Below are 57,172 nucleotides of genomic sequence, written 5' to 3' on the forward strand. Positions count from 1 at the left end.
AGCAGGAGCAGGAGCAGGAGCAGGAGCAGGAGCAGGAGCAGGAGCAGGAGCAGGATCGGGAACGGGGTCAGGGGGTGATCGAGCGCGATGTTCGCGTCGGGCGTACTGGCGCATGTCCGCCTCCCCAGCGCGGTCCTCGACCTCCTGAGTGCGACCCTCGAGCAGCTGCCCGGACATTCGTTTGGCGGTCGGGACGCTCGACCTCGGCTCGGCGAAAACGGCCGGACCAGCGATTATCCCCGGGGCGACCACGGAGCTGATGGGTCTGCGGCGGCTGTGAGGGCGGCGAAGGGGTCGAGGGGGAGGTGCGATCAGGGCCGATCCTCCGGGTCCTCGCGCGTCGGGTGGAACCCGAGGACACGTCCCGGATCTGGCACTCGTCTTGCATGAGTGCCAACACGGTCCTAGAGTTGGGCTCGTTGGCAGTCGACGGCCGAGAGTGCCAGAAGCTGCCGCAGAGGGATCCTCCTCGATCGGCACCGCGACGACGATCGGGACCGGGATCCCTGAACCCCAGAACTCACAGAGTCATCTCTTCATGAAGGAGTGAGCCGCATGTCGGTCTCCATCAAGCCCCTCGAGGATCGCGTCGTCGTCAAGCCGCTCGAAGCCGAGCAGACCACGGCCTCCGGTCTTGTCATCCCGGACACCGCGAAGGAGAAGCCCCAGGAGGGCGAGGTCGTCGCCATCGGCGCCGGTCGTTTCGACGACAAGGGCCAGCGCGTGCCCATGGACGTCAAGGTCGGCGACAAGGTCGTCTTCTCCAAGTACGGCGGCACCGAGCTGAAGTACGGCACCGACGAGTTCCTCGTCCTCGGTGCACGCGACATCCTCGCAATCATCGAAAACTGAGCGGACTGAATCTTTAATGGCTAAAGAGATCATCTACAACGAGGACGCGCGACGCGCCCTCGAGCGTGGCGTGGACAAGCTCGCCAACACCGTCAAGGTGACGCTCGGCCCCAAGGGCCGCAACGTCGTCCTCGACAAGAAGTGGGGCGCTCCCACCATCACGAACGACGGCGTGACCATCGCCCGTGAGATCGAGCTCGAGGATCCCTACGAGAACCTCGGCGCTCAGCTCACCAAGGAGGTCGCGACCAAGACCAACGACGTGGCCGGCGACGGAACCACCACCGCCACCGTCCTCGCCCAGGCCATCGTGCACGAGGGCCTGCGCAACGTCACCTCGGGTGCCGCTCCGTCGGCCCTGAAGCGCGGCATCGAGAAGGCCGTGGACGCGCTCTCCGAGAAGCTCGGCGAGATCGCCACCCCGGTCGACGGCAAGGAGCAGATCGCGTCCGTCGCGTCCGTCTCCAGCCAGGACACCGAGATCGGCCAGCTGCTGGCCGAGGCGTTCGACAAGGTCGGCAAGGACGGCGTCATCACGGTGGAGGAGTCCTCCACCACCGCAATGGAGCTCGACTTCACCGAGGGCATGCAGTTCGACAAGGGCTACATCTCCCCGCACTTCGTCACCGACGGAGACCGCCAGGAGGTCGTCCTCGAGGACGCCCTCGTGCTGCTCCACCAGGGCAAGATCTCGGCCGTGGCCGACATCCTGCCGCTGCTGGAGAAGGTCGTCGAAGGCGGCAAGCCGCTCTTCGTGATCGCCGAGGACGTCGACGGCGAGGCACTGTCCACGCTGGTCGTCAACAAGATCCGCGGCACCTTCAAGGGTGCGGCCGTGAAGGCTCCCGCGTTCGGCGATCGTCGCAAGGCGATGCTGCAGGACATCGCGGTGCTCACCGGTGCGCAGGTCGTCACCTCGGACCTCGGTCTGGACCTCAAGACCGTCGGCACCGACGTGCTCGGCCAGGCCGGCCGCGTCGTCATCACCAAGGACTCCACCACCATCGTGGGCGGCGCCGGCGATGACGAGGCCGTGTCCGACCGTGTCGCGCAGATCCGCGGCGAGATCGAGAACACCGACTCCGACTGGGATCGCGAGAAGCTCCAGGAGCGCCTCGCGAAGCTGGCCGGCGGCGTGTCCGTGATCAAGGTCGGGGCTCACACCGAGGTGGAGCTCAAGGAGAAGAAGATGCGCATCGAGGACGCGGTCTCCGCGACCCGCGCTGCCATCGAAGAGGGCATCGTGGCCGGTGGCGGCAGCGCCCTCGTCCAGGCGGCCTCCGTGCTCGAGGACAGCCTCGGCCTCGAGGGCGACGAGGCAGTCGGCGTCCGCGCCGTGGCCCGCGCCGTCGTCGAGCCGCTGCGCTGGATCTCCGAGAACGCCGGCCTCGAGGGATACGTCGTCGTCGAGAAGGTCAAGGAGGCTCAGGTCGGTCACGGCCTGAACGCCGCGACCGGCGAGTACGTCGACCTGGTCGCCGCAGGCATCATCGATCCGGTGAAGGTGACCCGCAGCGCGCTGCGCAACGCGGCCTCCATCGCCGGTCTGGTCCTCACGACCGAGACCCTCGTGATCGAGAAGCAGGAGGACGAGGAGGCGTGATCGCGCCTCGAGCCGACCGCTAGGTCGCTCGCGTCCATCCGACGGGCGGGCAACACGGGGAGACCCGTGCTGCCCGCCCGTCGGCATGTCCCCGGGAGTCCTGTCCCCAGCAGTCCAGGACACCTCCGTGGCAACAGTTCGCGGAGAAGTGCACCTGCACCGCAGATCACAAGGCGGCCTCGGCGGGCGCGACGTCGAACGCGATCACCTGGAATCCACCGGGAGCCGACGATCGATCAGTGATCTGCCTGTGTTCGGGCGGCGATCGACCAGTGCGCATCGGAGCGCGCGGAACAGCCGGGAAACTCGCCGTCCGACCTGCGGCGAGAACTGATTCCTGCTGCCCCGCGCGGCTTATCATGGGCTGGTCCTGACATGTCGATGCTCGGAGGAGGAGTGGTGATCAGCAGCCCCGATTCCGCCCATCCCGCAGAGGATGACAGTCGGCCCACCCGCACCTTCGGCCCTCCGGCGGGAGTCGTCCTCGGCACCCTCGGTGTCGGCTTCGTCTTCGTCGTGGTCCTCGAGTTCCTGGTGATCATCAGCTTCGTGGGCCAGCGGCTGTGGAACGACCCCGCGCTGCTGCGGGATCTGGTGTTCACGATGCCTCTGCTGCTGTGGGTCCTGGTTGCGGCCGGCTCGGCGGTGTTCTGCCTGCGCATCCTCACCGCCTGGCTGCAGATCGATGAGGAGGGCTTCGTGCTGAGGAGCCTTGCCCGTCGCACCCGGACGGTGCGCTGGGACGAGGTGGGGCAGGTCATCGCCGTGCGGGACATCGACCGCGGCGCCACCCCCGCGGAGATGCTGGATGCCTCCGAGACCACCTATGACGGGGTGTATGTGATGGATGGCGCGGGTCGACGGGTGCTCGCGGTCTCCAGCCGGTTCTTCGGCCCGCGGGCCCAGGAGATGACCCTCCACCGCGCCCGCGAGGCGGGGACGACGATCGACCACATCGATGCCATCACCGTGAAGGACCTGCAGGAGCAGGCGCCGCAGGCGCTGAGCTTCGTGGACCGCCACCCCAACCTGCTGCTCCTGCTGCTCGCGGCCTTCTATGTCTTCCACAACGTGCTGACCTTCGCCGTGTGGGGTCTGTGAGCGGGCGACCCTCTGGGAGCGAGGCACCCTCTGGGAGCGGGCGACCCGGTCGCGCCGCCCGGAAGCGGGCCCGCAGGCGTCCTCCGCCGTTGCCCCAGCGGGAGGGCCTCGATGCCGTGCGCTGGGTGGTCCCGCGTGATGCGATGCCGGCTGCTCCCGCTCTCGACGCCCTGCAGGCGAGGTTCCCGGCGCTCGCGGACCTGCAGGCGACGGACCTGGCCGCACGGTTCGCGCGAGGTGACGTCGTGGACGCCGAGGGCAGACCCTGGGCGGCCGCTGCGACCGTCGGCCCAGGGGACGAGCTGTGGTTCCACCGGGAGCTGCGCGACGAGGAGGTCCCGCACGTCGAGCTGTCGATCCTGCACCACGACGAGCATCTGCTCGTGCTCGACAAGCCGCACGACATGGCGACCATGCCGCGCGGCGCCCATGTGCTCTCCAGCGCCCTGGTCAGGCTGCGCCGGGCCACGGGGATCAGCGCGCTGGTGCCGCTGCACCGCCTGGACCGACGCACCGCCGGCGTGCTCGCCTTCGGGATCCGGCCCGAGGAGCGGGCCGCCTACCAGCAGCTCTTCGCCCGTGGCGAGGTCGCCAAGGTGTACGAGGCGCGGGTGCGGCCACGCCATGTCCTCCGGGAGGGGGACGTCCTGCTCGACCACCTGCTCAAGCGGCAGGGCGAGCTGCGCACCCAGGTGCTGGCGGGGGAGCCGAACGCCGAGACCCGCGTGGGCGAGGTGGTCCAGGAGACGGGCGGGACGGTCGGGGTGACGCTGCACCCGCTCACCGGCCGCACCCATCAGCTGCGCGTGCAGCTCTCCTCCCGCGGGGCGCCGATCCTCGGAGACGATCTGTACGGGCCCGCAGATCCTGCGCCAGGGCCGGACGGGCCGGACGGGCCGGACGGGCCAGACGGGCCGGACGGGTCTGGCCTGCCTGCTCTGCCTGACGGGCCCCACCTGCCGCTCCAGCTGCTCGCGCGGAGCCTCGCCTTCCGGGATCCGGTGACCGGTACGGAGCATTTCTTCGAGAGCGGGAGAACCCTTCGAGGACCGACGCCCGGCCAGGACCAGCTGTGATGTCCAGGGAGATCGGCCAGTCGGGTGACCTGCGCCGCCCCCTGCCATCGCCGCCGGAGTGCGTCCTGCGTCCGCGACGTACGCTGTCGCCGTGACCGCCCCGCAGCCCCCAGATGCCGCCCTCGCGGCGCCCTCCCCGCGGCGCACGCGCGGTGGGGCCGTGATCGTCGGCCCCACGATCCGCGCCCGCTATGTTCCCGGCGCCCTGATCGGGCTGCCGCTCGTCTCCGTGCTGCTGTCCCCCTTCGCCGCGGCCGGGATCCAGCAGTGGCGCTTCGGCCGACTGCGCGAGGGGCACGATGCCCTGCTCGAGCAGCTCCTCGCCCCCGCGTGGGTGCAGCTGCTCGTCGGGGCGCTGCTGCTGTGGGCCCTGTTCGCGCTGTGGGGCATCGTCCCGATGCTCCTCACCCACCGCGTGGTCCGTCTCGACGAAGCATCCGGGACGCTCGCCCTGCGCAAGGGCCTGCGGACGGTCGACCGCGCGGAGCTGGGGCAGCTCGACTACGCAGTGGGGGAGGCCGAGCGGGGCAGCATCGCCCTGATCGGGATCCGGGACGCGGAGCATGGTCCCGGCGCTGCGCCCGCGCGTCCTCGAAGCAGGGGCGGAGAGGCGCCGACGACTCGGCAGTGGGTGGTCCAGGAGATCGGTTGGGACGCGGCGTCCTTCGACGGGCTGCGTGCCCTGCAGACGCTCTCCGGCCTGCGCCCGGCCCCGCCTCGCGGGGTGCTCGTGCGGGAGAATCGTCGGCTGCGGATCGCCCGTGCGAACCATGAGCTCGCGGATCGTCTCGGCATGCCGTGGCGCCCGGAGTACGAGCACGACGAGACGGCGTTCCGCGTCGAGTTCGATCGCGTCCGGCGCGTCCTCGGCGGCAAGGAGAAGCCCCGACCGGGAGATCTTGTCTAGTCCGGTCGGGGCTGGTCGTCGTCGGGGCTGATCACCCCTGGTCGCGGGAGCGGCTCAGAAGAGGGCGCGGAGGGTGAGCACCACGATCGCGCCGATGCTGGCCGCCGCCGGCAGGGTGATGATCCAGGCGAGGGCGATCGGTCGCATGAGCTTCCAGTTCGCCGAGCGGTTCACGATGCCCACGCCGAGCACGGCGCCGATGAGGATGTGCGTCGAGGAGACCGGCAGGCCCAGCATGGAGGCGAGCAGAACGACCGCCGCAGCGGCGAGCTCGGCCGCGAAGCCCGAGGACGGGTGCATCGAGGTGAGCCCGGTCCCGACCGTCGCGATCACCTTGCGGCCCACGAACCACAGACCCGAGATCAGCGCGATGCCGAAGGCGATCAGCACGGCCGTGGGGACGGCGGCCTCCGCGGAGATCTCGCCGGTGCTCAGCACGTCGAGCACGGCCGCGAAGGGGCCCACGGCGTTGGCGATGTCGTTGGCGCCGTGGCTGAAGGCGAAGGCCGAGGCCGTGAACACCTGCATCCAGCTGAACATGATGAAGGTGGCGCGGGAGATGGACTGCTTCTTCAGCGAGCGGGCGAAGACGGTCACCGCCATCCACACGGCCATCCCGACCATGGCGAGCAGCAGGATGCCGCCGCCGATGGAGAGGTCCAGGCCCACGTTCTTCAGGCCCTTGAAGACGAGCATCGCGGCGATCACCATGGCGGCACCGGCGGCCAGCGGCGGGACACGCTTCTCGAGCGCGTGATACGCGGCCCTGCGCTCGAGCTTGCGAGCCGCCTTGCGCTTCTTCTTGGAGAGGCCCGCCGCGAACTCGGCGAGCTGCGCGCCCGGGCTGCCCGGCGAGAGGTCGAGAGTGGCGGACTCGGCGAAGGCGGCCTGCTGCAGCTCGCTCACGCGCTCGGAGGCCGCCATGTGGCTCCGGTCCTCCGCCGTGAGCTCGCCGTCCTCGTCATCGTCGTCATCGTCGTCGTCCTCGTCCTCGGCGTCGTCGAAGCCGTGCGAGCCCAGTGCGATCGCCCGAGCGGCGGGCGCCAGGATGTGGCGCTTGATGGCACCGAACAGGAGGAAGGCCGAGATGCCGCCGAGGAGCGGGGAGAGGACCCAGGAGATCGCGATCTGGCCGATCTCGCCCCACTGCACCATCTCGAGCCCGCCGGTGCCCGTGACGAGTCCGGTGGTCACGGCGGCGCCGACGATGCCGCCGATGATCGCGTGCGTGGTCGAGACGGGCCAGCCCATCTTCGTCGCCAGCAGCAGCCAGACGGCGGCGCCCAGCAGGGCGGACATCATGATGTAGGCGAAGGACTGCGGATCCATGTGCATGGAGTCGATGTCCACGATGCCGCTGCGCACGGTCTCGGTGACCGAGCCGCCCGCGAGCACGGCACCGGAGACCTCGAACACGGCGGCCACCATGAGCGCCTGCTTCATGGTGAGGGTGCCGGCGCCGACACTGGTCCCGAAGGAGTTGGCGACGTCGTTGCCGCCGATGTTGAACGCCATGAACAGGCCGAAGAGGATCGCGAGGACCAGCAGGATCGGGTTCACCCCGGGCCCGGTGTGGAGGAACGACCAGAGGGCGAAGGACACCACGGTCACCACGGTGACTGCTCCGGCACCGAGGTGCCAGTTGCGGTCGGGGCCGAGGAAGCCCGCTGTCACGGGGGGATCGGCGGGATGCTGAACAGTCGTGCGGGGCATCGTCAGGCTCCCGGGGTGTGGAGGAGTCAGGGCTGGACCGGTGCTCGGCACCGAACTTCTGCCCCAGGGTGGGACGCCGTCACTCTAGAACACGAGACGGTGACTGCGACAAAGACAGCAGTCCAACGACGCATGTCCGCTCGGGGCACCTGCGGGGATCGCGCGGCACGTGAGCAGGCGCTCCTCCTCGCCCTCGGCCACGAGTGATGCGCGCCATGCCGCTCATCGGTGCGCAGACCACGCGGGAGACATGACGAACCCGCTCCACGGGGCGCAGCGCCCCTGGGGTCACCGAGGTCGCGCTCGAGGTCGACGCGGCCGCAGCCTGATCCGCCTCCCGCCAGCCCGTCTCCGGGCGGGTCGTGCGTCGTGGGCAGAACCACGTCGGACGGCCCGCCCTCCCGGGCTCCGTGGCCGGTAGCATTCCTGCATGACGAGCGCGGATCCCTTCGGTTTCATCGGACTCACCTACGACGACGTCCTGCTTCTCCCGGGGGAGACGGACGTGATCCCCTCCGAGGCGGACACCACGAGCCGCCTCACACGGGAGATCTCGCTCAAGGTCCCCTTGGCGAGTGCGGCGATGGACACCGTCACCGAGTCGCGGATGGCCATCGCCATGGCCCGCCACGGCGGCATCGGCATCCTGCACCGCAACCTCTCCATCGAGGACCAGGCCCATCAGGTCGACCTCGTCAAGCGCACGCAGACCGGGCGCATCACCAATCCTGTGACCATCGGTCCGGAGGCGACCCTCGAGGACTTCGACGCGGTCTGCGGCCAGTACCGCGTCTCCGGCCTTCCCGTCGTCGACTCCGCCGATCTCCTCATCGGCGTCTGCACCAACCGCGACCTGCGATTCATCCCCGTCGCCGAGTGGGGCACCACCAAGGTCGCCGACGTCATGACCACCGAGCTTTTCACGGCCCCGGAGGGCGTCACCCCCGAGGAGGCGACCGCGCTCCTGCGCAAGAACAAGCGCGAGCGACTGCCCCTGATCGACGCGGACGGCCGCCTCACCGGTCTCATCACGGTGAAGGACTTCGTGAAGTCCGAGCAGTTCCCCGATGCCTCCAAGGATGCCCAGGGGCGCCTGCTGGTCGGTGCCGGCGTCGGTTTCTTCGGCGACTCCCTCGAGCGGGCGGGCGCCCTGCGCGATGCCGGGGTCGATGTCCTCGTGGTCGACACCGCCAACGGCCACGCCCGTCTCTCGCTCGAGATGATCCGGACGATCAAGACGGACCCGTACTTCGCGGGTGTCCAGGTCATCGGCGGCAACGTCGCCACCCGCCCCGGGGCGCAGGCCCTGGTCGACGCCGGGGCCGATGCCGTCAAGGTCGGTGTGGGCCCGGGATCCATCTGCACCACCCGCGTGGTCGCCGGCGTCGGCGTTCCTCAGGTGACCGCGATCCACGAGGCCTCCAAGGCCTGCGGACCAGCAGGCGTCCCGCTGATCGGCGACGGCGGCCTGCAGTACTCCGGCGACATCGCCAAGGCGCTCGTCGCCGGTGCGGACACCGTCATGGTCGGCTCGCTGCTGGCCGGTACCGAGGAGTCCCCGGGGGAGGTCGTGCTCATCGGCGGCAAGCAGTACAAGGCCTACCGCGGCATGGGCTCGCTCGGGGCCATGTCCTCGCGCGGCAAGCAGTCCTTCTCCAAGGACCGCTACTTCCAGGCCGACGTGCCCACCGACGACAAGATCGTGCCCGAGGGCATCGAGGGCCGTGTCTCCTACAAGGGACAGCTCGGCACCGTCGTCCATCAGCTCACGGGCGGTCTGCACCAGTCGATGTTCTACGTCGGCGCGAACACCGTGCCCGAGCTCAAGGAGCGCGGGCAGTTCGTGCGCATCACGGCGGCCGGGCTCAAGGAGTCCCACCCCCACGACATGGCCGCCATCATGGAAGCCCCGAACTACTCCTCGCACTGACGGCGCCTGCCGGTCTCTCACGGCATCGAGGGCTGACCGCCTTGCCTGGGGGAATATCCCCAGGCAGGCGTCAGGTCCGCCGGGTGGGATGCACCCGGTCCCGGTTCGTAGGCTCGATCCCATGAGCACGCAGATCGCCTCCGCCCCGCCCGCTCCGTCGTCGGCCCGCACCGCGCTCCCTGGCGGCGCAGCATCGGCGGGCCGTCCCGAGCCGGCGGACGGTTCCGTCGCCCGTGCGGGCGGGCTGGCCCCCAGCGCCCGGGCGTCCTCCTGGTCGCTCGCCCTGTCGCTGGTCGCCCTGCTCGGCTCGGTGGCTGCCATGGCGGGGGTCGGCCTCACCGTGGTCCCCATGGGGACGGCATCCGGCTACTACCTCACCGATACCCCGGTCGCCTATCAGTGGGCGGTGCTGGCGGCCTTCGGCTCGTTGCTGCTGTGGATGGTGCTCGGCCTGGCGGCGATCGTGCTGGGCATCGTGGGTCTCACGCGGCGTTCGGGGCAGGTCCGCGCGATCGTCGCGATCGGCCTCGCGGTGATCGCCCCGGTGCTCGCCGTCCTGACGCTGATGGGCTCGATGGCGCTCGGGGCCGACGGACTGCTCTGAGCGTCGGCCGGTCGGTCGCCGTGAGGTCCGCCGCGGCAACGTTCGCCGTGGCACGGCTCGTCGCACAGAGGTCCGTTGTGGAGGACGCCTCGCTGTGGATCGGCGTGGAGCGTCGGCCCTGGCCTCTAGGCTGGTCGCATGAACGCACCCTCGTCCTGGATCGACGCCCCTCTGCTCGGATTCGACACCGAGACCACCGGAACGAACGTCGCCTCCGACCGGATCGTCACGGTCGCCCTCGTGCACTCGGTGGGGCCCGGCCGCGAGAACGAGACCGTCGCGACCTGGCTCATTGACCCTGAGATGGACATCCCCGAACCGGCCCAGCGGGTCCACGGCATCAGCACCGAGCATGCCCGGGCGCACGGCATGAAGGCGGCCGCGGCGCTCGAGGAGGTCGTGACCATGATCGCCGAGGCCCTCGGCAAGGACGTGCCGCTGGTCGCCTTCAACGGCGGCTTCGATCTCGCGATCCTCGAGAACGAGCTCACGCGCCTCGGCCTGCCCACCCTCGCCCAGCGCCTGGGGCACGACATCGCCCCGGTGATCGACCCGCTGGTGGTCGATCGCGGCGTGGACCGCTATCGCAAGGGGAAGCGCACCCTGACCGACATGCTCGCGCTGTTCGGGATCGAGCAGGACGGCCGGCTCCATACCGCCGACGTGGATGTCTCCGCGACCCTCGACGTGCTGCGAGCGATCGTGGCCAAGCATCCGCAGCTGGCCGCCTCCTCCCTCGCGGACCTGCACCGTGAGCAGATCGGCTGGCACCGCACCTGGGCGGAGAACTTCAACAAGTTCCTCGAGAAGAAGGGCAAGACGCCCGACGTCAACACCAACTGGCCGCTCTGAGCCGGAGCTCGTCGCAGGGCCCGACTCCGGTTCCCACGTCGCGACGGGAGACCGGGCCCGGGAGCCATCGGGCCGACGGTAGACTCCCCGTGTGATGAATGAGATCGAGATCGGCCGCAACAAGCGGGGACGCCGCAGCTACAGCTTCGATGACGTGGCGGTGGTGCCGTCCCGTCGTACGCGCGACCCCGAAGACGTCTCCACGGACTGGCAGGTGGATGCCTATCGCTTCGACATCCCGATCTTCGCGGCCCCCATGGACTCCCTGATGTCCCCTGAGACCGCGATCCAGCTCGGCGAGGCCGGCGGCCTGGGCGTGCTGGACCTCGAGGGCCTGTGGACCCGCTACGAGGATCCCTCCGCGCAGTTCGACATGGTCGCCGGTGCTTCGGATGACGAGGTCGTGCAGGTCATGCGTGACATCTATGCGGAGCCCATCAAGCCCGAGCTGATCCGCGATCGCATCCAGCAGCTGCGCGACGCGGGCGTCACCGCCGCCGGTTCCCTCTCGCCGCAGCGCACCCAGGAGCACTGGAAGACCGTCGTCGACGCCGGGGTGGACCTCTTCTTCATCCGCGGCACGACCGTCTCGGCGGAGCACGTCTCCACGGGCCGCGAACCCCTGAACCTCAAGCGATTCATCTACGAGCTCGACGTCCCGGTCATCGTGGGCGGCTGCGCGACCTACACCGCCGCACTGCACCTCATGCGCACCGGGGCGGCCGGGGTGCTCGTCGGCTTCGGCGGCGGGGCCTCGCAGACCACTCAGGAGACGCTCGGCATCTCCGTGCCGCTCGCGAGCGCCGTGGCGGATGTCGCCGCCGCGCGCCGCGACTACATGGACGAGTCCGGCGGCCGCTACGTGCACGTCATCGCCGACGGTGGCCTGGGACGTTCCGGCGATCTGGTCAAGGCCATCGCCTGCGGCGCCGACGGTCTCATGGTCGGGGCGGCCCTGGCCCGCGCCGAGGAGGCCCCCGGTCGTGGCCATCACTGGGGCAGCGAGGCGCACCACCCGACGCTGACCCGCGGCCACCGCGTCGAGGTCAGCACCGTGGCACCCCTCGAGCAGATCCTGTTCGGCCCCTCGATCGCGGCCGACGGCAGGACCAACCTCGTCGGAGCCCTGCGCCACGCGATGGCCACCACCGGCTACCTCGACCTCAAGGAGTTCCAGCGGGTCGAGGTCGTGACCACCGCATGACCTCGGGGCCGATGGCGTGATGAGTGTGCTGTCCGCCCTCGGCGACGACGCCGGGAGCGCAGGCGGCACCGAACCCCGGTGGCGCCAGACGGTGCGCCGCCCGCTCGTGGTGCTGGTGCTCGGACTGGTCGCCACGGCGGTGGTCCTGCTGCTGCTGTTCGTGCCGTTCTACCTGTACGGCTTCCCTCCCGGACAAGCGCTGGTGTGGGGGATCCTGGACGGCCCGGGCTCGCTCCTTCCCAGCAGAATCCAATGGTGGTTGAGAGACCACACGTTCATCGCTCTGCTGATCCTCTCCGGCCTCGTGCTCGTCGTCGTGCCCTGGTACGTCGCGGACGTCCGGCAGCGAGCGGAACGGCGCCTGCAGAACGCGGGATCGGCGCAGGCCTCGGGGGTCTCGACCTCGGCCGGGATCTCCCGGGAGCGACGGAGGACCTCGGTCGTGTTCACCGAGGACGGCCGCGTCGAGAGACCGGTCGGAGCGCCGGACGGCGCGGCCCGGTACAGCGTCGCGGACCTGAGGGCGATGGCCCGGGCGTCCGGCATCCCGTGGAAGAGCGCCTACGGGACCGCAGGCGGCGCTCGTGCTGTCCTCGAGATTCTCGGGGCCGTGCACGCTGGCACGACGGCGTCCTCGACGTCGTTCTCGACGTCGGACTCGACCTCTACCTCGACGTTCACGTCCACGTCCACGTCGGACTCGACCCCGGCGGGGGAACGGACCCGGGCTACGGCTCCGGAACGGACCTCGTCCCCGGAACGAGCCTCGACCCCGGCTCCTGCTCCGAGCTCTTTCTCCGAGGGCTACGCGGCACCGTCCCGTGTCCCCGTCGATGGATCGACGACGTGGCGCGGATCGGCGCCGACCGGAGCGGGCGACGATGCCGCAGCCGCAGCCGCAGCCGCAGCCGCAGCCGCAGCCGCAGCCGCAGCCGCTGGCGGCGTCGCGACGTCCAGCGCGTCTGTACCGTTCAGCGCGACCACGAGCTCGACGCCGTTGTGGACTGGCGCATTCACGTCGTCGGGGTCGGTCTATACCCCGACCTCCCTCTACGATGCCGAGCGCGCAGAACGGTCGGTGCTGGGCACGGATTCAGAGGAGGACGCGGAGGAGGCCGAGGGCGAGGTGGAGGATCGATGAGCGAGTTCAGCGGTGAGCTTCCCGTTCTGAGCAGTGAACCTCCGACGAAGCGGCGGTTCCGGATCGTCCCGGTCGCGCTGCTGCTGTCCGCGGCGGGCGCCCTGTACGCCTACGCCCCGCTGTACGGGCTGCGTCTCGGCCCGAGGGTGCTGGATGACCTGCGCTATCTCGTCCTCGATCTGCGCAGCGGATTCCTCGCCCTGCTGATCGGGTTGTTCGTCCTGTTCGCGGCCCCTTTCCTGCTCAGCCGACTCAGCCGCCGCGGAGCAGGCGGTCGCCGGGGGAGAGCTCACGTGGGTTCCGCCGGAACACGGAGGGCCTCGGGAACACGGAGGGCCTCGGGATCAGGGCGAGCCTCGGGATCTGAGAAGAACGCGGGATCAGGGAGGTCCAGCGGGCCGATCTTCAGCAGCGGTTCCTCCGAGGACCAGATCGCTGTGCCCTCCATGACGCTGCGCGAGATGGGTGCTGGAGAGCGCTGGGAGATGGCTGAGGCGCTGGGGATCCCGTGGAGGGACGAGCTGATCCTCGACCATGCATCCTGGGATACGGCATGCCGCGAGGCCATCGCCCAGGAGGCAGAGCGCCTCCGCCGATGACACGATGCTGAGGCGTTTCCCGGCGCATCCGTGGGTGCTGTGCAGGACGCGATGAATAGGCTGTGCAGGACGTGAAGATCGGGCTGTGCTGGACGCGGCGAAAAGGGGAGAGGGCAGGGGTATGGAATTCGTCATCCTGATGATCTTCGTGATCGTCATCATCAAGGTCGCGAGCGCGTTCCTGGGCGGAGAATCGCGGAAGTCCGCGGATCGGCCGTCGCCCACGGGGAAGACGAGGAAGGACTCGTGGCCGGCGCCTCGGCGAGCGGCAGGTGCGCGCTCCACCACCCAGCGTTCCACCCCTACCCAGGAGACGCCTGCGCGCTCTCCCCAGCGTCCGTCGGACTCCGAGCAGCAGGCCCGCGACCCTGAGATCTGGGAGACGCTGAGCTACTCGAAGAGCGGCGAGGCGAGGCGTGGGCCGGCGGGTCGTGACTCGGTGGTGCCGGAATTCCGTTTCGGCGGCTTGCAGGACGACGTGAAGGAGCGCGGGGAGTTCCGGGAGCAGCTGCACGAGCTGTACCGGGACGACGATGTGGACGACGCCGAGTCGCCTTCCCCTCCCGCCGCGCCTGCCCCTCCCGCCGGGCCTGCAGCGCCTGCAGCGTCTGCCGTGCCCCCGAGAACCGAGGACGAAGTCCCCAGCGCGTCCTCGGAGCACGGCGCCCGGACGCCAGAGGCTGCCGAGCAGGAGCGCGCCGCGGCCTCGGCTACGGCGTCGGCTACGGAGTCGACCGTGGCGATGACCACGACGTCGACCACGGCGAAGACCGCGGACGTAGATCTCGGGACGACGCCCTCGGGTGCGGGTCCGAGCTCCTCGGGATACACCTACTCATCGATCGGGTCGGTGTACACCTCGACCTCGGTCTACTCGAGCTCCTCAGCACTGGGCCCGAACTCTGCGGAGCCGGCTGAGGCGGTGGACGGCCCAGAATCTGCTGGCGAGGCCGAGGGAACGACCGGCGACGCCACCGAGGGGGACCGACCGGCGAGGTCCTGAACCGCCCCGGCAGATCGGCAGGCCGCGGGGACGGGTCCCAGGTGTCGATGCCCGAGTCGCGACGTGGCGCCGTGGGCGGTCAGCGGGGCGAGGACGCCACCAGCGCGATGAGGCCCCAGATGGTCAGCACCAGCGCCGCGAGGCCGAGGATGATCGGGAGCACGATGCCGACACCGAAGCTGACGGCGGTGCTCGTGAAGCCGAGCTCCGACAGGGCGACGGCGTCGGTGCCCTCGCAGTTCACCGAGACCTCCTGGGTCGAGCTCACCATGATCTCGTGCACCTCGTAGTAGGCGACGCCGTCGACGGTGCCCGGCGAATAGGTGCGGTCGCCGGCTTCGACGTCGACATCCGTTCCGTTGATCGTGCAGGAGACGGAGTCGAGATCGTCCGCGGGAACGGCAAGAGTGTACGAGGACCAGGAGGAGGCCTCGAAGGAGTCGCTGCCGGGATCGAGGGGAGTGAGCTCCATGGAGCCGATGCCGGAGACCATCAGCGCGATGAACCCCGCGACGAACGGCATGACGAACAGCCCGACCCCGTTCGCGAGGATGCCGAGTATCCCGAACACCAATCGCTTGACACCGCGGCGCTTGCGAGGCGGCGCTGCGTACCCGTAGGACGACTGGTACATCATGTTCTCCCCCGTGGCCTTCTGCTCCGCATGGTCGCGCGGAGATGTCCGATGGTGCCTCGACGTGCCCGAGGCAGGTCGGGGCCGCCCGGCCCCGTGGCGGGACCGGTGATGGTCAGGACCGCACGCGCGCGATGATCCCCCAGATCAGCAGCCCGAACGCGAGGATTCCGAGACCGATCGGGATCACGAGGCCGACGCCGACGCCGATGAGCGTCCCGATCAGGCCGATATCGGAGACTGCGATGTCGCTGGCGCCGTCGCAGGTGATCGTGACCTCCTGGTCGTCGAGGACCTGGAGGCTGCCCACCTCCGTGTACTCGACACCGTCGACGGTCGTGGTCACGGAGGAGACGTCAGGCTCCCATTCGACGTCCGAGCTGCCGTCGACCGAGCATGACACCGAGGCAGCCTCGGAGGTCGGAACGGACACGTAGTACAACGAGGTCACCGAGGCGTCGAGGGTGGCGGGCGATCCGCCCGTCGACACCGGAGTCGACGACATCACGGCGAAGGCCGCGACGATGGCGCCGGCGACCAAGGGCATCACGAGCAGGCCGATGCCGTTGGCGATGATCCCCAGGATCCCGAAGATGATCCTCTTCAGTCCACGTTTCTTGCGCGGTTCCTGATACATGCCATAGGACGCCTGATACGCCATCTGTTCCCCCTCGATACGTCGTGGTCGATGTCCAGAAGACTACGGGGAGCACGGCGATCTCGAGATGGGGAGCACTGCCCATGCGGAGAGGAGTGCAGGCGGACAGGCCTCAGGCGGCGCCGCGCGTCTCAGGCGGCGCCGCGCGTCTCAGGCGGCGTCGCGGGTCTCAGACTTTGCCGCGGGTCTCAGGCGTCGCTGCGGGCCACAGCGACGGCCTGCTGCGCGATGGACAGCTCCTCGTTCGTGGGCACGATCATCACGAGGGTCTTCGAGGCGGGCGTGGAGATGACCCGGGCCTCCTTGCTGCGGGTCGCGTTCGCCTCGAGGTCGAGCTCGATACCCAGATCCTCGAGACCGGTCAGCAGACGCTCACGCACCATCGGCACATTCTCGCCGATGCCGGCGGTGAACGTCAGCACATCCAGTCCGCCGAGCACGAAGGTGTAGGAGCCCAGGTACTTGCGCAGCCGGTGCACGTACACGTCGGTGGCGAGGATGGCCGCCTCATCACCCGCCTCGACCGCTGTGGTGATGTCGCGGAAGTCGCTCATCCCGCACATGCCCTGCATGCCCGAGCGCTTGTTGAGGATGTCGTCGATCTCGGCGGGGCCGATGCCTGCACGTCGGTGCAGGTGGAAGTAGATGGTCGGGTCGATGTCCCCGGTGCGGGTGCCCATCACGAGGCCTTCGAGCGGGGTGAGCCCCATGGAGGTCTCCACGGCTCGGTCGCCGAGGACGGCGGAGGCCGAGGCGCCGTTGCCCAGATGCATCACGATCTGCCGCAGCTCGCTCACGTCGCGGCCCTGAGAGGCCAGGCGTTCCGAGACGGCCCGGGAGACGTACTGGTGGCTGGTGCCGTGGGCGCCGTAGCGGCGCACCTTGTATTCGGCGGCGATCTCACGGTTCAGGGCGTAGTTCGCGGCGGCCTCGGGGAGCCCGGTGAAGAAGGCGGTATCGAACACGGCGATGTGGGGCACGTCGGGGAGCAGTTCCTTCGCCCCGTCGATTCCGGAGACCGCCGCATAGTTGTGCAGCGGCGCGAGCTTGCCGAGGTCCTCGATGTCCCAGCGCACCTGGTCATCGATGAGCACGGGCTCCGCGTAGCGGGCGCCGCCCTGGACCACCCGATGGCCGACGGCGCGGATCCTGTCGTCGGCCAGGGACAGGCCTACGTCCGCGAACAGCGACTCGACGATCTTCATGCCGGCGGCGTGATCGGGCACCGGCCCCTCGACGCTGGACTCCTTCGCGCCCGCCGCGATGGACGCGGTGCCCTGCTCCTGGCCGACGCGCTCGACGATGCCGGCGGCGTCGACCGTTCCCGTGTCCGGGTCCAGCAGCTGGAACTTCAGGGACGACGAGCCCGAGTTGATGACGAGGACCCGGGCGTCGGCGGTGGAGTCGGCGGCACCAACGGCAACAGCGGCATCGGTGGTGGGGGAGGAATCGGTCATAGGGCTGGGTCAGCTCCTCAGCGGTGAGGTCGGTGGTCGGCGTCGGTGATCAGCGGGTCGGTGACCAGCGGATGGGTGATCAGCCGGTGGGTGAAGCGTGGGAGGTGGAGGAGGCGTCGGGTGCGGAATCGGCCTGGGCCTGGATGGCGGTGATGACGACGGTGTTGATGATGTCGTCGACCAGGGCGCCGCGGGAGAGGTCGTTGACCGGCTTGTTCAGACCCTGCAGGACGGGGCCGATGGCGATCGCTCCGGCGGAGCGCTGCACCGCCTTGTAGGTGTTGTTGCCGGTGTTGAGGTCGGGGAACACGAACACCGTGGCGCGGCCGGCGACGGAGGAGTCCGGGAGCTTGGTCTTGGCGACCGAGGCGTCCACGGCGGCGTCGTACTGGATCGGTCCCTCGACGTCGAGCTGCGGGTTCGCCGAGCGGACCAGCTCGGTGGCCTCGCGCACCTTGTCCACGTCGGCCCCGGTCCCGGAGGTGCCGGTCGAGTAGGAGAGCATCGCGATCCGCGGGACCACGCCGAACTGCTCGGCGGTCGCGGCGGACTGCGCGGCGATGTCGGCGAGCTGCGCGGCGGTCGGGTCGGGGTTCACGGCGCAGTCGCCGTAGACCAGCACGCGGTCCTCGAGAGCCATCAGGAACACCGAGGAGACGATCTGCGCACCGGGCTTGGTCTTGATGATCTCGAAGGAGGGTCGGATGGTGTGCGCGGTCGAGTGGGCCGCGCCGGAGACCATGCCGTCGGCCTCGCCGAGCTGCACCATCATGGTGCCGAAGTAGGAGACGTCCTGGATCTTCTCGCGGGCCTGCTCGAGGGTGACGCCCTTCTTGGCCCGCAGCCGGGCGTACTCCGCGGCGTACCGCTCGACGTGCTCCTCGGACTGCGGGGACACGATCGTCGCCTCGGAGATGTCGTGGCCCAGCTGGGAGGCCTTGGCACGGATCTGGTTCTCGTCGCCGAGGAGGATCAGATCGGCGACGCCTCGAGCCAGGATGGCCTCGGCGGCGGCGATGATGCGCGGATCCTCGCCCTCGGGCAGCACGATGGTCTTCTTCTCGCCGCGGGCGCGGGCCAGCAGCTCGAACTCGAACATCATCGGCGTCACCACCTCGCTGCGACTCACCTCGAGCGCTGCCAGCACGTCGGCGGTGGGCAGATGCTCGGCGACGGCGCGGCGCGCGGCGTCCATCTTCTGCGGGCTGCCGACGCTCAGGCGACCCCGCGTGCGGGCGACCTTCACGGCGGTGTCGAAGGTGGACAGGTCGGTGGCGATCACGGGCAGGTCCTGCTGGACGCCGGAGATCAGGCGGCCCACCTCCTCGGGCACGTCGTAGCCACCGGTCAGCACGATCGAGGAGAGGGCGGGGAAGGTGCCGGACTGCTGCGCCATGATCAGGCCGGGCAGCAGGTCGTAGCGGTCACCGGGAGCGATCACGGTGCAGTTCTCGGTGAGCCGGCTCAGCACGTTGGGCAGGCTCATCGCCGCGATCACCGTGCCGATGGCCACGCGGTCCATCCATTCCGGGTTGCCCTGGAGGAGGGAGCCGTCCACGGCGTTCTTCACCTCCTGCACCGTCGGCGCCATGATCACTGGATTCTCAGGGATCACCGAGACGAGGGCGCCGTCGGCCAGGGCCGCGTCGGACTTCGCGGACACGGCGGTGCGGATCGCCTCGAGGGAATCGGCCTCGGCCCGGTTGACGACCACAGCGATGGGGGAGGCGTGGTGACCGGTGAACTCGCTGAGGGAGACCGCGGCGAGAGCGGCGATCTGATCCGGACTGCGGTCCAGGCCCGACAGCACGATGACGACGGGGGCGCCCATGTTGGCGGCCACCTCGGCGTTGAAGCCCAGCTCGGTGGGATTGGCGAGGTCGTCGTAGTCGCTGCCGAGGACCACGAGCATCGAGAACCGCTCGGCCAGCTCGCGATAGCGGCTGAGGATGCGCTCATGGGCGGTGTCGGGATCGGACAGCACCAGCTGGTGGTCCACGCCGATCGCGTCGTCGTACTCCTGGTCCACTGCTGGATGGCTGGTCAGGAGGTCGACGGCATAGTCGCGCGCACGGTCGGCCTTGACGACGGGGCGGTACACCCCGACGCGATCGGAACGGGAGGCGAGGGCTTCGAGCAGACCGAAAGCCACCATCGACTTCCCGGTCATTCCCTCTGGACTGGCGATATACACACTCTGAGTCACAGGTGCCAGCATAGGCGCGAGCAGCGACCCGGCGTCGGGACCTCCGGCCCAGCGCCCTGCGCATCGTGTCCGTGGGCGTCCGGGCCCTGCGCACCCGGGCGACGTCGCACAGATCTCGTTCCTGCGGCCCACTGTTCCAGGCCGCATCCCAGGTGCGGCTCGTACGATGGCCCGCATGCTCCGCGTCGCCCTCCGCCCCTATTTTCTGGGGCTGCTCGCCCTGATGGTGGTGGCGACCCTTGTGTGCGGTCTGCTCGCCACCTGGCAGTGGGACCGCGCGCACCGGGCGATGAGCGACCAGGCCGCCGGCGCTCAGGAGCTGGGCGACATCCGCGAGGTGGTCGATATCGGCGGCGCCGTCACGAACGAGATCGTCGGCGACATCGTCACCGCGACCGGGCAGTTCGACGCGGAGGAGCAGATCATCGTGCCCGGCCGGTCGATCGACGGCCAGGACGCCGTGATCATCGTCGCCGCGCTGCACGTCCCGCTCGAGGACGGCACCGACGCCCTGCTTCCGGTGGCGCGCGGCTGGGTCGCGGCCGACGCCGTCACCGGACCCGACGGCGAGCTGGATCCCTCGCTCGCCCCGCCGGTGCCGGAGGGCGACGTCGTGGTCTCCGGACGCCTGGAGGCCAGCGAGGCCGCAGCCGGCGGCATCGAGGACGGCGTCGCCGGGGAGATCGCCACGCCCCTGCTGGTCAACGTCTGGGGCTCACCGATGTACTCCGGCTATCTCGCCGATGTGGACCCGATCGACGGCCTGAACCCGATGCCGGAGGCGCAGTCCGCGTTCTCCAAGGGACTGAACTGGCAGAACATCGGCTACTCGATGCAGTGGGTCCTGTTCGGGGCGTTCTTCCTCTACCTGTGGTGGCGCAGCGTGCGCAGCGTGCACCTCGATGAGCTCGAGGACCAGCGCGAGGCCATGCTGGAGTCCCTGGAAGGTGGCCCCGCGGCTGCGTCCGACGAGACGTCGTCGGAGGGGACCTCGTCCGACGAGCCGTCTCTCACCGAGAACTCGTCTGCGGAAGGCGCCGCCCTCCGGGGACCCTCCGCGCTGAGCTCCGCCACTCTGGGGTCCTCCGCCTCGAGCTCGTCGAACCCGAGCTCTTCCACCCCGGCCTCCTCGCAGGCCGCCCCTGCTTCCGACAAGGACGTGTGACCCGTGCCCACTACCCGCCCCCTGGATGAGGTCGCCGTCAGGACCTCCTTCGCCCGCTTCCGCGTCGCCTCGATCGTGGAGGGCATCGCCCTGCTCGTGCTCGTGTCGATCATGATCATGAGGTACGTCGTGTTCGGTGGCGATGCCCCGTTCACCAGCACGTCCGATACCTGGACCTCGATCTCCAAGTCCTGGTCCCCGATCCACGGCCTGATCTACATGATCTACGTGGTCCTCGGCTTCGACCTGTGGGTGAAGATGCGCTGGCGGCTGCCGCGCATGGCGCTGCTCATGTTCTTCGGGGTGATCCCCGTGCTGTCCTTCTTCGGGGAGCGCTGGACACACCAGGCCGTGGAGTCCGACCTCAAGCACCGCCCCACCGTGCAGGACGGCGAGGCCGCCACCAGGAACCGCGAGGGCTGAGACCTCCTCGCGTGCGTCGCCCGCGTCGGCCTGCCCCGCCCAGGGAGGGTGGGCGCGGCGTCGCGGAGAACGGTCGGGAGGACGAACACGATCTCGGGCTCGACGTCGGGCTCGACGTCGGGCGTGACGTCCCGCGTGACGTCGGGCGTGACGAGTATTGCCTCCACCATGGACGGGCAGAGATGCATCGGAGTCGTGCGCGCCCGTAGACTCAGCCAGGTGAATGACACCGACCAGCGCCCCGTCCTCGTCGTCGACTTCGGCGCCCAGTACGCACAGCTCATCGCCCGCCGCGTGCGGGAGGCCCGGGTCTACTCCGAGGTCGTCCCGCATTCGATGCCGGCGACGGAGATCCTGGCCAAGCAGCCGCGTGCGATCATCCTCTCCGGAGGGCCCAGCTCCGTCTATGCCGAGGGCGCCCCGCGCCTGGATCCGGCACTGCTCGAGGCCGGCGTCCCGGTGCTCGGGCTCTGCTACGGCTTCCAGTCGATGGCCGCGGCTCTCGACGGCACCGTCGCCCCGACCGGAGTGCGCGAGTACGGCGCCACGCGGCTCGAGGCGCTCGACGGCTCCTCGCATCTGCTCAGCGCGCAGGACCTCCAGCAGAACGTGTGGATGAGCCACGGCGACTCCGTGACCGCAGCGCCTGAGGGCTTCGAGGTCATCGCGACGTCCTCCGGCAGCCCCGTCGCCGCCTTCGAGAACACCGAGAAGCAGCTCTACGGAGTGCAGTGGCACCCCGAGGTCGGTCACTCCGACCGCGGTCAGGAGGTCCTCGAGAACTTCCTGCACCGCGGCGCCGGCATCGCGCCGTCCTGGACCACCGGCAACGTCATCGAGGAGCAGCTCGAGCGGATCCGTGCCCAGGTGGGCGAGGGCTCCGCGATCTGCGGCCTCTCCGGCGGCGTCGACTCCGCCGTGGCCGCGGCTCTCGTGCAGCGTGCCATCGGCGATCGCCTCACCTGCGTGTACGTGAACCACGGCCTCATGCGCCAGGACGAGTCCGAGCAGATCGAGCAGGCCTTCGGCGACTCCACCGGCGGCGCGAAGCTCATCATGGTCGACGCCGAGGAGCAGTTCCTCACCGCGCTCGCCGGGGTCACCGATCCCGAGACCAAGCGCAAGATCATCGGGCGCGAGTTCATCCGCACCTTCGAGCAGGCCCAGGCGGAGATCCTGCGCGAGCAGGGCGTCGTCGAAGGCGAGGGCGCTGAGGCGCATGCCGAACAGAAGGCGTTCCTGGTGCAGGGCACCCTCTACCCGGACGTCGTGGAGTCCGGCGGGGGCGACGGCGCGGCGAACATCAAGAGCCACCACAATGTGGGCGGGCTGCCGGAGGACCTCTCCTTCGAGCTGGTCGAGCCGCTGCGGGCCCTGTTCAAGGATGAGGTGCGCGCCGTCGGCTCCGAGCTGGGCCTGCCCGATGAGATCGTCTGGCGCCAGCCGTTCCCGGGCCCCGGGCTGGGCATCCGGATCATCGGCGAGGTCACCAAGGAGCGCCTGGACATCCTGCGCGCGGCCGACGCGATCGCCCGCGCCGAGCTCACCGCCGCCAGCCTGGACCGCACCATCTGGCAGTGCCCCGTGGTGCTGCTGGCCGATGTGCGCTCCGTGGGCGTGCAGGGCGATGGCCGCACCTACGGTCACCCCGTCGTGCTGCGCCCCGTCACCAGCGACGACGCGATGACCGCCGACTGGGCCAAGGTGCCCTACGACGTGCTCTCGCGGATCTCCACCCGCATCACCAACGAGGTCAACGAGATCAACCGCGTCACCCTCGACATCACGAGCAAGCCCCCGGGCACCATCGAGTGGGAGTGACGGCACCACCCGTCACCATTTTGTGAGCTGGGGACCTATGTTCGTCGGAACATAGGTCCCCAGCTCACATTAGTCCGGGGTCCGGGGTCCGGGGTCCGGGGTCGGTGCTCGGCGTTCGGGACCGGTGCTCGGCGCACGGGTCCGGCGCTGGCGAGTCAGGCGCGCGCAGCTCAGGCCGTCGGCGGCTCGAGGAGGCGCGAGGGATGCGCGGCGGCGGAGGAGTGCCAGGACTGCGTGCGCTCGTAGGTCTCCCAGCCCATCGACTCGTACAGGCCGTCGGCCCCGGTGGGGGAGTCGTTGTCGACCTCGAGGTCCACGTGGGTGCGGCCGCGCTCGGCGGCGTCGCGGGTCGCGGCGCGCAGCAGGGACTTCGCGATGCCATGGCCGCGAGCGCTGCGGTGCACCCCCAGGTATTCCAGGTAGGTGCCCTCGCCGAGGGAGGCCGTCGCGGGCATCTTCGCCGCGACGAGCCCGCCGGCGGGGAGCCACTGCCCCTCGTGCTCGGTCTCGGCGATCCACCAGTGGTCCCAGGCCGCTTCGTCCGGGCTCTCGATGAGGCGCTGGACGAACTCGGCGAAGGACTCCCGGTAGGAGTTGAAGTGATCGGCGAAGGACTCCTCGAGCATCCGGTGCACGGTGCGCACGTCCTGGGCGACGGGCAGCCCGGAGCTGTGGCGGTGGACCGGGCGCACGCGGGTGCCCTCCCGTGGCGCCGGGGTGGAGCTCGCTTCGTCGGCGGTGACGGGCCGGCGCATGTGCAGCCAGGTGCGCACCATGTCGTAGCCGGCGGCGGCGAGCAGCCGGCCGCGGTCAGTGTCCAGCTCGTTGGCGTCGCAGGAGAGCTGGGTCGACTCCAGCCCGCGATGGCGGGCGAAGGAACCGCCGACCTCGACCGCCCAGTCGAGCAGGGCGGTGGCGAGGGCGTCGCGATCCGGGACCTCGGTGTCGATCACGAACTGCAAGTTGGTGCGGCCGGAGGCGCGATCCTCGAGGGCGATCCAGGCGACCGGGGCGCGATCCAGGTCGGGGGAGCCGTCGTCGGCCTTCTCGACCACGACCAGCTGGCGGCGGGACCACGACTTCAGGCCGACCATGCGTGAGCGCAGCCCCTCGACGTCGGCCGCGCCGTCCGGGGTGTGGCGACGGATGCCCGCCGTCACGAGTGCGGCGATCGGTTCGACGTCTATCTCGAGCGGCAATCGCGTGGTCAGCCGTCCCTGGAGGGAAGGAGGGATCGTGGGCGGGAAATGATCGACGAGGAGCACCGGTTCATGGTGCCATGCGGGACCCCGCCAGGTCAGGAGAAGGCGGCGGGATGGGGAGAAGGGATACACGATCGAGAGCTTCCGGACCTCCCTCGCGGGCGGCGAGCGGGTGCGGATCGGGATCACGTCGGGCAGGGTGCGAGAAGCCCGCACCGGCGTTCCGGTACGGGCTTCTCGAGGGGCCGACGGGGCGAGCCGTCGGGAGGTGTCAGCGGTCCGAGGACCGCACCAGCTGATCGTCCGCGTCCGTGCCGGCGTCCGTGTCCGTACCGTCTTCCGAGTCCGGAGCGTCGTCGGAGGCCGCGACGGCGACGAGCTCACCGGTGCGGGCATGAGCCTCCTGCGGCTCGGTGCCGGTGCCGGCGAAATCGGCTGCGGCGTCCGTGGCGGGCTGCGCCGCCGTCTCCTCGGCCGTGTGCAGGGTGTCCCGCAGGGGCACCTGCCTGACGAACAGCGACAGCACCAGGGCGATGGCCACGAAGGGCAGCGCGGTCAGGAACACCATGTGCATGGCGTCGCCCATGCCCATCCGGATCGGGTCCACGAGGAACGCGGGGAGCTTCTCGAGGGCGGCGGGGTCGAGCACTGCGGACTCCAGCGCCGAGCTGTCGATCTCTCCGCCGGACTGCTGGAGCGCGGCCATCTGCTCGGCGGGGATCTTCTCGAGCTGCGCCTGGATGGAGGTGGCCATCTGCGCGGTCATCACGGTGCCCAGCACAGCGGTGCCGATCGTGGAGCCGATGTTGCGGAAGAACTGGATCGCCGCGGTCGCGACACCCAGCTCGCGCTGGGCCACGACGTTCTGCACCACCAGCGTGTACACCTGCATCGACAGGCCCAGACCCAGACCGATGACGATCATCGCCGCCGTCAGCTTCAGCTGCGAATCGCCGTACTGCATGCGGGACAGCAGCCAGTAACCGGCCACCAGGACGACTCCGCCCAGGATCAGGAATCCCTTGTAATGCCCGGTCTTCGAGATGAGCAGACCGACCAGGATGGAGGTGACGATCATGGCCACTGACAGCGGGATGAGGATCGCGCCGGAGTTGGTGGCGGAGACGCCCATGACGCCCTGGGCGTAGACGGGGATGTAGATGATCGCGCCGAACATGGCCACGGCGATGGCGAAGGACGCCGTCACGGACAGCGCCACGATCGGGCGCAGCAGCAGGTGCATCGGCAGCAGCGGCTCGGCGACCCTGGTCTCGATGACCACGAAGGCGATGAGGAAGACCGCGGCGATCGCATACATGCTGATGATGACCGAGGAGTCCCAGGCGTAGTCCCCGCCGCCCCAGGTGGTCGCGAGCAGGGCGATGACCATGCCGGGCGTCAGGGTGAGCATCCCCAGGAAGTCGACCTTGCCGTGCTGGGTCTCCGTGCTGAGGTGCAGGAACCGCAGGATGAACGCGAAGGCGACGACGCCCACGGGGAGCATCAGGTAGAACAGCCAGCGCCAGCCGAAGTTGTCGGTGACGGTGCCGCCGAGGAGCGGCCCCACCACGGAGCTCACACCGAAGACGGCGCCCATCATGCCCTGGTACTTGCCACGCTGGCGGGGCGGGATGATGTCACCGATGATCGTCTGGCTCAGCGGCATGAGCGTGCCCATGCCGAGCCCCTGCACGGCGCGGGCGAAGACCAGGAACCAGAAGTCCGTGGCCATGCCGGCCAGGATCGAGCCGATCATGAACACGGCGAGGCCGCCGAGGTAGAACCAGCGGCGTCCGTACAGGTCGGAGAGCTTGCCGACGATCGGCACCGCGACGGCGGAGACCAGCATCGCCGCGGTGGCGATCCAGCTGTAGTGCTCCACGCCGCCGAGCTCGGCCACGATGCGGGGCATCGCGGGGCCGACGATGGTCTGGGACATCGAGGCGACGAACATTCCGAGCATGAGGCCGACGAAGACGAGCTTGCCCTGTCGGTCGAGGCCGGTGAAGGCCTGGGGGTCGGGGGTGCCGGGGCCGGATGCGCCGGTGCTGGATCCGGTGGTGCCGGGCGCAGGGGTGCCGGACGCCGCCACAGGGGTCGATGCTGTGCTCACTGAGCTCCTCGGAGGAACGGACGGAAGGATGGGGGAGATTCTCGGGCGGGAAGATCTCGTCCGACGGCCGCAGCGCATCCTTGAGCCTCGACCGGGCCACTCTAGCGAACTGTTGCATTGACTGCACTATTTTATCGAGTGCAGATCCTGTGATGTGCCGGACCTACGATGGGGGCGTGAACGCCTCCTCGTACCCTTCCGTCCCTCCCGACCCGCTCGTGGAGGAATCCGATGACGCCGGCGACGACCGACTCGGACTGCGGGAGACGAAGAAGCGTCAGACCCGCCTCGCGATGCACCGGGCGGCGGTCGAGCTCGTCGCCGAGCACGGCTTCACCCCGGTGACGGTCGAGATGATCGCCCGGAGGGCCGGGGTCTCCACCCGCACCTTCTTCAACCACTGGGTCACCAAGGACGCCGCGGTGCTCGGCGTGGTCCCCGGGGAGTCGCGGGAGATCGCCGCGAGCCTCCGGGCCGAGCTCGAGGTGCACGGGCCGCGCGACGCCCTGCGGCACGTGCTGCGCGACGTGCTCGCCGGCATCCCGGCGGACCCGGAGCTGCGCGACCTCAAGAAGCAGGTGATGAGCAAGGAGCCGCGGCTGCACACGATCTCCTCCGGCAACCTCATCGAGGTGCAGTCGGAGCTGGTCGAGGTGCTCACCGAGGCCATGGACGGGGAGGACGCCCGCATGCGCGCGGTCATCGTCGTGCAGGTGGGCTTCGCCCTCACTCGCAGCGCCTTCGGCTTCTCCATGTCCACGGGTATGGATTTGCCCTCGGCCTACGACCGCGTGATCGAGCTCTACGACGCGGGTCTCCAGGACGACTGACCGCGCCCGGAGCCCGTGCGGGTTAGCGCACCAGGTGGCCGAGTCCGCTGTCCCAGCCGCGACCGTCGGTCAGGCGCTCGCCGACGACCCGCTCGAGACGGGTCCCGCGCGGCAGCGCGGCGGCGTCGTACGGGGGCAGTGCGTGGAAGACGAAGAACGCGGCGCCGTCCGCACCCGGTGAGGTCGACAGGATCTCCCAGCGGTCCACGAAGGCGCCGATGTTCGACTCCGTGCCGAGCTCCTCGACCAGTGCTCGGTTCATGAGCCACGAATCGCAGAGGAACTCGTGACCGAAGGCGGGGGCATCCTGCGGGCGGCCGCGGTCCCTGGAGTCGACGTGGCCTCCGGTGCCGTCGAGGCGTGCACCGCCCTCGTGGCCTGCCGTGCTGTCGTGGCCTGCCGTGCCGTCATGATCTGCGGGACCGGCGAGATCCCCGAAGCTCTCCGTGAAGTACGCGGTCGCCCGGTCGAAGGAGTCCTCGACCGCGGCCGGGTCGAGCGATCCCCGCGCGGGGATGTGCGTGCCGATCACCCAGCGCTCGCGCGCGGTGCCCTCCTCGGCGCGATGGAGGTCGAACTGCAGGCGGCCGAGGTGCACGAGGCGTCCTGCCCAGTTCAGCGCCATCCACCCCAGCTGGTGCAGGCCGAGACGACCGGTGCTCAGGCGATGCACGCGCATCTGCTGGCCGAGGTCCGCGAGCACCTCCCAGGACTGCTCCGCGGTCAGCCCCCGGGCCTCGTGCCAGGCGCGCACGGTGCTCGTGCTCACGACCAGGGCGAGGGTCGGGATGAGGCCCTCCCCGGGCGCCAGACGTGCTTGCAGCGCCGTGTGTGCGACCTTCACGGCCTCGAGGTCGACGGTCGGGACGTCCAGCCCGGCCGCGGCACGCAGCTGGTTCGCGGTGGTGGTGATCGCGGCGAGGATCTCCGCGTCGGCCGCCGCCCGCCCGAGCAGCGGAGCGAGATCCTCATGGTCCTGCCCGGTGATCCCGAGCCGCTCCAGCAGGGCGGGGGCCGACGGGGCGGTGAGCATCGTCGCGATCGCCTCGGGGGAGAGCTCGTCGGAGGCTCGGACGGAGGTCGGCGGATCACCGATGACCTGAGGGCGCGCGGCACGGCGATCTGTCATGCGCCCAGACTATCGCCCAGCGGGCTCCGACTGTGATCTGGACCGCTACGATCTCAGGGTCGAGACCACGGACCTGTCGGACAGAGCCGACGGGGGAGGAGCATCATGATGAACACCCAGGACGGCGAGCAGACGCAGGCCGACGGACAGCCCGCCCAGCAGGCGACGGCTGCGCTCAGCGCCGAGGCGACCGGGGTGCGCGATGCGTATGCCTTCGAGGGCGGCCGGATCCACCTCGGCGCGATGATCGAGGGCGAGGAGCCGAACCCCGCCGTGGCCGTGAACCTGTCCGTGGGGATGCTGAACCGTCATGGGCTGATCGCCGGCGCCACCGGCACCGGCAAGACCCGCACCCTCCAGGTGATCGCCGAGCAGGCCGCGCATGCCGGAGCCTCCGTGTTCGTCGCCGACATGAAGGGCGACCTCTCCGGCATCGCCGTGCCGGGGGAGGCGTCGGACAAGCTCTCCGCCCGTGCGGCGGAGCGCGGCCAGGAGTGGATCTCCCGCGCAGCGCCCACCGAGTTCTTCAGCCTCGGCGGCCAGGGCGAGGGCGTGCCGATCCGCACCACGGTGAGCACCTTCGGCCCGGTGCTGATGGCCAAGGTGCTCGAGCTCAACGAGACCCAGGAGAGCTCGCTGGGCCTGATCTTCCACTACGCCGACTCCCAGGGCCTGGGCCTGCTGGACCTCAAGGACCTCCGTGCCCTGATCCAGTTCCTCACCTCGGACGAGGGCAAGGACGAGCTCAAGGGCATCGGCGGCATCTCCACCTCGACCGCCGGCGTGATCCTGCGCAGCCTGACCTCCTTCGAGGCCTCCGGAGCGGACGTCTTCTTCGGAGAGCCGGCCTTCGACACCGAGAAGCTGCTGCGCAAGGCCGAGGACGGCACCGGGATCATCTCCTGCCTCGAGCTGCCGGGCGTCGCCTCGCGGCCCGCGCTGTTCTCCACGTTCATGATGTGGATGCTCGCCGAGCTGTACCAGGACCTGCCCGAGGTGGGCGACGCCGAGGTGCCCAAGCTGGTGTTCTTCTTCGACGAGGCGCACCTGCTGTTCAAGGACGCCTCCAAGGCGTTCCTCGACCAGGTCGTCCAGACGGTGCGGCTGATCCGTTCCAAGGGCGTGGGCATCTTCTTCATCACCCAGACCCCGAAGGACGTCCCCGGCGACGTGCTCGCCCAGCTCGGCAACCGGGTCCAGCACGCGCTGCGCGCCTTCACGCCCGACGACGCGAAGGCACTCAAGGCCACCGCCAGCACCTTCCCGACCTCCGAGCACGACCTGGTCGAGGTGATCCCGGCACTCGGCACCGGTGAGGCCATCGTGACCGTGATGAGCGAGGACGGCACCCCCACGCCCGTCGCGATCACGGCCGTGCGCGCGCCGGAGTCCTCGATGGATCCGGCCGGGGCCGAGGCCATCTCGGCCGCGGTGACGGCCTCGCCGCTCGCCGAGGAGTACGGGACCCCGGTGGATCGCGAGTCCGCCTACGAGATCCTCACGGCGCGGGCCGAGAAGGAGGCCGCCGCCGAGGAGGAGGCCCCTGAAGCGCCGGAGGCGAAGAGGTCCGGCGGCTCCTCGAAGGACTCCTCCCGTTCCGCGAAGAAGGATGAGGGAGGCCTGTTCGGCAGTCCTGCCGTGAAGTCGTTCCTGCGCTCAGCCGGCACCGTGCTGGGCCGCGAGGTCACGCGCAGCCTGTTCGGGACCAGGCGCCGCCGCTGACCCCGACCGCGCGCCGCTGACCCCGACCGGGCACCGTTGACCCCGACCGGGCGCTGCTGATCCCGGCTGCAGGCTCCGGCAGCTCTGCTCGCCGTCCACGCACGACAGCCCCCGAGGTGGATCCTCGGGGGCTGTCGCGGATCATCGTGCCCAGCTCACCAGAAGTAGCCGCGCCCCGCGCAGTAGGTCGCGACCTGCTTCGGCGAGAGCCAGTGATGGGACGGAAGGGATGCGGTGAGGGTCGATCCGGCCGGATCCGCCACGCGCAGGGTGCGGGCATCGGCGTCGTACCCGTCGATCGTGACGAAATGGTAGATGTCCGAGGTGTTCCCGCCCCAGTTCGGGTAGTCACCGGCGACCACCCACCAGTTGCACACCGTGGCGAAGCCGTCGTCGACGTTCGTGGTGGCGCGATCCCACAGGAGGTTCGCGTCGGCGTCGCTCGCCGTGGATCCATCCATCCACTGATCGCGATAGGTGGCTCCGGCCAGGCGGTTCGTGAGCACGGGGGAGACGGAGCCGAAGTTCGTGCCGTTGTCCGTGGTGCCGAGCTCCGCGGCGAGCGTGTCCAGGCTCGGCGGCGTCACCTTCGCGCTCAGGGCGATGGAGACAGCGGTGGGCCCGCAGTAGAAGAAGTTCGGCTGCTCCCGGTAGGTCGTCGGCAGCACCGTCTCACCCGCGGCCGTGGCGGCGGGGGCGAGCGCGGCGGTGCCGAGCCCGGCGGCTGCGGTGAGTCCGACAGCTCGGAAGAATGTTCGGCGGTCAGGTGCGGAGGTGGTCATCGGTGGCCCTTTCCCTGTGCGTCGTCGCGGTGCATCGTCCTGCGGATCTGCCGGATGTGACCGGCACCACGACGCTATGAGACGTCGGCCCGGAAGGGAAGACCGATCGGTCACCTGGCCCGTCCCGGTACGCATCGGCCGGTGCACAGGAGACGGACGACGGGCCCACGATCTGCTGAGATCGTGGGCCCGTCGGGTCACCGGCTCGTGCGAACGGGGAGGACTACTTCTTGCCCTGGTTCGCGACGGCCTCGGCGGCGGCCTTCGCGGCGACCGGGTCGAGGTACCGGCCACCCTTCTCGACGGGCTGGAAGTCCTCGTCCAGCTCGTACACCAGCGGCTGGCCGGTGGGGATGTTCAGGCCGGAGATCTCCTCGTCGGAGATGCCGTCGAGGTACTTCACCAGCGCGCGCAGCGAGTTGCCGTGGGCGGCGATCAGCACGGTCTTGCCGTCGACGAGGTCGGGCTTGATGCCCTCCTCCCAGTACGGCAGGAAGCGCTCGACGACGTCCTTGAGGCACTCGGACTTGGGCAGCTGGTCGCCGAGGTCCGCGTACTGCGGGTCCTGGTCCTGGCTGAACTCGGTGCCGAACTCGATCTCGGGCGGCGGGGTGTCGTAGGAACGACGCCATGCCATGAACTTCTCCTCACCGTACTTCTCACGGATCTCGGACTTGTTCATCCCCTGCAGGGCGCCGTAGTGGCGCTCGTTCAGGCGCCAGTCGCGCTTGACGGGGATCCAGTGACGATCCGCGGCATCGAGGGAGAGGTTCGCCGTCATGATGGCGCGACGTTGCAGGGAGGTGTGCACGATATCGGGGAGGATGCCGGCCTCCTTCAGCAGTGCGCCGCCGTTGGCGGCCTCGTCCCGGCCCTTCTCGGTGAGGGCCACGTCGACCCAGCCGGTGAACAGGTTCTTCGCATTCCAGTCGCTCTCGCCGTGGCGGAGCAGCACGAGTGTGTAGGTCATGAGGCCAGGGTACGCGGGGCCGCTGACCCACGCATATCGTGCTCGTCGGCGGGGTCGATAGTGTCGGGGCCATGACTGCTCTCGCGACCGGCCGCTTCGCCGATGTCCCTCTCGTGCTGCTCGACCTGGACGGCACGATCGTCGACTCCGGGCCGGGGATCCTCGAGGCGCTGAGCCATGCCTTCGCCCGGTGCGGCGAACCTCTGCCGCCGCCGGCCGTGCTGCGCACCTTCATCGGGCCTCCGCTGGAGGACTCCTTCTGCGGCACGCTCGGACTGGGCCGGGAGCGCGCGGAGCAGCTGCGGATCGCCTACAGCGCCTACTACCAGCAGCACGGCCTGCTTTCCGCCGTCCCGTACCCCGGCATGCCGGAGCTGATCGGCGCTCTGGTGGCCGAGGGGCGAACCGTCGCCGTCGCGACCAACAAACCGGAGACCAGCGCCCGCACGCTCCTCGCCCACCAGGGCCTCGCCGACGCCTTCGCGCTCATCGGCGGCACCGACCGGGCGGCGGGCCGAGAGGGCAAAGCGGCGGTCATCGGGAGCGTCCTGGAGCGCCTCGGTGCCACCGCCGATCGCCGTACGCCGAGCGGGATCGACGTCGTCCCAGCGGTCATGATCGGGGATCGCCTCCACGATGCCGAGGGCGCTGCCGAGCACGCTCTGCCCACTGTGCTCGTGGACTGGGGCTACGGCGGAGTCGTGGAGCGAGCCGTCGATCTGCCGCGGGCCCACAGCGTCGAGGCCCTGGGCGCGATGCTGCGCGGGTGACGCGGGTGACGCGGGTGACGCGGGTGACGCGGGTGACGCGGGTGACGCGGTGGCGGTGGCGACGCGGTGGCGGTGGCGAGTCGGCGGAGCGTCAGGCCTCGACGATGATCGTCACCGGTCCGTCGCCCACCATGCCGACCCGCATGTGGGCGCCGAAGCGGCCGGTGGCCACCTGGACGCCGCGCTCCCGGACCGCTGCGACGACCTGCTCCACGAGGGGCTCGGCCACCCCGGCCGGGGCGGCGGCGCTCCAGGAGGGGCGGCGGCCCTTGCGCACGTCGGCGTAGAGGGTGAACTGAGAGACCACGAGCACCTGCGCGCCGGCGTCGAACACCGAACGCTCGCCCTCGAGGATCCGCAGCTCGCAGATCTTGCGGGCGATCGTGGCGACCTGCTCCGGACCATCCTCATGGGTCACGCCGACCAGGGCCACCAGACCTTCGCCCGTGATCGCTCCGACCACCTCGCCGTCCACCTCGACCTGGGCACCGTCGACTCTCTGAAGCACTGCACGCATGCCCCGATGGTGGCACAGCGGAGGGTGACTCAGCACTGTGCTCCGGAGCGCTGTGCTCCCGAACCGTGCTGCGGTACAGCGCCGCAGGTCAGCGCGGCAGGATCGTGTCGATCCGTCGTTCCTGAGTGGGAGAGTCGTCCCCGCTGTCGCCGCTGTCGCCGCTGTCGCCGCTGTCCCCGCTGTCGCCGCTGCGGGGGAGCGGGATCGGCTGTGTCGAGGGGGGCGAGGGCGGCGGGCCATCCTCGGGCCACGTCGCGGGTGGATCCTGCGGTGCGAGCGTCGGCGCCGGGTTGCTGTGGGGAGCCTGCGCCGGGCCGGACTCCGTCGGCTGCGGCTGCGGCTGCGTCTGCTGCGGGGCCGGAGTCGCCTGCTGCGAGGCCTGCTGCGGAGGAGCTGAGTGCGGCTGCGGTGACGACTGAGGCTGAGGCTGAACGTACGGCTGCTGGGCAGTTGACTGCTGGTGCGGGCGCTGATCGACCGCCTGCTGCAGGGCCTGCTGAGGAGTCCGCTGGGGAGCCCGCTGCGGATGCTGCTGGAGATCCTGCTGAGGATCCCGCTGCGGGGCCTGCTCGCGGGCCAGGTTCTGCGGTGGCTGATGCTGCGGTGGCTGGTGCTGTGCGGGAGCGGAGGTCCCCGCAGGAGGGGCATGGCGGGCACTCGTCGGCCCGTGCGCGGTCGTCGAGCCCTGGGGTGCCGGGCCGCTCGGAGCACTCATCGCCGAGGGTCGGGCCGGGGAGGCGGCCGGGTTCGCCTGCTGCTGGGCGGCCAGGCGCCGGGACTCGGCTGTGCGTGCCAGGCCCACCCACTCCTCGGCCACCCGCACGATCGCCTCGGTGGCGGCTTCCCAGGATGCCTCCTGCTGGCGGTGGGGTCCGGTGGCCAGGGAGAGCACGACTCCAGCGGAGCGCAGGGCGAGCTCGGTGGGATCGACCCGATCGGAGAAGGTCGCGTGCCAGGTGCGGATGGCCTCCTCGACCCGCTCCTGCATGGCGCGGTCGATGCGGCCGGCATTGCCGTAGTCGGCGAGCACGCTGAGATGGGCGAGCAGGCAGGCGAGGTCGTCGGCCCGTCGGCCCGGACCCACGGTGTCGATGTCGAGCACGCCCACCACCTTGCCGCCCGCCACGAAGACCTGGGCTTCGTAGAAGTCGCCGTGCACCACGTCGTGCGGGCGCATGTCCATGCGCTGCTCGAGAGCGGCCAGGCCGTCCCGGATGGTGCGCACGAGGGCATCCAGCCGAGGCCCCAGCGCTGGGACGGAGGAGCTGACGATCCCGGCGTAGAAGTCCACCGAATCGGTCCATGGCGGCCGTAGCTGCACGGTGTACATCGAGGCAGGCAGCCGGTCCAGCAGGGCCACCAGGTCCTCGGCGGTGCATGCCGCGACGCCCTCATCGATGACGGCACGGGACAACGGCCTGCCGGGCAGCTCCTCGAGCACCACGAGACCGTTGTGGTGGGCGATCACCGCGGGCACGGGGACTCCGGCGGCCAGCAGGCGCTGATGGCGGTCCACGATCTCCTCGCTGCGATGAGGCTGCATGACCTTGAGGAACACGGCGTGGCCGTCCTGGCTTGCGCGCAGCACGGCGCGACGGCCGGGGCGGTAGGAGACGACGTCGATGGCGATCGGCGTCGTGGGGTCGAGGCCCAGCGTGACGCCCAGGTCGTGCAGGGTGCGGCCCACGACATCGGGGTAGCAGACCAGGGGCAGCATCGGCAGCCAGGGATCGTGGGGATAGCGCCACACACGCACATTGATGTCGCCATCGGTCATCACGAGCGTCTGCTCGGCGACATAGAGGTTCTTCTCGCGCTCGCCGATGTGGGCGCTCGCCCCGAACAGCTCCTCGCGGGCCGGGGCCTGGGGCCCGTCGAGCTCCGGCCAGGAGACCATCGTCCGGTAGAGCGCCTTCGTGCTGCGACCCGGACGGTGATCGACATGGTCCAGCTGCCAGCTGTGCAGCACGCCGCCGGAGTTGCCGACGGCTGAGCGGAGCAGCCCTCCGGCGCCGGGCCCGGTGAGAAGCTCCGAGCCGTCCTGCGTGTGTGACATAGGTGGTTTCAATCTGGTCCGAGAGGTCATCAGGCGACAGCGCCTACGATGCGTGCATGGCTGATCGTACCGATAACCTCACCAGCGGGAACCTCCTGGGTATCCCGGAGACCCTGCTGCCCGACGATTTCATCGACGTCCAGGTGACCGCGGAGCTCGCCGACGAGGACCCCCGGGTCATCGCCGCCCGCCACCCGGAGTCCCCGATGGTCTGGGCGACCCTGTCCCAGGACGCGCTCTCGGACGGCGACGACGTCGGCGCCTACGCCTTCGCCCGCACCGGCTACCACCGCGGTCTGGACGCGCTGCGCCGCGCCGGCTGGCGAGGCCAGGGGCCGATCCCCGCCTCCCACGCCCCCAACCGCGGATTCCTCCGCGCCCTGGCGATGCTGGGGGAGACCTCCCGCCGGCTCGGCGACGAGGAGGAGGCGGACAGGGTCACGGCCTTCCTGCGCGAGGCGGACCCCAGCCTGCTGGGCTGAGCATCCACAATGCCGAGCATCCGCGGAGCCGAGCATCCTGGGCGCTGAACGCTCCGCCGAGCTGAGCACTCCACGGATCCGACGGGCCGGATGAACCGGCTCGGACCATGCCGGGCCGCCCCACCGGGGCCGCCCGGCATGGCACAGCTCACCGTGCGGGACGTGTCCAGGCGATGCCCTGCCCACGCTTGGTACGATCCACGCGTCCAGATACCGCTCGCCCAGGAGTTGCCATGCCCGCCGTCGTGATCGTCGGAGCCCAGTGGGGAGACGAGGGGAAGGGCAAGGCCACCGATCTCCTCGGGGAGAACGTGGACTATGTCGTCAAGCCCAACGGCGGCAACAACGCCGGCCACACCGTGGTGGTGGACGGTGAGAAGTTCGAGCTGAAGCTCCTTCCCGCCGGCATCCTCTCGCCGCAGGTCACCCCGGTGATCGGCAACGGAGTGGTGGTCAACCTCGAGGCGCTGTTCGAGGAGATCGGCATGCTCAAGGCGCGCGGGGTGGACACCTCCCGCCTGCGCATCAGCGCCAACGCCCACATCGTCGCGTCGTACCACCAGACCCTCGACAAGGTCGCCGAGAGATTCCTCGGCAAGCGCGCCATCGGGACCACCGGCCGGGGCATCGGCCCGGCGTACATGGACAAGATCGGCCGCCTCGGCATCCGTGTCCAGGACCTCTACGACGAGTCGATCCTGCGCCAGAAGATCGAGGGCGCCCTGCGCCAGAAGAACGAGCTGCTGGTCAAGCTGTACAACCGGCGCGCCGTCGAGGTCGACCTGATCATGGAGGAGCTGCTCCAGTACGCCGAGCGCGTGCGCCCCATGGTCGTGGACACCACCGAGCTGCTGAACTCGGCTCTGGATCGCGATGAGGTCGTGCTCATGGAGGGCGGCCAGGCCACGTACCTGGACGTCGACCATGGCACATACCCCTTCGTCACCAGCTCGAACCCGACCGCCGGCGGTGCCTGCATCGGAACCGGTGTGGGTCCCACCCGCATCGACCGGGTGATCGGCATCGTCAAGGCGTACACCACCCGCGTGGGCGCCGGTCCGTTCCCCACCGAGCTCGAGGACAAGTGGGGCGAGTACCTGCAGACCACCGGGGGCGAGGTCGGCGTGAACACCGGCCGCCCCCGTCGCTGCGGCTGGTACGACGCGCTGATGATCCGCCACGCGGTGCGCATCAACGGCTTCACCGACATCGTGCTCACCAAGCTCGACGTGCTCACCGGGATCGATGAGGTCCCGATCTGCACCGGGTACGACGTCGACGGCGTGATCCACCGCGACATGCCGATGACCCAGACCGAGTTCCACCACGCCGTGCCGGTCTACGAGACCCTCCCTGGCTGGAGCGAGGACCTCTCGGAGGCGCGCACCTTCGAGGAGCTGCCGGAGAACGCGCGCAATTACGTGCTGCGCCTCGAAGAGCTGGCCGGGTGCCGCATCAGTGCCATCGGCGTGGGTCCGGATCGGGCCGCCACCATCGTCGTCCACGACCTGCTGCCGGCGACGACCCGCTGACGTGGCGACTCGTCGTACCGATCCGGAGGCCGGACGCGCCGCCCTCGCCTCGTGGGCCGCTGCGCCGGAGGCTCCGCGCTCCGTGCTCGCCCCGGCCGTGAGGCACACCCTCGAGCTCTTCGCCGAGGAGCACCCGGGCGGGGCCGTCGAGCTGCGGGTGCCGCCCTTCGCCGCGGTCCAGGCGATCCCCGGTACCCGGCACACCCGGGGCACCCCGCCAGCCGTCGTCGAAACCGATGCCGGGACCTGGCTCGCCCTCGTGACCGGAGATCTGACCTGGGCTGATGCCGTCAACGGCGGTCGGGTCCGAGCGAGCGGGGAGCGCAGTGATCTCACCGAGCTGCTGCCCCTGATCGGCCCCCGTCGTACTGTGCGCGCCGCCCGTGATCAGGAGTCCCGATGAGCATCCAGGTGGAGATCGCCGTGCAGGACCTCGCCGGACTCGAGGTCGCCGCACTCGGCGGAGCCGACCGCGTCGAGCTCTGCGTGGACCTCGCCCGGGGCGGGCTGACCCCGCCGCCCGAGCTCGTGGAGGACTGCGTCCGACGCGCCACGGCGCTGGTCGCCGCCCGCGATGCGAAGCCTCATTTCGAGGTCCATGTGCTGATCCGCTGCCGCGCCGGGGAGGACGACTTCCTGGGTCGGCCGGCGGAGTTCGCCTTCTCGCCCGATGAGGTCGAGCTGATGGCCCGCCAGGCGGAGGAGTCGATCACCGCCGGAGCCGCCGGAGTCGTGATCGGCGCCCTCACCCCGCAGGGTGCCCTCGACGTCCCCGCCCTCGAGACGATCCGCGACGCCGCGCTGCAGGCCGGGCAGTCCGCGGTGCGGGGCGTGACCCTCACCTTCCATCGTGCGGCCGACGCCCTGGCCGGGCGCGAGGAGCGCGCCGAGGCCGTGCGCACCCTGCTCGGTCTCGGGTTCCATCGCGTGCTGACCTCGGGCGGGGCTGCGAAGGCCCTCGGCGGCGCGGACGACATCGCCGCCATGGTCGAGGCCGCCGACGGCATCCTCGACATCTGCGCCGGGGGCGGGGTGCGCCCGGCGGACATCGCCGACCTCGCCCAGCGCAGCGGCGTCGCCGACGTGCACCTCTCGGCCCGCCGCCGCTCCGGCTCCCCGGTCGAAGCCGGAGCCCCCGATACCCCGACGGACCCGGCGATCATCGCCGCCGCGGTCGACGCTGCAGGAGGATTGTGAACGACACCCAGGACCCGCCGAACGACACCACCGACACCAGCGCCGACGACGGCGCCGGGGCCACCTCGGCGAGCATCGCCGCGGAGAGCACTGCTGGTGCCGCTCATGGTGCGGACACCGCTCATGCCGCTGGTACGGCTGACGCCGCTCGTGCGACTGATGCGGCTGATGCCGCTGACGCTGCTCCTGCGGATGACCCGACTGATGCCGCTGACGCTGCTCCTGCGGATGACCCGGCTGATGCCGCTGACACGGCCGACGAGAGCGAGGGGAGCACCAGCTTCTACGTCCGTCGCAGCCGGGTGCCCACACTCGGGTTCTGGGTGGCGCTCGCGATCGCCATCCCGATCGTGGTGGCCCTCGTGGTCTCACCCTTCCTGAACTTCGGCGACCTGACCGCGGTGGCCAACTTCGTCCTGGTCGCCGCAGTCTTCGTGGGGATCCCGCTGGCCGCCGTCGCTGCCGCGGTCGACGCATTCCGGCACCGTTCCTCGCGGCGAAGAGGTCGCTGAGCAGGGCATGCATCGCTCCTGACCGGCAGCTCGCCCGCAACCGGCCCGAGAGCCCGGACGAGAGATCGTGGGGAGCCCTCGCTGTGGCATCATGTCCACGTGGCACGCGGCGACGGAAAACTTTCCCATGACCTGCTCCCCGGGGAGAAGGGCCCACAGGATTCCTGTGGGGTCTTCGGCGTATTCGCCCCCGGCGAGGACGTCTCCAAACTGACCTACTACGGTCTCTACGCCCTGCAGCACAGGGGACAGGAATCGGCGGGCATCGCGACCAGCGACGGCTCCCAGATCCTCGTCTACAAGGACATGGGGCTCGTCTCGCAGGTGTTCGACGAGGCCTCGCTCGAGGCGCTCCAGGGGCATATCGCGATCGGGCACACCCGGTATTCCACGACCGGCGGCTCCGTCTGGTCCAATGCCCAGCCCACCCTCGGTCCACGACCCGAGGGCACGGTCGCCCTCGCGCACAACGGGAACCTCGTCAACACCGAGGAGCTCCTGACCCTGGTCGAGGAGCGCCAGGGCAAGCCGCGCAACGGCGAGCTCGCCCGCGGCAACACCACGGATACTGCGCTGGTCACCGCCCTCCTCGACACCGAGGGCAGTCTCGAGGACGCGCTGCGCGAGCTCATGCCGCGCCTCGTCGGCGCCTACTGCTTCACCCTGATGACCGAGACCACCCTCTATGCGGCGCGCGACCCCCAGGGGATCCGCCCGCTCGTGCTGGGTCGCCTGGACCGCGGCTGGGTCGTCGCCTCCGAGACCGCGGCCCTCGACATCTGCGGCGCGAGCTTCGTGCGCGAGGTCAAGCCCGGCGAGATGATCGTGATCGACGAGCAGGGTCTGCACAGCGTGCAGGTCATGGAGTCCAAGCCCAAGGGATGCGTCTTCGAGTACGCGTACCTCGCCCGCCCGGACACGAACATCGCCGGCCGCAGCGTCAACGAGGCCCGCACCGAGATGGGTCGACAGCTGGCCCGGGAGCACCCCATCGAGGCGGATCTCGTGATCCCGACGCCCGAGTCCGGCACGCCCGCCGCGATCGGATACGCCCAGGAATCGGGCATCCCCTACGGCCAGGGGATGGTCAAGAACGCCTACGTCGGCCGGACGTTCATTCAGCCCAGCCAGACCATCCGCCAGCTCGGCATCCGCCTGAAGCTCAACCCGCTGCGCGAGGTCATCCAGGGCAAGCGGCTGGTCGTCGTCGACGACTCGATCGTGCGCGGCAACACCCAGCGCGCCGTGGTGAGGATGCTGCGGGAGGCCGGCGCCGCCGAGGTCCACGTCCGGATCTCCTCGCCGCCGGTGCGATGGCCCTGCTTCTACGGGATCGACTTCGCCTCCCGCGCCGAGCTGATCGCCAACGGGCTCGGCCCCGAGGAGATCGCCCGCTCGCTCGGTGCGGACTCCCTCGGCTACATCTCCGAGAAGGGGATGGTCGACGCGACCGAGCAGCCCGCCTCGGCGCTGTGCACCGCCTGCTTCTCCGGGACCTACCCGGTGGCGCTGCCCGATCCCGTCGCCCGCGCGCAGGGGATCCTCTCATCGGGCGAGAACCACACCACCGCCGTCGGGAAGGACGCATGAACACCACGGACCCCACCGCCCCCGCCATCACCTATGCCGACTCCGGGGTGGACACTGCCGCCGGGGATCGCGCGGTGGAGCTGATGAAGGAGGCCGTCGCCGCCACGCACGGCCCCCAGGTGCTGGGCGGGATCGGAGCCTTCGCCGGCCTCGTGGACGTCAGCGCGCTGAAGGACTACCAGCGGCCGCTGCTGGCCTCCTCGACCGACGGGGTCGGCACGAAGATCGCCATCGCCCGCGAGATGGACATCCACGACACGATCGGCCGCGACCTCGTGGGCATGGTCGTCGACGACATCATCGTGGTCGGGGCGGCGCCCCTGGCCATGACCGACTACATCGCCTGCGGCCAGGTCGTGCCCGAGCGGGTCGCGGACATCGTGCGCGGCATCGCCGAGGGCTGCCAGCTCGCCGGCTGCGCGCTCGTGGGCGGCGAGACCGCCGAGCATCCCGGGCTGATGGCCCCCGAGGATTACGACGTGGCCGGTGCCGCCGTCGGTGTCGTCGAAGCGGATCAGCTGCTGGGCCCCGACCGCGTGCGGCATGGTGACGTCGTGATCGGGATGGACGCCTCCGGCCTCCACTCCAACGGTTTCTCGCTCGTGCGGGCCGTGATCGCCGCGCAGGGTCTCGCCCTGGACACGCATGTCGACGATTTCGGCCGCTCGCTGGGCCAGGAGCTCCTCGAGCCCACCCGTATCTATACAGCCGACCTCCTCGCCGTGCTCGGCGATGAGCGGAGCCAGGGCGCGATCCATGCGCTCAGCCATGTCACCGGCGGCGGGCTCGCCGCCAACCTGGCGCGGGTCATGCCGCGCGGACTCGCGGCACGGGTCGACCGTTCGACCTGGGAGCCGGCATCGGTGTTCGCCCAGATGTCCCGCTGGGGCTCGGTGCCCCAGCTCGATCTCGAGGGCACGCTGAACATGGGAATCGGCATGGTGGCGCTGGTCGGCGCCGACCAGGCGGACTCCGTCCTCGCGGTGCTGGCCGAGCGCGGTCTCGGCGCACGGGTCATCGGCGAGGTCATCGGCGAGGATGCGCTGCCCGAGCCGGGGACCCCGCTGGAGCAGGTCATCACGGGCGCCAAGGGCGTCGAGGGCGGCGCCGTGCTGCTGGCCTCCCAGCACCCCGGCTGGGCCTGAGCCCCTCCGTCCCGTCGAGTGGCGGGGACCCGTCATGCTGCCGGCCCTGCCGTGTAGCCGGGTCCCGCCACGTCGCGGGGCCCTGGCCGCTGTCTCCCGGGTCCGTCAGCACAAGAGCCCGCACCACGATCGAGGGCCGACCCCATGGGGTCGGCCCTCGATCGTGGTCACGGTTCCAGCTGCTGCCGTCCGAACCGGAAGCGGTCTCGGTGCTCTCGGCCCGCTGCCGGGTGGACATGCTCCGGATGCTGCAGGGTCGTCGCTCGCCGAAATGCTGTCAGCGTCGGTACGCGGACGGGGCGTCGTCGGCCCAGTCGTCGCTCTCCTCAGCCCGGTCCTCGCCGTCGGTGGAGCTTCCGCTCCGCTCGGACTGCAGCTCACGCTGCAGTGCCGTCAGGTCCGTCGGCGGGCTGTAGTACTTAAGGTCCCGTGCCACCTTGGTGTGCTTGGCTTTCTGTCGGCCGCGACCCATGGATCTGACCCCCTGTGCGTCGGCTGCCGGGTGTTCTTGTCGACCCGGAAGATGGCATTCATTCGGAATCCAAGAGTACATGCATGCACTCGCTTCCGGCGAACCCTGAGGTCCCGGACGTGCCCGACATCCCTTCTGAGGCGCCCGTCGGGCAGGTTCCACGGCTCCACATCGTGGTCACGCGGAGGGCAAGATTTTGCAATTGCCCTATAGTCACCGTCTAAGCTGACGACCTAGTGCCTGGGACGAGAGATCGAGACCCATCGGACCTCCTGCGGGAGTACGGATGAGATCGTCGAGGCCCTGAGGTGCGATTTGCTCGACGTTCCGCTGAAAGGCCGCCCGCACATGAATGGATCCCCGGATCAGCCGCACGAGGGTTCCGCCCCGAGCGCTGAGCTGTTGACGCCAGCGCAAGTCGCCAAGATGTTCCATGTCGACCCCAAGACGGTCACGCGCTGGGCACAGGCCGGCAAGCTCACGTACATGCGCACCCTGGGCGGGCATCGCCGATACAGCCGTGACGAGGTCGTCGAGCTGCTGCGGGAGAGCACCGAGGGCGAGTGACCCCGGACCGGGTCCTGGGCGACGGCTACACAGCTCAACAGCTCGACCTGGGAGCGGACTCCGAGGGACCGGTCATCGCCACCCTGATCCATCGCGAGCGGGCCGCGGCGGACACTGCGGAGCGCGACATCGACTCGGCGTCCAGACCGCCGATACTCGTGATGCACGGCTGGTCGGACTACGTCTTCGACCGCGGCCTGCTCGAGCACCTCGGCACCCGGGGGCACGACGTCTGGGCGTTGGACCTGCGCAAGTACGGCAGGAGCCTGCTGCCAGGGCAGACCCCCACCTCGATCGACCATCTCAGCCGCTATGACCGCGAGATCGGTCAGGCGCTGCGGATCATCGGGCCGGGCACGCCGCCCGTGCTCCTGGCCCATTCCACCGGCGGGCTCATCGCCGCCCTGTGGGCGCAGCGTCGGCCGGGCACGGTCCGGGCCCTCGCACTGAACTCCCCCTGGCTCGAGATGCACCTGGGGCCGGGCGCGCGGACGCTCGCCGACGGCCCCGTCAGGCTGCTCGCGGACAGGCTGCAGCACCGGCCGATCCTGCCGCCCGGATCCACCCACTTCGCCCGCACCACCCACCGCAAGTACGGCGGCCAGTACGAGTACGACCTCGACTGGAAGCCGGAGCGTGGTCATCGGTTCCCGGCGGACACGTTCGCGGCGGTGATCGACGGGCAGAAGCGGCTGCGCGCCGCAGGTCCGCTGCCGATCCCGGTGCTCGTGCTGCATTCCGCACGCACCCGGATCGGTGCGAAGTTCACCGAGGAGATGCGCCGCGCCGATTCGGTGCTGGACGTCCGCTCCCTCGTGCACGCCGCGCGCGGGCTCGGGCCCGACGTGAGGATCGAAGCGGTCGACGGGGCCCGGCACGACGTCTTCCTCTCCGACGCCGACGCCCGGGCCCGCTCCCTCCACTTCCTGGAGGACTGGCTGGAGACGATCAGCTCCTGAGCGCCTACGATGAGGTCGCTCCTGGGCACCGGGTGGACGGTGCCGTCGGCACCGGGAGTCGCAGGGGAGGAGCTGCCGGATGACCTCGGACCCACGACTGCTGCGCGATCAGGCGGGCGCACTGCGCCATGGAGCCGATCGGCTCACCCTGCTCCGTCTCCGGCTCGCGACGGTGATCGTCGAGACCACCCGGGCGGAGGACGTCCGCGTGCGGCGCATCGGGGGCGGGATCCACGAGCAGTGGTCGCGGCGGGAGTACGTGGAGCTCGGGCGCCTGGCGACCTCTCTGCGCGGGGCGGCGAAGCTGCTCGATGCGGTCGCCGTGGAGGGGGAGCGCACCAGCGGCCGCCGGCTGGGCGGGTACTCCGGGGCGGGCTTCCTGGGCCGCGGGGACGACGCGCATCGGCACGTCGGGGCGGTGTCCGGATTCGTGGGGACGACGCATGGCGCCAGCATCGGCGGCTTCCCCCTGGTGCCGGGGCTCGCCGGGGCGGAACCGGTGCATCCTTCGCACACCCTCGGGATCGCGACCCCGGACTACGACGACGAGGACTGATGGCGGGTACCTGAGCGCGCCGGTCAGCGTGCGGGGCGAGCGGCCTCGGGGAGCAGGAAGGACAGGACGGTGGACACGGCGCCGGCGAGCAGCGGCACCACCAGGGTGGTCACCAGCATCAGGAGCATCGTCGCGGCAGCGTCCGCCGCGCCGACACCGAACGCCACCAGCGCCGCCGCCCCGACAGCCTCCGAAATCCCCGCACCTCCCGGCGTGATCGGCACCAGGGCGATCAGCCGGCCCAGCGCGAACACCGCGACGCTCAGCAGCAGCGGCACCTCGGCACCGACGGCCCGGATCGCCAGCAGCAGGGCAGCCCACTGCAGCACGCGCGCCGCGCACGTCGGCGCCAGCAGCGCGACCGGGTGGCGGCGCAGCATCGTCACCAAGGCATCGCGCTGCACGAGGATCACGGTGGCGATCCGCTCCGGCACGAGATCACCGAGCCGAGCGATGATCCGGGCGAGGACCGACCTGCGCAGCAGGATCGTCAGGAGTGCCAGGGCGATCACGGCGCCCAGCAGCGCGATCACGGCCGCCGTGATCGCGCCGGGCAGCGCGATCCCTGCCGGGCCGCTCGCGGATCCGGCGGCATAGGCGCCGAGCCCGACCAGCGGGACGAGGAGCGAGGTGATGACCATCTCGACGAGCGAGGCCGCGACGATTCCGGTGAGGATCACGGGGATCGCGAGACCCGCACGGCGCATGATCCACCCCAGCAGTCCCAGGCCCAGGACGGAGCCGCCCGGCAGGGCGAGCCCGAGCCCGCTCGAGGCCGTGTGGCCGAGCAGCGCGGAGGGGTAGCGGGAGCCAGTCACCGCCGTGCGCACCGTGAGCGCCTCGAGGGCGAGGACGCCGAGGCCCAGCAGGGTGACGGCGGGGAGCGCCCAGGCGGGGGCCGCGGTGAGCGTGCGCACGATCTGCGACCAGCTCGCACCGCTGGCCCAGGGGAGGGCGAGGGCGAGCACGACGACGACCAGCAGCAGCGACAGGGAACCGGTGACGATCTTCCCGACCGGGATGCGGGGCCGGACGTCGAGGTCGACGTCCGCGGGGATCCAGTCGGGCGAGTCGCCGGAGCTTGGGTCCGGGGACCTATCGGGGACAGGTTCCGGGGTGGTCGGGGAGCCGTCGGAAGCCGCTGACATGCGGTGATTCTCGCATGCTTCCCGGAGCGATCTCCCAGGCCCCTCCACGTATCGTGGAGCCATGTCCTTCGTGATCTCGCTCCTTGTCGTCCTGCACCTCCTCTGCTGGGCCGTGGCGCTCGGCACCTGGGTCGCGGCCGCCCGCACGCGCGTCCCGAACCCGGGGATGCCCCACGCCGTCGCCGGAGCCCTGGTGCTCGGCATCGTCCTGGCCGTCCTGGTCTCGATCGACGGCGATGCGAACCACATGAAGCTCGGCATCAAGCTGCTGGTCGCCGTGGTCGCCACCGTCTTCGCCTACATCGCGAAGAAGAAGGGGCCGGAGACCTCGTCCCTCGTCTGGTTCGGCATCCCGACCGCGATCGTCGCGAACGTCATCATCGCCGTCCTCGTCTGATCCACCTCCCGGTCGAGGCAGGGCGGTGCACGTCGCCGAGCCTCCTCCCCATCCTGATCCGTTGTCCACACGGGGCCCGGCGGCGTTCGCGCTGTCGGGTCCCGTGCCTATCCTGGGGACCTCATGAGTTCACTCTTCGACGACCTCTCGCTGCCCGACTCCTTCCGCCGCCTCGACGGCGTGACGGTCACGCCGTCGACCCCCGGCGCGGGGCCGACGGGCACGGACCGCGATGCGCAGCGCCCGCCGCTGGACGAGGCGCCGTCGCCGGAGGATGCACCGCTCGACGACGACGCACCGCCGGAGGAGGACATCCCCCCGGAGGACGACGCCCCGCCCGAGGAGGAGCCGCTCTCCGGAGCGGCACGGTCAGCGGGCGATGAGCGGCGGATGTCGCAGGCGCCGGCAGACCTCGACGAGGTGCCGCATCCTGCCGACCGGGTCGAGCCTCCCGTCGCGCCGCGTCGCACCGGGGGATGGGGTGCCGCGGATCCGGCGGTCCTCAGCGAGCTGACCGAGGGGCTCAATCCTGCCCAGCGGGAGGCCGTGGAGCACCGCGGCAGCCCGCTGCTGATCGTCGCGGGCGCCGGATCGGGGAAGACCCGGGTGCTCACCCGCCGCATCGCCCATCTGCTGCGCGCCGGTGAGGCGATGCCCGGCGAGATCCTCGCGATCACCTTCACCAACAAGGCGGCCGCCGAGATGCGCGAACGCGTGGAGGAGCTCGTGGGGCCCGTGGCCCGCAGCATGTGGGTCTCCACCTTCCACAGCGCCTGCGTGCGGATCCTGCGCCGCGACGCCCAGGCCGCCGGGCTGAAGAGCTCGTTCACGATCTACGACAGCGCCGACTCGCTGCGGCTGATCACCACGATCGCCAAGGACCTCGAGCTCGATACGAAGAAGCACGCCCCCCGCGGGATCGCCTCGCGCATCTCCTCGCTGAAGAACGACCTCACCGATCCGATCGACTTCGCCGACCAGGCGGAGAGCTCGAAGAACCCCTTCGAGAAGACGCTCTCGCGGATCTACACGAACTACACCGAGCGTCTGCGCCAGGCCAACGCCGTCGACTTCGACGACCTGATCGGCCTGACCGTGACGCTGCTGCGCGAGAATCCGGGGATCCGTGAGGGGTACCGGCGTCGCTTCCGGCACCTCCTGGTCGACGAGTACCAGGACACCAACACGGCGCAGTACCAGCTGGTGCGGGAGCTCGTCGGGGAGGACCCGCGGGCGGATCTGACGGTGGTCGGCGACTCCGACCAGTCGATCTATGCGTTCCGCGGGGCGACGATCCGCAACATCGTCGAGTTCGAGAAGGACTTCCCCTCAGCGGCGACGATCGTGCTCGAGCAGAACTACCGCTCCACCCAGAACATCCTCAGCGCGGCGAACTCCGTGATCGAGGAGAACGAGGGGCGGCGCAAGAAGAACCTCTGGACCGATCAGGGGGCCGGCGACAAGATCACCCTCTATGTCGCCGACGACGAGCAGGCCGAGGCCCGGTACATCGGCCGGCAGATCGACGCCCTGGTCGACGACGGCCGCTCCGCGGGGGACATCGCGATCTTCTATCGCGCCAACGCCCAGTCCCGAGCCCTGGAGGATCAGCTGATCCGGATCGGGCTGCCCTATCGGGTGGTGGGCGGCACGCGCTTCTACGAGCGCCGCGAGATCAAGGATGCGATGGCGTATCTGCGGGTGCTCGCCAATCCGGCCGACGAGATCAACCTGCGCCGGATCCTCAACGTCCCCAAGCGAGGCATCGGCGACCGGGCCGAGGCCGCGATCGCCATGCTCGCCGAACGGGATCGGGTCAGCTTCGGTGAGGCGCTGCGCCGGGCGGACGACGCCCCGGGGATCGCCACCCGCTCCCTGAACGCGGTGCGCATCTTCGTCGCGATGCTCGATGACCTGCAGGAGATGGCCCGGCGCGGCGACGGCCCGGCGGAGCTCCTCGAGGCGATCCTGCAGAGCTCGGGCTATTACGCCGAGCTGCAGGGGAGCGATGATCCGCAGGACGAGTCGAGGCTCGAGAACCTCGCCGAGCTGGTCAGCGTCGCCGCCGAGTTCGAGGCGCAGACCGAGGCGGCCGATGCTGCGGCCAGCGAGTTCGAGGCACTCTCTGAGGACGCGGAGGACGCGGAGGGCTTGGAGGGTGCGAAAGACGCAGACGACGCGGACGACGCGGACGACGCAGAGTCTGCGGAGGATCCAGCAGGCACGTCGGGCGAGGATGCCACGGCTCCTGAGACCGATCCGGCGCCCCCCGGCTGGGACATCGCCCCGGACGCGGCACTCACCGCCCCGGAGGATCCTGAGGCGACCCTCGTGGACCGGTTCCTGGAGAAGGTCGCCCTGGTGGCCGACGCCGATCAGATCCCCGGCTCCGAGGATCAGTTCGTCACGCTGATGACCCTGCACACGGCGAAGGGTCTGGAGTTCCCGGTCGTCTTCCTCACCGGCATGGAGGACGGCACGTTCCCTCATAACCGCACCCTGGGGGATCCGGATGAGCTGCAGGAGGAGCGGCGCCTGGCCTACGTGGGCATCACCCGTGCCCGGGAGCGGCTCTATCTGACCCGGGCCCAGATGCGCGCGATGTGGGGGCAGTCCCAGTTCATGCCCGGCTCCCGATTCCTCGACGAGATCCCGGAGGGAGTGCTCGACGTGGCCCGCGCCGGATCCAGCCTCAGCGGCGCGGGTCTGGGCGGATTCGGTCAGGGCGCCGGATCCGGCGGAGGCGGATTCGGGGGCGGCTACCGTTCCGGGAGCCAGCGCGGTCCGTCGTTCAGCGGCGGTATCGGCGGGGGTCGCAGCGATGTGAAGCGTCCCAGCCTCGGCTCCGGGCGCAAGCCCACCGCAGTCTCCGACCTCCCGCAGCTCGCCGTGGGGGACCGGGTCACGCATGACTCCTTCGGGATGGGTTCGGTCACGGAGATCGCCGGCCAAGGGGAGAAGACCCAGGTGGAGGTGCAGTTCAGGCCGCCCCACGGCACGAAGAGGCTGCTGCTGCGCTACGCCCCGCTCACGAAGCTCTAGGCGGGGCTCACAGGCCTCCCAGGCCTCCCGGGCCTCCCAGGGCTTCCGGGGTCACCGGGGCCACCGCGCTGCCTTGGGGTCAGGGGGGTCTGACGAGCTCGGAGGCGCGGACGGCGCGACGAGCTCGACCTCGATCCCCTCCGGGTCCTCGGCGTACCAGGCCGTGTGGTCCGGACCTCCGGCATGCGGGAAGGTGTCGCTGAACAGCTCGCGCCAGCCGTGCTCCGCCGCGCTGTCCCGGATCGCCTCGAGCGCGGCCCGGGTCTGCACGGAGAGCGCGATGCAGTTCATCCCCGGGGCACGGCGCTCGGAGCGTTCTCCCACCACATCCGGGGACTGCTCGAGCACGATGTACGAGCCGTCGCCGTGGCGCCAGATGCGACCGGTCTCCCACCCCTCCACGTGCTCCGCCGCCCAGCCGAGAGTCGTCAGCAGCCAGTGCCAGGCGGGCTCGGCAGCAATGAGGTCCGCGGTCCACAGCTCCAGATGATGCACGCCGGCACCAGCGGCAGCGCCAGTGCCAGTGCCAGGCCCGGCGTCGGCGCGGGTGTCGGCAACGGCGACCGGGGCGAGGGCGTGGGGTGACTGCGACGCCTCGGCCACCAGGTCACGGGCCAGGATCTCGGTGGTGGATTCGATGGTTCCCGCAGAGTACGCAGCGGTGACGCCCGTCGGACGGTAGCCGAGGTGTTCCCAGAATCCACCCGCCCTGTCCGCGTTCGTGGCGACCACACCGGCTCGCAGGCGTCGGATCCCGCCGTCGGCGCGAAGCTGGGCGAGGGCGCTGTCGTGCAGCAGGCGGCCCAGCCCGCGCCCGTGCGCCGTGGAATCCACGAGCAGCAGTCCGATATGGGCAGTCGCCGGCTCCGGCCAGTGGACGATCACGTCGCACAGCCCGCGCACCGTGCCCTCCCCGTCGCACAGACCCAGTACCCACTTCGCCAGGGGATCCACCTGGGGCGGCCGGGCCGTGAGGATCTCTCGCGCATCGCCCTCCGCCACCTCCCGTCCCCGCACCGCACGGGTGTACTCGGGGGAGCGGAGCAGCAGCGCGTGCACAGCGTCGGCATCATCCACGGTCAGCTGTCGGATCGTGAAGGGCATGCGGGCAGTCTAGAGCGGAGCGGCGGATAGGCAGCCGGGCCGCTCGACGGGAGAGGCCTACGCGGAGACCCGGATCAGTGCCCGTGCGCCGCGCTCCATCTCCACCACGGAGTGGTTGACGGCCGTGTAGGTGCCGGGCTCCTCGAAGACCATCTCCACGAACCCGCCCTGGGCGGCCGAGAGGTCCAGCACCTGGGAGCCGCCGGCGGTCTCGGAGTCCGGGCGCAGCAGGTACTCGCCCTCCGCGAACACGGTGTCGAACACCGCGCCGACCACATGGAACGAGATCCCCCGGGACGGGCCGCCGGCCACCACCCACAGTCGTACCCGTTCGCCGACCTTCGCGACGAGCGGCTCCTGCACGTACTGGGTCGCGTGCCCGTTGAACACGGTCGCATCGGGACGCTCCGCCGCGATCTTCGCCGAGCTCACCGGGAGGGCACCCTCATGCATCGCCGCCTCGGCTCCCGGGGCTCCGGGAGGAACCAGATAGTGCTCGGACTGCACGAGCACGTACTCGCGGTCCGCGGCCGCGAGATCCGACGGCGGCACGATGAGCGCGCCCATCATGCCGGCGGCCATGTGCACACTCATCGGCATCGTCGCGCAGTGGTAGAGCCAGGCCCCGGCATGATCGGTGGTGATCGCGTACTCCAGGCTCTCGCCCGGCAGGATCGTGCGCATCACCCCATCCGGGGAGACCCGACCGGCGTGCAGATCCAGCGAATGCCCCATCGACCCCCGGTTGACCAGGTCGACCGTGAGGCCGGCACCGAGCTCCGAACGGATCACCGGACCCGGCACCGTGCCGCCGAAGGTCATGGCATCCATGACGACGCCGGGGGCGATCTCGGCCGCGACCTCGGTGATCTCGAGGGTGAGCCGCTGCGCGGCGCCGCTGCTCTCCGGAAGGCGGGCATCGCGCACCGCATGCTCGGCGCCGGAGAATGCCTGCAGATCGAGGGGAACCCGGGTGAGGTCGTCGACCGCGGCGGCCGGAGCCCCGGCATCACCCGGCGACGACGAGCCGTCGATCACGGTGACCTGCAGGACCATGCCCATCGCCCGATGCCCGACGATCGAGCACCAGCCGTCGACGTCATGGCCGATCACCCCGGCGTCAACCGTGGCCGTCTCGCCCGGGAGCAGGCGGCCGGAACCGACTCCCGAGGCGAGCACCAGATCATGCACGTCGTGCTCATCGTCGTTGTGCAGCTCGATCACCAGGGAGTTCCCGGCCGGGACCTCGAGCACGTCGGGCGTGAAGCGCATCTCCGCCATGCTCACGGCGATCGTCGTGGTCTCGCCGGTCGGCGCGACGGGCCCCTGCGGTGCCCGTGGTGTCCCGGTCTCCGCATCGACTGCTGCGTCGCGTCGATCCAGGGAGCCGCCGAGCGCCGTGACGCCGAGCACCGAGCCGAGCCCGATCAACGCACCGGTCAGGGCCCGGCGATCCACCGGTCGGGCGGCCGCGGCCCCACCGGAACCGGTCGCGCTCGAGCGGCCGACGGGGACCGACCCCGCAGAGGCTCCCGTCGGTGCGCTTCCCGTGGTGGGCGGGCCGACGGGGACCGCGCCGCCCGTCGGTGCCCCGATGCCCGGCGTCGGCAGCGGCTCGTGGCGCAGCCGGAGGCTGCTGCGCACCATCAGGATCATGAGCACCACGAAGCAGACCAGCACCGCGAAGGACAGCAGCGCGACCAGCACCCGGGACAGCGACCCGAAGTCCGCGGCCCGGGCGGTGCCCAGGGTCAGGGCGGAGAAGAGGGCGTCGGCGCCCGCACCGCCCGCCGGGGCGAGCACGAGCAGCGCCACCGCCAGGTTGTAGGCGGCCACGCGCGGCACCGCGAACCTGCTCATGATGGCGAGCGAGGCCTTCAGCACGCGCGGTCCGCCGCCCATGGTCACCGGCAGCAGATAGCTCATCGCCCCCAGCAGCACCTGCAGCAGGAATCCCGCCACGAAGGGCACGGTGAACTGCTGGATGTCGGCGGCGAGCAGCGAGCTCGGCAGCAGCTCGCCGCCGGATCTCCACCACGTGGCCAGCAGGGCGAGCAGGGTCAGAGCGAACCAGAGCACGCCGGCGGCGATCGAGAGCATCGGGAACCGGGGGAGGGGCACCTGCCGCTCCTGCCGCGCCGAGCGCACGGCCACCCGCACCAGCGCGGCGGCGAGCCAGAGGAACGAGACGAGGTAGACCCCCAGGAACGAGACCCCCAGGAGCGTCGAGCCGACGAGCGCCCCGGCGACCGCACCCAGGACGCCGCCGAACATCCCCAGCAGACCCGCGGCTGCTCGGCGGGCGAGGGGCAGCTCGATGCGCGTGCGCAGCACCGTCGGCCACAGGGTCAGCAGCGTCCCGGACACCGTGATCCCCACGAAGCCGAGCACGTTGACGACCTGATGGGCGAGCAGCAGACGACCCTGCCAGGGCTCGCCGGGACCGAACGCTAGCGCCACCCCGATCCCCGCCCCCACCGGCAGCAGGGAGGCGGCCCCGATGTACGCCTTCACCGTGAACTCGAAGCGCGGGGCGATGGCCGCCTTGACCTGCAGACCCAGGGAGGCGGCGTACCAGACCAGCGTCGCCGAGACCATCACGGCACCGAGGAGCACGAGCCACGGCCAGCCCGGCAGCATCCCGGCGATCGTCACCACCACGCCGGTGGTGAGCAGGTAGCTCCGCGCCACCTGCCGAGCCCGGGACTCAGCCGCCATCCGGGTCTTCAACAGCGCCTCGGTGAAGTGCTGTCCCCACACCATGATCGAGGTGGTGATCAGGCCCAGGGTCACCATGTGCACCAGGAGCCACCGCGCCTGCGGGATCCACTGATGGACGAGCACCACCACGATCAGGGCGAGCATCCACCACATGATCGGTCGGCTCGCTCGGCGATGCCATGCGCTGCGTCCCGTCGCAGGCCGCTGGGGCCGCGATGTCACGGAGGGGAGAGAGGAATCAGGCACCCGTTCAGGCTACGACGAGGTGGAGGTCCGCAGCAGGGCCGAGGTCCCGGCGACATGACGCGGACACGGGATGTCCGCAGGGCAGAGCGCCCCGTGTCCGGCCGTCAGCGGGGCAGCCGCTCCTCGGGCAGGTCCGGGTCCTCGAGATCGTCTGCCGCAGAGTGCTGCCGGTCCCGGGCGAACTGGGCGTAGAGGCCGCTCGCCAGAGCGATCAGCACGATGATGCCCACGACGATGAGGACGGCGCTGAAGGGGATCGGCAGGCCAGCCGCGTACAGGACGCCCCAGATGACGAGCAGCGAACCGCCGATGAGCAGGGCGTCGCGGACGGCGCGCGCGATACGGCCGCCGACGCCGGCCTTCTTGGCGCGGGCGCCGGCACGCTCGGCGGTGCGGCTGGCGACGACGGCGTAGATCTTGGCCTCGTCGCGGAAGGATCGGGTGGGGGTCTCGGTCCGAGGTGCGGGACGAGGCGCGGACGGGGAGGACGAGCGCGTCGCCGTCGACTGCTGGCGACGCTCCTCGTCGCGTGGCCGGTCATCGGCTCGGGAACGGTGGTCACCGAGACCGTCGTCCCGGGGCCGGTCGTCGCGAGATCGATCATCAGGAGACCGGTCATCACGGTGCCGGTCGTCGGCCCGTCGTGCGGCGGGCTGTGACGTGTCGTCGCTGCTGCGCCCCTGATCCAGAGCCCTGCTCGCGGCCCGGGCATAGCCGCCGGCGCGGGATGTGGCCCGCTGCGCGGCCTCCCGCGCACCGGGGGCCTGCTTCTTCGCGGTGTTCCGAGCGGCCTTCGCGTAGGTCTTCCAATCGGCCATGGCGTCTCCTCGCCTCAGCGGTCGTCGCGCGGACGATCGTCCTCGCGCCAACGGATGTCCCCGCCGCCTCGCGGAGCGGCCTGCGGGCGGGAGCTGCGAGCACGCCGGTCGTTGTAGTACGACAGACCCACGTTCAGAGCCAGGGTGATCCCGACCGACAGCATGAAGCCGGCGAACGTGGACCGCACCCCGAGCAGACGCAGCACGATGAACAGCACCCCGATCGCGATGACGCTGAAACCGATGTGCTCACGCACTCGCGTGGCCAGGCTGCGGGATCGTCGGTTCATCCCGACATCCTATCCGTGTGAGCTGAACAACCCGTGGGATGTCGCATCGCCCCGGTCTGCGACGTGAGACAGCGCGCACCCGGGTCTCCAGGTCACGACAACGGTGGTGGACGGGATACCCTGACTGCGTTCCCAAGGGGTGGCATCGTGGCCGCAACGGCCTGCCGCCCTCTGCCGATATCGAGAGGAATGCAACCCCGTGGACCTGTATGAGTACCAGGCCCGCGATCTCTTCGAGAAGCACGGCGTGCCCGTGCTCGGAGGAGTCGTCGCGGAGGACCCTGCCACTGCCAAGGCCGGCGCCGAGAAGCTCGGCACCCCGGTCGTCGTCGTCAAGGCCCAGGTGAAGACCGGTGGCCGCGGCAAGGCCGGTGGCGTGAAGATCGCCAAGTCCCCTGAGGAGGCGGAGCAGAAGGCCTCCGAGATCCTCGGTATGGACATCAAGGGCCACACCGTGCATCGCGTCATGGTCGCCGCCGGCGCCGACATCGCGGAGGAGTACTACTTCTCGCTGCTGCTGGACCGGGCCAACCGCAACTACCTGGCCATGTGCTCGGTCGAGGGCGGCATGGAGATCGAGCAGCTCGCCGTCGAGCGCCCCGAGGCGCTCGCCCGCGTGGCTGTCGACCCCAACGTCGGGATCGACGAGGCCAAGGCGAAGGAGATCGTCGAGGCTGCGAAGTTCGACGCCGAGACCGGTGCGAAGGTCGCCCCCGTGCTGCAGAAGCTCTGGGACGTCTACCGCGAGGAGGACGCCTCGCTGGTCGAGGTCAACCCGCTGGTCAAGACCGGTGCCGGTGACATCATCGCGCTGGACGGCAAGATCACGATCGACGAGAACGCCGGATTCCGCCACGAGGACCACGCGGCCCTCGTGGACACCGCCTCCGAGGACCCGCTGGAGACCAAGGCCAAGGCCCTGGACCTCAACTACGTGAAGCTCGACGGCGAGGTCGGCATCATCGGCAACGGCGCGGGACTGGTCATGTCCACGCTCGACGTCGTCGCCTACGCCGGGGAGTCCCACGGCGTGAAGCCCGCCAACTTCCTGGACATCGGCGGTGGCGCCTCGGCCGAGGTCATGACCAACGGCCTCGACGTGATCCTCGGCGACGAGCAGGTCGCCGCGGTGTTCGTGAACGTCTTCGGCGGCATCACCGCCTGCGACGCGGTCGCCAACGGCATCGTCGGCGCCCTGAAGAAGCTCGGCGACGCCGCGACCAAGCCGCTCGTGGTCCGTCTCGACGGCAACAACGTCGAGGAGGGTCGCCAGATCCTCGCCGACTTCGCCCACCCCCTCGTCACCCAGGCCGACACCATGGACGGCGGCGCCGCGAAGGTTGCCGAGCTCGCCGCCGCAGGAAAGTGAGCAGGACCCGACATGTCTATCTTTCTCGATGAGAACAGCAAGGTCATCGTCCAGGGCATGACGGGCTCGGAGGGCATGAAGCACTCCCAGCGCATGCTCGACTCCGGCACGAACATCGTCGGCGGCGTGAACCCCCGCAAGGCCGGCCAGTCCGTGTCCTTCGAGGGGGGCACCGACGTGCCCGTCTTCGGCTCTGTCAAGGAGGCCATGGAGGCCACCGGCGCGAACGTCTCGGTGGTCTTCGTGCCGCCGAAGTTCGCCAAGGATGCCGCCCTCGAGGCCATCGACGCCGCGATCGAGCTCCTGGTGATCATCACCGAGGGCATCCCGGTCAAGGATGCCGCGGAGTTCTTCAACTACGCGCAGTCCACGGGCACGACCCGCATCATCGGGCCGAACTGCCCGGGCGTCATCACCCCCGGTGTCTCGAACGCGGGCATCACTCCGTCGAACATCACGGGCACCGGCAAGCTGGGCCTGGTCTCCAAGTCCGGCACGCTGACCTACCAGATGATGTACGAGCTGGCCGACATCGGCTTCACCACGGCCATCGGCATCGGTGGCGACCCGGTCATCGGCACCACGCACATCGATGCGCTCGAGGCGTTCGAGAACGACCCCGAGACCGTCGGCGTCGTGATGATCGGCGAGATCGGCGGCGACGCCGAGGAGCGTGCAGCGGCGTACATCAAGGAGAACATGACGAAGCCGGTCGTCGGCTACGTCGCGGGCTTCACCGCTCCCGAGGGCAAGACCATGGGCCACGCCGGCGCCATCGTCTCCGGCTCCGCGGGCACCGCGCAGGCGAAGAAGGAGGCCCTCGAGGCCGCCGGCGTCAAGGTCGGCAAGACGCCGACCGAGACCGCCGACCTGATGCGCGAGATCGTCAAGGGTCTGGCCTGAGGGTCCGCCCCCTGGACGATGTCGGCTGAGACCGTCGCGTCCGCCACCAGAGCCTGAGCGCAGGGCTCGATCGCAGTGCCCCGGATCCTCCCCAGGATCCGGGGCACTGCGCATTCCACCCCGCAGACTAAGCTGGTGGGAGTCTGCCGTACGCCTACGAAGGAGGGGACCCGTGAGTGGAGATCTCATCGACACCACCGAGATGTATCTGAAGACGGTGTTCGAGCTCCATGAGGCGGGGATCGCGCCGATGCGGGCCCGGATCGCCGAGCGGCTCGGCCACTCCGGTCCCACGGTGTCCCAGACGGTGGCCCGCATGGAGCGCGACGGGCTGCTCCACCTCGACGGCCAGCGCCGCATCCGGCTCACCGCGGAGGGCACCGACGTCGCGACCGATGTGATGCGCAAGCACCGATTGGCCGAGCGGCATCTGCTGGACGTGATCGGGCTCGACTACGCCCTGGTCCATGAGGAGGCCTGCCGGTGGGAGCACGTGATGAGCCTCGAGGTGGAGCGCCGGCTCGCGGAGAAGCTCGAGCCTCCTTATGTCGACCCGTACGGGAACCCGATCCCCGGTCTCGCTGCGCTCGGCATCACCGAGACGCAGGACACCCTGGACGGTAAAGACCCTGTCAATCCTCCCCGCGAGCTGCTCGAGTCCGTGGCTGACGGGGAGACGATCGAGGTGACCCTGCGCCAGATCGGTGAACGGGTGCAGAGCGACGTCGAGCTCCTCGGTGAACTTGCACGTCACGGCGTGATTCCGGGAGCTCAGATCCACGCCGAGCGCCTCGCGGCGACCGTGGTGCTGCGGGGCCCGTCCGGAGGCGAGGTGGCCGTCTCCGAGATCGTGGCAGGTCAGCTCCGCGTGACACCGATCCAGGCCGGGTAAAGGGCGCGTCAAGCTCTTCCCCAGACCTTTCTGTCGAGCTGACCGGGACGCCGGGTGCCCCCTAGTCTCATAGGCGTGCCGAGGCGTCCGAGCCGCGGCATTCCTCCTGGAGAGCCCCACCGCGCACCAGGTTCGGAGTGGGACGCTGCTGAGCGCGGGGGCATCTGCTCAGGGGCTGGGAGCCGAAACG

At 70.2% G+C, this 57,172-nt stretch carries 52 protein-coding genes (1 of these 52 cut by a window edge); 34 read left to right on the forward strand and 18 right to left on the reverse strand.

Features of this window, described 5'->3' with window-relative positions:
• Window positions 1-555 precede the first annotated feature (555 nt).
• From groES to INT49_RS10845, 5 genes are all read left to right on the forward strand, one after another.
• A complete protein-coding gene (gene groES, locus INT49_RS10825) occupies window positions 556-852 on the forward strand; it encodes a co-chaperone GroES (protein WP_193117758.1) in 297 nt (98 codons plus the stop codon).
• Between the two features lie 16 nt (window positions 853-868).
• The gene (gene groL, locus INT49_RS10830) at window positions 869-2,455 is read left to right on the forward strand and encodes a chaperonin GroEL (RefSeq protein WP_193117759.1); all 1,587 of its coding nucleotides are present in this window, start codon (window positions 869-871) and stop codon (window positions 2,453-2,455) included.
• Window positions 2,456-2,854: 399 nt separating this feature from the next.
• Window positions 2,855-3,556 (forward strand): hypothetical protein, encoded by a 702-nt coding sequence (locus INT49_RS10835; RefSeq protein WP_319021579.1) that lies wholly within the window; start codon window positions 2,855-2,857, stop codon window positions 3,554-3,556.
• Window positions 3,557-3,699: 143 nt separating this feature from the next.
• Window positions 3,700-4,632, forward strand: coding sequence for a pseudouridine synthase (locus INT49_RS10840; protein WP_193117760.1), 933 nt, complete (start codon window positions 3,700-3,702; stop codon window positions 4,630-4,632).
• A 91-nt stretch (window positions 4,633-4,723) separates the two neighbouring features.
• On the forward strand, window positions 4,724-5,539 hold the full coding sequence (locus INT49_RS10845; protein WP_193117761.1) for a hypothetical protein: 816 nt from the start codon (window positions 4,724-4,726) through the stop codon (window positions 5,537-5,539).
• A gap of 54 nt (window positions 5,540-5,593) precedes the next feature.
• On the opposite strand, the gene INT49_RS10850 is transcribed toward INT49_RS10845, so the two are convergent.
• Complete coding sequence (locus tag INT49_RS10850) at window positions 5,594-7,252, reverse strand: inorganic phosphate transporter (protein WP_193117762.1); 1,659 nt, start codon at window positions 7,250-7,252, stop codon at window positions 5,594-5,596.
• 430 nt (window positions 7,253-7,682) lie between these two features.
• Between INT49_RS10850 and guaB the strand changes: the two genes are divergently transcribed.
• The 7 genes from guaB to INT49_RS10885 all read left to right on the forward strand — a co-directional run bounded on the left by guaB (window position 7,683) and on the right by INT49_RS10885 (window position 14,585).
• Window positions 7,683-9,182, forward strand: coding sequence for an IMP dehydrogenase (gene guaB, locus INT49_RS10855; protein ID WP_193117763.1), 1,500 nt, complete (start codon window positions 7,683-7,685; stop codon window positions 9,180-9,182).
• A 121-nt stretch (window positions 9,183-9,303) separates the two neighbouring features.
• On the forward strand, window positions 9,304-9,786 hold the full coding sequence (locus tag INT49_RS10860) for a hypothetical protein (RefSeq protein ID WP_193117764.1): 483 nt from the start codon (window positions 9,304-9,306) through the stop codon (window positions 9,784-9,786).
• 138 nt (window positions 9,787-9,924) lie between these two features.
• Complete coding sequence (locus INT49_RS10865) at window positions 9,925-10,638, forward strand: exonuclease domain-containing protein (protein ID WP_193117765.1); 714 nt, start codon at window positions 9,925-9,927, stop codon at window positions 10,636-10,638.
• A 94-nt stretch (window positions 10,639-10,732) separates the two neighbouring features.
• A complete protein-coding gene (locus INT49_RS10870) occupies window positions 10,733-11,842 on the forward strand; it encodes a GuaB3 family IMP dehydrogenase-related protein (protein ID WP_193117766.1) in 1,110 nt (369 codons plus the stop codon).
• A gap of 19 nt (window positions 11,843-11,861) precedes the next feature.
• Entirely contained in the window at window positions 11,862-12,983 is a 1,122-nt protein-coding gene (locus INT49_RS10875; protein WP_193117767.1) for a hypothetical protein, read from the forward strand.
• Window positions 12,980-13,582 (forward strand): hypothetical protein, encoded by a 603-nt coding sequence (locus tag INT49_RS10880; protein ID WP_193117768.1) that lies wholly within the window; start codon window positions 12,980-12,982, stop codon window positions 13,580-13,582. The genes INT49_RS10875 and INT49_RS10880 overlap by 4 nt, the downstream gene beginning before the upstream one ends.
• Window positions 13,583-13,703: 121 nt before the next feature.
• On the forward strand, window positions 13,704-14,585 hold the full coding sequence (locus tag INT49_RS10885) for a hypothetical protein (protein WP_193117769.1): 882 nt from the start codon (window positions 13,704-13,706) through the stop codon (window positions 14,583-14,585).
• A gap of 79 nt (window positions 14,586-14,664) precedes the next feature.
• Here the strand turns inward: INT49_RS10885 and INT49_RS10890 are convergent, their stop codons facing one another.
• From INT49_RS10890 to pta, 4 genes are all read right to left on the reverse strand, one after another.
• Window positions 14,665-15,222, reverse strand: coding sequence for a hypothetical protein (locus INT49_RS10890; RefSeq protein ID WP_193117770.1), 558 nt, complete (start codon window positions 15,220-15,222; stop codon window positions 14,665-14,667).
• Window positions 15,223-15,334: 112 nt separating this feature from the next.
• A complete protein-coding gene (locus INT49_RS10895) occupies window positions 15,335-15,880 on the reverse strand; it encodes a hypothetical protein (RefSeq protein ID WP_193117771.1) in 546 nt (181 codons plus the stop codon).
• A 185-nt stretch (window positions 15,881-16,065) separates the two neighbouring features.
• On the reverse strand, window positions 16,066-17,334 hold the full coding sequence (locus INT49_RS10900) for an acetate kinase (RefSeq protein WP_193117772.1): 1,269 nt from the start codon (window positions 17,332-17,334) through the stop codon (window positions 16,066-16,068).
• 79 nt (window positions 17,335-17,413) lie between these two features.
• Window positions 17,414-19,552 (reverse strand): phosphate acetyltransferase, encoded by a 2,139-nt coding sequence (gene pta, locus INT49_RS10905; RefSeq protein ID WP_193117773.1) that lies wholly within the window; start codon window positions 19,550-19,552, stop codon window positions 17,414-17,416.
• Window positions 19,553-19,715: 163 nt separating this feature from the next.
• Between pta and INT49_RS10910 the strand changes: the two genes are divergently transcribed.
• The 3 genes from INT49_RS10910 (at window position 19,716) to guaA (ending at window position 22,949) form a co-directional block, all read left to right on the forward strand.
• Window positions 19,716-20,705, forward strand: coding sequence for an SURF1 family protein (locus tag INT49_RS10910; RefSeq protein ID WP_193117774.1), 990 nt, complete (start codon window positions 19,716-19,718; stop codon window positions 20,703-20,705).
• A gap of 3 nt (window positions 20,706-20,708) precedes the next feature.
• Window positions 20,709-21,128, forward strand: coding sequence for a DUF3817 domain-containing protein (locus INT49_RS10915; protein WP_193117775.1), 420 nt, complete (start codon window positions 20,709-20,711; stop codon window positions 21,126-21,128).
• 219 nt (window positions 21,129-21,347) lie between these two features.
• Window positions 21,348-22,949, forward strand: a complete 1,602-nt coding sequence (guaA, locus tag INT49_RS10920; RefSeq protein WP_193117776.1) for a glutamine-hydrolyzing GMP synthase — start codon at window positions 21,348-21,350, stop codon at window positions 22,947-22,949.
• 170 nt (window positions 22,950-23,119) lie between these two features.
• Here guaA and INT49_RS10925 read toward each other — a convergent pair whose 3' ends face one another.
• Together INT49_RS10925 and INT49_RS10930 are read right to left on the reverse strand one after the other, a co-directional pair.
• A complete protein-coding gene (locus INT49_RS10925; protein ID WP_319021581.1) occupies window positions 23,120-24,340 on the reverse strand; it encodes a GNAT family N-acetyltransferase in 1,221 nt (406 codons plus the stop codon).
• Window positions 24,341-24,422: 82 nt separating this feature from the next.
• Window positions 24,423-26,114 carry an MDR family MFS transporter gene (locus INT49_RS10930; protein ID WP_193117875.1) on the reverse strand — a complete coding sequence of 564 codons (1,692 nt, stop codon included), beginning with the start codon at window positions 26,112-26,114 and terminating at the stop codon, window positions 24,423-24,425.
• A gap of 326 nt (window positions 26,115-26,440) precedes the next feature.
• On the opposite strand from INT49_RS10930, the gene INT49_RS10935 reads away from it, so the two are divergent.
• The gene (locus INT49_RS10935) at window positions 26,441-27,094 is read left to right on the forward strand and encodes a TetR/AcrR family transcriptional regulator (protein ID WP_319021583.1); all 654 of its coding nucleotides are present in this window, start codon (window positions 26,441-26,443) and stop codon (window positions 27,092-27,094) included.
• A gap of 22 nt (window positions 27,095-27,116) precedes the next feature.
• Here INT49_RS10935 and INT49_RS10940 read toward each other — a convergent pair whose 3' ends face one another.
• On the reverse strand, window positions 27,117-28,223 hold the full coding sequence (locus tag INT49_RS10940) for an acyltransferase domain-containing protein (RefSeq protein ID WP_193117778.1): 1,107 nt from the start codon (window positions 28,221-28,223) through the stop codon (window positions 27,117-27,119).
• 108 nt (window positions 28,224-28,331) lie between these two features.
• Between INT49_RS10940 and INT49_RS10945 the strand changes: the two genes are divergently transcribed.
• Window positions 28,332-29,945, forward strand: coding sequence for a helicase HerA-like domain-containing protein (locus tag INT49_RS10945; protein WP_404801949.1), 1,614 nt, complete (start codon window positions 28,332-28,334; stop codon window positions 29,943-29,945).
• A gap of 155 nt (window positions 29,946-30,100) precedes the next feature.
• Here INT49_RS10945 and INT49_RS10950 read toward each other — a convergent pair whose 3' ends face one another.
• Window positions 30,101-30,727 (reverse strand): C39 family peptidase, encoded by a 627-nt coding sequence (locus INT49_RS10950; RefSeq protein WP_193117780.1) that lies wholly within the window; start codon window positions 30,725-30,727, stop codon window positions 30,101-30,103.
• Between the two features lie 223 nt (window positions 30,728-30,950).
• On the reverse strand, window positions 30,951-31,697 hold the full coding sequence (locus INT49_RS10955) for a phosphoglyceromutase (RefSeq protein ID WP_193117781.1): 747 nt from the start codon (window positions 31,695-31,697) through the stop codon (window positions 30,951-30,953).
• Between the two features lie 71 nt (window positions 31,698-31,768).
• Here INT49_RS10955 and INT49_RS10960 point away from each other — a divergent pair, with 71 nt between their 5' ends.
• The gene (locus INT49_RS10960) at window positions 31,769-32,467 is read left to right on the forward strand and encodes an HAD hydrolase-like protein (RefSeq protein WP_193117782.1); all 699 of its coding nucleotides are present in this window, start codon (window positions 31,769-31,771) and stop codon (window positions 32,465-32,467) included.
• A gap of 91 nt (window positions 32,468-32,558) precedes the next feature.
• On the opposite strand, the gene dtd is transcribed toward INT49_RS10960, so the two are convergent.
• The gene (dtd, locus tag INT49_RS10965) at window positions 32,559-32,984 is read right to left on the reverse strand and encodes a D-aminoacyl-tRNA deacylase (RefSeq protein ID WP_193117783.1); all 426 of its coding nucleotides are present in this window, start codon (window positions 32,982-32,984) and stop codon (window positions 32,559-32,561) included.
• 88 nt (window positions 32,985-33,072) lie between these two features.
• Window positions 33,073-35,040 (reverse strand): phosphotransferase, encoded by a 1,968-nt coding sequence (locus INT49_RS10970; RefSeq protein ID WP_193117784.1) that lies wholly within the window; start codon window positions 35,038-35,040, stop codon window positions 33,073-33,075.
• Window positions 35,041-35,096: 56 nt separating this feature from the next.
• Between INT49_RS10970 and INT49_RS10975 the strand changes: the two genes are divergently transcribed.
• From INT49_RS10975 to purM, 7 genes are all read left to right on the forward strand, one after another.
• Window positions 35,097-35,522 carry a DUF3151 domain-containing protein gene (locus INT49_RS10975; RefSeq protein WP_193117785.1) on the forward strand — a complete coding sequence of 142 codons (426 nt, stop codon included), beginning with the start codon at window positions 35,097-35,099 and terminating at the stop codon, window positions 35,520-35,522.
• Window positions 35,523-35,755: 233 nt separating this feature from the next.
• Entirely contained in the window at window positions 35,756-37,054 is a 1,299-nt protein-coding gene (locus tag INT49_RS10980) for an adenylosuccinate synthase (RefSeq protein ID WP_193117786.1), read from the forward strand.
• 1 nt (window position 37,055) lies between these two features.
• Window positions 37,056-37,457, forward strand: coding sequence for a sterol carrier family protein (locus INT49_RS10985; RefSeq protein ID WP_193117787.1), 402 nt, complete (start codon window positions 37,056-37,058; stop codon window positions 37,455-37,457).
• Window positions 37,454-38,251: a copper homeostasis protein CutC gene (locus tag INT49_RS10990; RefSeq protein WP_193117788.1), complete on the forward strand. Its 798-nt coding sequence runs from the start codon at window positions 37,454-37,456 to the stop codon at window positions 38,249-38,251. The genes INT49_RS10985 and INT49_RS10990 overlap by 4 nt, the downstream gene beginning before the upstream one ends.
• A complete protein-coding gene (locus INT49_RS10995) occupies window positions 38,248-38,763 on the forward strand; it encodes a hypothetical protein (RefSeq protein WP_193117789.1) in 516 nt (171 codons plus the stop codon). Before INT49_RS10990 ends, INT49_RS10995 begins: the two co-directional genes overlap by 4 nt.
• Window positions 38,764-38,862: 99 nt before the next feature.
• Window positions 38,863-40,353 (forward strand): amidophosphoribosyltransferase, encoded by a 1,491-nt coding sequence (purF, locus tag INT49_RS11000; RefSeq protein WP_193117790.1) that lies wholly within the window; start codon window positions 38,863-38,865, stop codon window positions 40,351-40,353.
• Window positions 40,350-41,498, forward strand: coding sequence for a phosphoribosylformylglycinamidine cyclo-ligase (gene purM / locus INT49_RS11005; RefSeq protein WP_193117791.1), 1,149 nt, complete (start codon window positions 40,350-40,352; stop codon window positions 41,496-41,498). Before purF ends, purM begins: the two co-directional genes overlap by 4 nt.
• 277 nt (window positions 41,499-41,775) lie before the next feature.
• Here the strand turns inward: purM and INT49_RS11010 are convergent, their stop codons facing one another.
• Window positions 41,776-41,970 (reverse strand): DUF3073 domain-containing protein, encoded by a 195-nt coding sequence (locus tag INT49_RS11010; protein WP_193117792.1) that lies wholly within the window; start codon window positions 41,968-41,970, stop codon window positions 41,776-41,778.
• 348 nt (window positions 41,971-42,318) lie between these two features.
• Between INT49_RS11010 and INT49_RS11015 the strand changes: the two genes are divergently transcribed.
• The 3 genes from INT49_RS11015 (at window position 42,319) to INT49_RS11025 (ending at window position 44,052) form a co-directional block, all read left to right on the forward strand.
• Window positions 42,319-42,537: a BldC family transcriptional regulator gene (locus INT49_RS11015; RefSeq protein ID WP_193117793.1), complete on the forward strand. Its 219-nt coding sequence runs from the start codon at window positions 42,319-42,321 to the stop codon at window positions 42,535-42,537.
• A complete protein-coding gene (locus INT49_RS11020) occupies window positions 42,534-43,496 on the forward strand; it encodes an alpha/beta hydrolase (RefSeq protein ID WP_193117794.1) in 963 nt (320 codons plus the stop codon). The genes INT49_RS11015 and INT49_RS11020 overlap by 4 nt, the downstream gene beginning before the upstream one ends.
• Window positions 43,497-43,575: 79 nt before the next feature.
• Window positions 43,576-44,052 carry a hypothetical protein gene (locus INT49_RS11025; RefSeq protein ID WP_193117795.1) on the forward strand — a complete coding sequence of 159 codons (477 nt, stop codon included), beginning with the start codon at window positions 43,576-43,578 and terminating at the stop codon, window positions 44,050-44,052.
• 23 nt (window positions 44,053-44,075) lie between these two features.
• Here INT49_RS11025 and INT49_RS11030 read toward each other — a convergent pair whose 3' ends face one another.
• Entirely contained in the window at window positions 44,076-45,200 is a 1,125-nt protein-coding gene (locus tag INT49_RS11030) for a lysylphosphatidylglycerol synthase transmembrane domain-containing protein (protein WP_193117796.1), read from the reverse strand.
• Window positions 45,201-45,261: 61 nt separating this feature from the next.
• On the opposite strand from INT49_RS11030, the gene INT49_RS11035 reads away from it, so the two are divergent.
• Both INT49_RS11035 and INT49_RS11040 read left to right on the forward strand, forming a co-directional pair.
• The gene (locus INT49_RS11035; RefSeq protein WP_193117797.1) at window positions 45,262-45,597 is read left to right on the forward strand and encodes a hypothetical protein; all 336 of its coding nucleotides are present in this window, start codon (window positions 45,262-45,264) and stop codon (window positions 45,595-45,597) included.
• Between the two features lie 123 nt (window positions 45,598-45,720).
• Window positions 45,721-48,639, forward strand: a complete 2,919-nt coding sequence (locus INT49_RS11040; protein WP_193117798.1) for a UvrD-helicase domain-containing protein — start codon at window positions 45,721-45,723, stop codon at window positions 48,637-48,639.
• Between the two features lie 51 nt (window positions 48,640-48,690).
• Here the strand turns inward: INT49_RS11040 and INT49_RS11045 are convergent, their stop codons facing one another.
• The 4 genes from INT49_RS11045 to INT49_RS11060 form a co-directional block, all read right to left on the reverse strand.
• Window positions 48,691-49,743 (reverse strand): GNAT family N-acetyltransferase, encoded by a 1,053-nt coding sequence (locus INT49_RS11045; protein WP_193117799.1) that lies wholly within the window; start codon window positions 49,741-49,743, stop codon window positions 48,691-48,693.
• Between the two features lie 57 nt (window positions 49,744-49,800).
• Entirely contained in the window at window positions 49,801-52,608 is a 2,808-nt protein-coding gene (locus INT49_RS11050; RefSeq protein ID WP_319021584.1) for a multicopper oxidase domain-containing protein, read from the reverse strand.
• A 206-nt stretch (window positions 52,609-52,814) separates the two neighbouring features.
• Window positions 52,815-53,528 (reverse strand): hypothetical protein, encoded by a 714-nt coding sequence (locus tag INT49_RS11055; RefSeq protein WP_193117800.1) that lies wholly within the window; start codon window positions 53,526-53,528, stop codon window positions 52,815-52,817.
• Between the two features lie 14 nt (window positions 53,529-53,542).
• Window positions 53,543-53,818, reverse strand: a complete 276-nt coding sequence (locus INT49_RS11060) for a hypothetical protein (protein ID WP_193117801.1) — start codon at window positions 53,816-53,818, stop codon at window positions 53,543-53,545.
• Window positions 53,819-54,017: 199 nt separating this feature from the next.
• Between INT49_RS11060 and sucC the strand changes: the two genes are divergently transcribed.
• From sucC to INT49_RS11080, 4 genes are all read left to right on the forward strand, one after another.
• Complete coding sequence (gene sucC / locus INT49_RS11065) at window positions 54,018-55,187, forward strand: ADP-forming succinate--CoA ligase subunit beta (RefSeq protein ID WP_193117802.1); 1,170 nt, start codon at window positions 54,018-54,020, stop codon at window positions 55,185-55,187.
• A 12-nt stretch (window positions 55,188-55,199) separates the two neighbouring features.
• Window positions 55,200-56,090, forward strand: coding sequence for a succinate--CoA ligase subunit alpha (gene sucD / locus INT49_RS11070; RefSeq protein WP_193117803.1), 891 nt, complete (start codon window positions 55,200-55,202; stop codon window positions 56,088-56,090).
• A 172-nt stretch (window positions 56,091-56,262) separates the two neighbouring features.
• The gene (locus tag INT49_RS11075; RefSeq protein ID WP_193117804.1) at window positions 56,263-56,982 is read left to right on the forward strand and encodes a metal-dependent transcriptional regulator; all 720 of its coding nucleotides are present in this window, start codon (window positions 56,263-56,265) and stop codon (window positions 56,980-56,982) included.
• Window positions 56,983-57,171: 189 nt separating this feature from the next.
• A protein-coding gene (locus tag INT49_RS11080; protein ID WP_319021585.1) for a C40 family peptidase crosses the window boundary here: on the forward strand, window position 57,172 shows a 1-nt sliver of it. Its footprint extends 1,094 nt past the window's final position; only 1 of the gene's 1,095 nt is visible here; its start codon straddles the right edge of the window (only 1 of its three bases is visible, at window position 57,172); its stop codon lies off the right edge, out of view.

Origin of the sequence: Brachybacterium tyrofermentans, assembly GCF_014897585.1 — a bacterium.
Taxonomy (GTDB): Bacteria; Actinomycetota; Actinomycetes; order Actinomycetales; family Dermabacteraceae; genus Brachybacterium; species Brachybacterium tyrofermentans.

Excerpts from the sequence above, each read along its gene's own strand:
- INT49_RS11010 (WP_193117792.1), bottom strand. The coding sequence starts at position 41,970 with ATGGGTCGCGGCCGACAGAAAGCCAAGCACACCAAGGTGGCACGGGAC.
- INT49_RS10865 (WP_193117765.1), top strand. The coding sequence starts at position 9,925 with ATGAACGCACCCTCGTCCTGGATCGACGCCCCTCTGCTCGGATTCGAC.
- guaB (WP_193117763.1), top strand. The coding sequence starts at position 7,683 with ATGACGAGCGCGGATCCCTTCGGTTTCATCGGACTCACCTACGACGAC.
- INT49_RS10840 (WP_193117760.1), top strand. The coding sequence starts at position 3,700 with ATGCCGGCTGCTCCCGCTCTCGACGCCCTGCAGGCGAGGTTCCCGGCG.
- groES (WP_193117758.1), top strand. The coding sequence starts at position 556 with ATGTCGGTCTCCATCAAGCCCCTCGAGGATCGCGTCGTCGTCAAGCCG.
- INT49_RS10960 (WP_193117782.1), top strand. The coding sequence starts at position 31,769 with ATGACTGCTCTCGCGACCGGCCGCTTCGCCGATGTCCCTCTCGTGCTG.
- INT49_RS10875 (WP_193117767.1), top strand. The coding sequence starts at position 11,862 with ATGAGTGTGCTGTCCGCCCTCGGCGACGACGCCGGGAGCGCAGGCGGC.
- INT49_RS10980 (WP_193117786.1), top strand. The coding sequence starts at position 35,756 with ATGCCCGCCGTCGTGATCGTCGGAGCCCAGTGGGGAGACGAGGGGAAG.
- INT49_RS10955 (WP_193117781.1), bottom strand. The coding sequence starts at position 31,697 with ATGACCTACACACTCGTGCTGCTCCGCCACGGCGAGAGCGACTGGAAT.
- INT49_RS10900 (WP_193117772.1), bottom strand. The coding sequence starts at position 17,334 with ATGACCGATTCCTCCCCCACCACCGATGCCGCTGTTGCCGTTGGTGCC.
- INT49_RS10940 (WP_193117778.1), bottom strand. The coding sequence starts at position 28,223 with ATGACAGATCGCCGTGCCGCGCGCCCTCAGGTCATCGGTGATCCGCCG.
- INT49_RS11015 (WP_193117793.1), top strand. The coding sequence starts at position 42,319 with ATGAATGGATCCCCGGATCAGCCGCACGAGGGTTCCGCCCCGAGCGCT.
- INT49_RS11030 (WP_193117796.1), bottom strand. The coding sequence starts at position 45,200 with ATGTCAGCGGCTTCCGACGGCTCCCCGACCACCCCGGAACCTGTCCCC.
- INT49_RS10910 (WP_193117774.1), top strand. The coding sequence starts at position 19,716 with ATGCTCCGCGTCGCCCTCCGCCCCTATTTTCTGGGGCTGCTCGCCCTG.
- dtd (WP_193117783.1), bottom strand. The coding sequence starts at position 32,984 with ATGCGTGCAGTGCTTCAGAGAGTCGACGGTGCCCAGGTCGAGGTGGAC.
- INT49_RS10895 (WP_193117771.1), bottom strand. The coding sequence starts at position 15,880 with ATGGCGTATCAGGCGTCCTATGGCATGTATCAGGAACCGCGCAAGAAA.
- INT49_RS10880 (WP_193117768.1), top strand. The coding sequence starts at position 12,980 with ATGAGCGAGTTCAGCGGTGAGCTTCCCGTTCTGAGCAGTGAACCTCCG.
- INT49_RS10860 (WP_193117764.1), top strand. The coding sequence starts at position 9,304 with ATGAGCACGCAGATCGCCTCCGCCCCGCCCGCTCCGTCGTCGGCCCGC.
- INT49_RS10975 (WP_193117785.1), top strand. The coding sequence starts at position 35,097 with ATGGCTGATCGTACCGATAACCTCACCAGCGGGAACCTCCTGGGTATC.
- INT49_RS10850 (WP_193117762.1), bottom strand. The coding sequence starts at position 7,252 with ATGCCCCGCACGACTGTTCAGCATCCCGCCGATCCCCCCGTGACAGCG.
- INT49_RS10890 (WP_193117770.1), bottom strand. The coding sequence starts at position 15,222 with ATGATGTACCAGTCGTCCTACGGGTACGCAGCGCCGCCTCGCAAGCGC.
- INT49_RS11035 (WP_193117797.1), top strand. The coding sequence starts at position 45,262 with ATGTCCTTCGTGATCTCGCTCCTTGTCGTCCTGCACCTCCTCTGCTGG.
- INT49_RS11045 (WP_193117799.1), bottom strand. The coding sequence starts at position 49,743 with ATGCCCTTCACGATCCGACAGCTGACCGTGGATGATGCCGACGCTGTG.
- INT49_RS11050 (WP_319021584.1), bottom strand. The coding sequence starts at position 52,608 with ATGCTCGCCCTGATCGTGGTGGTGCTCGTCCATCAGTGGATCCCGCAG.
- pta (WP_193117773.1), bottom strand. The coding sequence starts at position 19,552 with ATGCTGGCACCTGTGACTCAGAGTGTGTATATCGCCAGTCCAGAGGGA.
- groL (WP_193117759.1), top strand. The coding sequence starts at position 869 with ATGGCTAAAGAGATCATCTACAACGAGGACGCGCGACGCGCCCTCGAG.
- INT49_RS11060 (WP_193117801.1), bottom strand. The coding sequence starts at position 53,818 with ATGAACCGACGATCCCGCAGCCTGGCCACGCGAGTGCGTGAGCACATC.
- INT49_RS10945 (WP_404801949.1), top strand. The coding sequence starts at position 28,332 with ATGAACACCCAGGACGGCGAGCAGACGCAGGCCGACGGACAGCCCGCC.
- INT49_RS11040 (WP_193117798.1), top strand. The coding sequence starts at position 45,721 with ATGAGTTCACTCTTCGACGACCTCTCGCTGCCCGACTCCTTCCGCCGC.
- INT49_RS10885 (WP_193117769.1), top strand. The coding sequence starts at position 13,704 with ATGGAATTCGTCATCCTGATGATCTTCGTGATCGTCATCATCAAGGTC.
- INT49_RS10870 (WP_193117766.1), top strand. The coding sequence starts at position 10,733 with ATGAATGAGATCGAGATCGGCCGCAACAAGCGGGGACGCCGCAGCTAC.
- INT49_RS10970 (WP_193117784.1), bottom strand. The coding sequence starts at position 35,040 with ATGTCACACACGCAGGACGGCTCGGAGCTTCTCACCGGGCCCGGCGCC.
- INT49_RS10930 (WP_193117875.1), bottom strand. The coding sequence starts at position 26,114 with ATGCTCGGAATGTTCGTCGCCTCGATGTCCCAGACCATCGTCGGCCCC.
- sucD (WP_193117803.1), top strand. The coding sequence starts at position 55,200 with ATGTCTATCTTTCTCGATGAGAACAGCAAGGTCATCGTCCAGGGCATG.
- INT49_RS10990 (WP_193117788.1), top strand. The coding sequence starts at position 37,454 with ATGAGCATCCAGGTGGAGATCGCCGTGCAGGACCTCGCCGGACTCGAG.
- INT49_RS11055 (WP_193117800.1), bottom strand. The coding sequence starts at position 53,528 with ATGGCCGATTGGAAGACCTACGCGAAGGCCGCTCGGAACACCGCGAAG.
- INT49_RS11025 (WP_193117795.1), top strand. The coding sequence starts at position 43,576 with ATGACCTCGGACCCACGACTGCTGCGCGATCAGGCGGGCGCACTGCGC.
- INT49_RS10950 (WP_193117780.1), bottom strand. The coding sequence starts at position 30,727 with ATGACCACCTCCGCACCTGACCGCCGAACATTCTTCCGAGCTGTCGGA.
- purM (WP_193117791.1), top strand. The coding sequence starts at position 40,350 with ATGAACACCACGGACCCCACCGCCCCCGCCATCACCTATGCCGACTCC.